This is a genomic window from Nostoc mirabile CHAB5784, assembly GCF_020829645.1.
Taxonomy (GTDB): domain Bacteria; phylum Cyanobacteriota; class Cyanobacteriia; order Cyanobacteriales; family Nostocaceae; genus Nostoc; species Nostoc mirabile.
In genome coordinates this window covers 1-43,638 of sequence record NZ_JAIVFS010000070.1, presented here as the reverse complement: position 1 = coordinate 43,638, position 43,638 = coordinate 1, and the positions used below count along the sequence as shown (strand labels likewise).

At 40.3% G+C, this 43,638-nt stretch carries 34 protein-coding genes and 1 pseudogene; 22 read left to right on the top strand and 13 right to left on the bottom strand.

Annotated features, from left to right (window positions below; translation table 11 throughout):
- Window positions 1–113 precede the first annotated feature (113 nt).
- The gene (locus tag LC653_RS30760; RefSeq protein WP_229498428.1) at window positions 114–527 is read right to left on the bottom strand and encodes a hypothetical protein; all 414 of its coding nucleotides are present in this window, start codon (window positions 525–527) and stop codon (window positions 114–116) included.
- A gap of 90 nt (window positions 528–617) precedes the next feature.
- On the opposite strand from LC653_RS30760, the gene LC653_RS30755 reads away from it, so the two are divergent.
- Both LC653_RS30755 and LC653_RS30750 read left to right on the top strand, forming a co-directional pair.
- A complete protein-coding gene (locus tag LC653_RS30755) occupies window positions 618–1,796 on the top strand; it encodes an NB-ARC domain-containing protein (RefSeq protein WP_229498427.1) in 1,179 nt (392 codons plus the stop codon).
- Complete coding sequence (locus tag LC653_RS30750) at window positions 1,793–3,559, top strand: protein kinase family protein (protein ID WP_229498426.1); 1,767 nt, start codon at window positions 1,793–1,795, stop codon at window positions 3,557–3,559. The genes LC653_RS30755 and LC653_RS30750 overlap by 4 nt, the downstream gene beginning before the upstream one ends.
- Here the strand turns inward: LC653_RS30750 and LC653_RS30745 are convergent.
- Window positions 3,518–3,781, bottom strand: a complete 264-nt coding sequence (locus LC653_RS30745) for a hypothetical protein (protein ID WP_229498425.1) — start codon at window positions 3,779–3,781, stop codon at window positions 3,518–3,520. The two genes, LC653_RS30750 and LC653_RS30745, sit on opposite strands and share 42 nt — an antisense overlap.
- 70 nt (window positions 3,782–3,851) lie before the next feature.
- On the opposite strand from LC653_RS30745, the gene LC653_RS30740 reads away from it, so the two are divergent.
- The 16 genes from LC653_RS30740 (at window position 3,852) to LC653_RS30665 (ending at window position 21,325) form a co-directional block, all read left to right on the top strand.
- Window positions 3,852–4,154 carry a transposase gene (locus LC653_RS30740; RefSeq protein ID WP_229498424.1) on the top strand — a complete coding sequence of 101 codons (303 nt, stop codon included), beginning with the start codon at window positions 3,852–3,854 and terminating at the stop codon, window positions 4,152–4,154.
- Between the two features lie 648 nt (window positions 4,155–4,802).
- Window positions 4,803–5,564: a hypothetical protein gene (locus tag LC653_RS30735; RefSeq protein ID WP_229498423.1), complete on the top strand. Its 762-nt coding sequence runs from the start codon at window positions 4,803–4,805 to the stop codon at window positions 5,562–5,564.
- A 107-nt stretch (window positions 5,565–5,671) separates the two neighbouring features.
- Window positions 5,672–6,703 carry a fatty acid desaturase family protein gene (locus LC653_RS30730; protein ID WP_229498422.1) on the top strand — a complete coding sequence of 344 codons (1,032 nt, stop codon included), beginning with the start codon at window positions 5,672–5,674 and terminating at the stop codon, window positions 6,701–6,703.
- Window positions 6,704–6,802: 99 nt separating this feature from the next.
- The gene (locus LC653_RS30725; RefSeq protein ID WP_229498421.1) at window positions 6,803–7,270 is read left to right on the top strand and encodes a small multi-drug export protein; all 468 of its coding nucleotides are present in this window, start codon (window positions 6,803–6,805) and stop codon (window positions 7,268–7,270) included.
- Between the two features lie 69 nt (window positions 7,271–7,339).
- Complete coding sequence (dxs, locus tag LC653_RS30720; protein WP_229498420.1) at window positions 7,340–9,253, top strand: 1-deoxy-D-xylulose-5-phosphate synthase; 1,914 nt, start codon at window positions 7,340–7,342, stop codon at window positions 9,251–9,253.
- Between the two features lie 142 nt (window positions 9,254–9,395).
- Window positions 9,396–10,619: a (E)-4-hydroxy-3-methylbut-2-enyl-diphosphate synthase gene (ispG, locus tag LC653_RS30715; RefSeq protein WP_229498419.1), complete on the top strand. Its 1,224-nt coding sequence runs from the start codon at window positions 9,396–9,398 to the stop codon at window positions 10,617–10,619.
- Between the two features lie 375 nt (window positions 10,620–10,994).
- Window positions 10,995–11,702, top strand: a complete 708-nt coding sequence (locus tag LC653_RS30710; protein WP_229498418.1) for a transmembrane-type terpene cyclase — start codon at window positions 10,995–10,997, stop codon at window positions 11,700–11,702.
- A gap of 102 nt (window positions 11,703–11,804) precedes the next feature.
- The gene (gene crtE / locus LC653_RS30705) at window positions 11,805–12,830 is read left to right on the top strand and encodes a geranylgeranyl diphosphate synthase CrtE (RefSeq protein ID WP_229498417.1); all 1,026 of its coding nucleotides are present in this window, start codon (window positions 11,805–11,807) and stop codon (window positions 12,828–12,830) included.
- A gap of 80 nt (window positions 12,831–12,910) precedes the next feature.
- Window positions 12,911–14,128 carry a 4-hydroxy-3-methylbut-2-enyl diphosphate reductase gene (locus tag LC653_RS30700; RefSeq protein WP_229498416.1) on the top strand — a complete coding sequence of 406 codons (1,218 nt, stop codon included), beginning with the start codon at window positions 12,911–12,913 and terminating at the stop codon, window positions 14,126–14,128.
- A 135-nt stretch (window positions 14,129–14,263) separates the two neighbouring features.
- The gene (gene ispE / locus LC653_RS30695; protein WP_229498429.1) at window positions 14,264–15,214 is read left to right on the top strand and encodes a 4-(cytidine 5'-diphospho)-2-C-methyl-D-erythritol kinase; all 951 of its coding nucleotides are present in this window, start codon (window positions 14,264–14,266) and stop codon (window positions 15,212–15,214) included.
- A gap of 32 nt (window positions 15,215–15,246) precedes the next feature.
- Complete coding sequence (locus LC653_RS30690; protein ID WP_229498415.1) at window positions 15,247–15,834, top strand: AAA family ATPase; 588 nt, start codon at window positions 15,247–15,249, stop codon at window positions 15,832–15,834.
- Window positions 15,835–16,090: 256 nt separating this feature from the next.
- Window positions 16,091–17,278, top strand: coding sequence for a 1-deoxy-D-xylulose-5-phosphate reductoisomerase (locus LC653_RS30685; RefSeq protein ID WP_229498414.1), 1,188 nt, complete (start codon window positions 16,091–16,093; stop codon window positions 17,276–17,278).
- Window positions 17,279–17,363: 85 nt separating this feature from the next.
- Window positions 17,364–17,846 carry a 2-C-methyl-D-erythritol 2,4-cyclodiphosphate synthase gene (ispF, locus tag LC653_RS30680; protein WP_229498413.1) on the top strand — a complete coding sequence of 161 codons (483 nt, stop codon included), beginning with the start codon at window positions 17,364–17,366 and terminating at the stop codon, window positions 17,844–17,846.
- Between the two features lie 97 nt (window positions 17,847–17,943).
- The gene (ispD, locus tag LC653_RS30675; protein WP_229498412.1) at window positions 17,944–18,675 is read left to right on the top strand and encodes a 2-C-methyl-D-erythritol 4-phosphate cytidylyltransferase; all 732 of its coding nucleotides are present in this window, start codon (window positions 17,944–17,946) and stop codon (window positions 18,673–18,675) included.
- Between the two features lie 514 nt (window positions 18,676–19,189).
- Entirely contained in the window at window positions 19,190–20,515 is a 1,326-nt protein-coding gene (locus tag LC653_RS30670) for a cytochrome P450 family protein (RefSeq protein ID WP_229498411.1), read from the top strand.
- A 57-nt stretch (window positions 20,516–20,572) separates the two neighbouring features.
- Window positions 20,573–21,325, top strand: a complete 753-nt coding sequence (locus LC653_RS30665; protein WP_229498410.1) for a GAP family protein — start codon at window positions 20,573–20,575, stop codon at window positions 21,323–21,325.
- Window positions 21,326–22,092: 767 nt separating this feature from the next.
- Here the strand turns inward: LC653_RS30665 and LC653_RS30660 are convergent.
- Complete coding sequence (locus LC653_RS30660; protein WP_229498409.1) at window positions 22,093–22,644, bottom strand: 1,2-dihydroxy-3-keto-5-methylthiopentene dioxygenase; 552 nt, start codon at window positions 22,642–22,644, stop codon at window positions 22,093–22,095.
- A gap of 98 nt (window positions 22,645–22,742) precedes the next feature.
- Between LC653_RS30660 and LC653_RS30655 the strand changes: the two genes are divergently transcribed.
- On the top strand, window positions 22,743–23,012 hold the full coding sequence (locus tag LC653_RS30655) for a transposase (RefSeq protein WP_372478249.1): 270 nt from the start codon (window positions 22,743–22,745) through the stop codon (window positions 23,010–23,012).
- Window positions 22,992–23,114: pseudogene (locus tag LC653_RS47555) on the top strand (transposase); the annotation flags it as partial. The gene LC653_RS30655 and the pseudogene LC653_RS47555, both read left to right, overlap by 21 nt.
- 86 nt (window positions 23,115–23,200) lie before the next feature.
- Here the strand turns inward: LC653_RS47555 and mtnB are convergent.
- The 9 genes from mtnB to LC653_RS30610 all read right to left on the bottom strand — a co-directional run bounded on the left by mtnB (window position 23,201) and on the right by LC653_RS30610 (window position 39,922).
- Entirely contained in the window at window positions 23,201–23,854 is a 654-nt protein-coding gene (gene mtnB, locus LC653_RS30650; protein WP_229498408.1) for a methylthioribulose 1-phosphate dehydratase, read from the bottom strand.
- A gap of 62 nt (window positions 23,855–23,916) precedes the next feature.
- Window positions 23,917–25,038 (bottom strand): acyl-CoA dehydrogenase family protein, encoded by a 1,122-nt coding sequence (locus tag LC653_RS30645; RefSeq protein ID WP_229498407.1) that lies wholly within the window; start codon window positions 25,036–25,038, stop codon window positions 23,917–23,919.
- 153 nt (window positions 25,039–25,191) lie between these two features.
- Window positions 25,192–25,638, bottom strand: coding sequence for a lipocalin-like domain-containing protein (locus tag LC653_RS30640; RefSeq protein ID WP_229498406.1), 447 nt, complete (start codon window positions 25,636–25,638; stop codon window positions 25,192–25,194).
- Complete coding sequence (locus tag LC653_RS30635) at window positions 25,635–30,908, bottom strand: type I polyketide synthase (protein ID WP_229498405.1); 5,274 nt, start codon at window positions 30,906–30,908, stop codon at window positions 25,635–25,637. Before LC653_RS30635 ends, LC653_RS30640 begins: the two co-directional genes overlap by 4 nt.
- A gap of 1 nt (window position 30,909) precedes the next feature.
- Window positions 30,910–33,234: an AMP-binding protein gene (locus LC653_RS30630; protein WP_229498404.1), complete on the bottom strand. Its 2,325-nt coding sequence runs from the start codon at window positions 33,232–33,234 to the stop codon at window positions 30,910–30,912.
- Between the two features lie 172 nt (window positions 33,235–33,406).
- The gene (locus tag LC653_RS30625; RefSeq protein WP_229498403.1) at window positions 33,407–36,028 is read right to left on the bottom strand and encodes an aminotransferase class III-fold pyridoxal phosphate-dependent enzyme; all 2,622 of its coding nucleotides are present in this window, start codon (window positions 36,026–36,028) and stop codon (window positions 33,407–33,409) included.
- Window positions 36,029–36,515: 487 nt separating this feature from the next.
- Window positions 36,516–37,703 carry a DUF3419 family protein gene (locus tag LC653_RS30620; protein ID WP_229498402.1) on the bottom strand — a complete coding sequence of 396 codons (1,188 nt, stop codon included), beginning with the start codon at window positions 37,701–37,703 and terminating at the stop codon, window positions 36,516–36,518.
- A 61-nt stretch (window positions 37,704–37,764) separates the two neighbouring features.
- Window positions 37,765–39,273 carry an NAD(P)-binding domain-containing protein gene (locus tag LC653_RS30615; RefSeq protein ID WP_229498401.1) on the bottom strand — a complete coding sequence of 503 codons (1,509 nt, stop codon included), beginning with the start codon at window positions 39,271–39,273 and terminating at the stop codon, window positions 37,765–37,767.
- A gap of 82 nt (window positions 39,274–39,355) precedes the next feature.
- On the bottom strand, window positions 39,356–39,922 hold the full coding sequence (locus LC653_RS30610; RefSeq protein ID WP_229498400.1) for a hypothetical protein: 567 nt from the start codon (window positions 39,920–39,922) through the stop codon (window positions 39,356–39,358).
- Window positions 39,923–41,364: 1,442 nt separating this feature from the next.
- Between LC653_RS30610 and LC653_RS30605 the strand changes: the two genes are divergently transcribed.
- A complete protein-coding gene (locus tag LC653_RS30605; RefSeq protein WP_229498399.1) occupies window positions 41,365–42,237 on the top strand; it encodes a hypothetical protein in 873 nt (290 codons plus the stop codon).
- A gap of 71 nt (window positions 42,238–42,308) precedes the next feature.
- A complete protein-coding gene (locus tag LC653_RS30600) occupies window positions 42,309–42,749 on the top strand; it encodes a hypothetical protein (protein ID WP_229498398.1) in 441 nt (146 codons plus the stop codon).
- A 730-nt stretch (window positions 42,750–43,479) separates the two neighbouring features.
- Here LC653_RS30600 and LC653_RS47550 read toward each other — a convergent pair.
- Window positions 43,480–43,608 carry a hypothetical protein gene (locus LC653_RS47550; protein ID WP_372478248.1) on the bottom strand — a complete coding sequence of 43 codons (129 nt, stop codon included), beginning with the start codon at window positions 43,606–43,608 and terminating at the stop codon, window positions 43,480–43,482.
- Window positions 43,609–43,638 lie beyond the last annotated feature (30 nt).

Below are 43,638 nucleotides of genomic sequence, written 5' to 3'. Positions count from 1 at the left end.
GTAGTATTGGGCGAATAACACCGCTCTAGATAATGTTTCAGTTTGAATTTGCCAGAAATTACTAGAATTGCGATCGTAATAACAGTCGATCAAGTGCAAAGCCAGGGCAATCCTTAATAATTGCGTTTATAACTGTCACCACTTTTGCCACTGTCACCGGTGACAGTAGCCCTTTTACTGTCATTAGTTTGTACTTTTTGAGAATTTATTGACTGTTGTCGCTGCCACGATTTTATACAGTTCTCTAATGCTTCGTCCGTAAGTGTGGCAGTTGGGTTATCTTTTTGGGCTGACCTCCAAATTGAAGAAGCTTCCCTGGCATCAAGGGTGGGGTAACAACGGGCGCAGTATTCATCAAATAAACCCCGTGGTTCTCCACTAAATCTATGCCCCAGGTGGCTTAGTCGGTTAGCTGTGCCAATTAGGTTTCGGGCTAGAGCCGCACCTTTACTATTTCTCTCTCCAAGTCCTGCCCCACCATCAATTAATGATCTGTCTACTTTGGTTAAGCAACATAAGAGCGGCACGTCACCACTTGATATATATAGTGGAATCGACGGAGTAACTATCTTTTGCTTTGGAATTATTGCTCTTAACTGGTCGTAACTGTATCGGTTTTGAGAGTTGAGAATGATCTTAAAGTAGCAAAAGAGCATTGTATAAAGCTGGAAGCATCTAGGCTGGACGATGATTGTCTAGTGGGCAAGACGAGAATATATGGAGAACTGCCCAAAGCAGCGTTTTTCTATGGTAGAAACAAAGAAATTATTGATTTGAAAAAGCAAATTAATTTTTCTAAAAAATCTTGCATAGCCATAACTGGAATAGGAGGAATAGGTAAAAGTCTATTGGTAGCCAAAGTAATCGAAGAAATACTTTTAGATAAATCAGATGCATATGAATACATAGTTTGGAATACAGTTACTCGTTATTCCTCCATTGATGAAGTAGTCACTGAATTAATTAGTATTTTCGACCTAGAAGCAGAGGAAGAAACTCTGCTAGGAAAAATTTCTTTGCTATCAAAGCATTTTCATTTGCATCGTTGTTTACTAGTATTAGATGGTTTTGAAAAAGTGGCACAAGTAGAGAGTTTTAAAAGAAGATTAGAATATGAAGACTTTTTTGTTGGAATTACAAAAGGTCGTCATAAAAGTTGCATATTAGTAACGAGCCAAGTGCCTTTAAAGGACATTGCTTACGTAACTCAAAGTTTGCCTATTGAATCTTTACGCTTGGAAGGCTTAGACTCAAATGCTGCAATGCAAATGCTACGTGATAAAGGATTATTTGGGGACGGATGTATACAATTAATTGAAAATTATCGCGGAAATCCATCAGAGTTAGATACAGTTGCTGAACGAATTAATCGCATTTTTGGAGGGAATGTTCAAAAATTCTTTGATTATGAAACTACGGTAATTGGGCCTAGACTTAAAGTAATGCTTAATATGCAATTTGGACAAGCTGGCTTTTTAAGCGATCTCCAAAAACAGATCATGATTTTTTTAGCAGAAGAGCTATCAAAAGATTCAACTCCAATTCCTTTTTTTAAGCTTGTTAGTGGATTAAAAGAGCGATTAGCTTTAAAAGTGTCAGTTTCTGAAGTAATAACAGCAATGGAAGCCTTAGATGAACGTTCATTAATTGAAACTAGTAGAAAATCAAGTAAACAGGAAGTTTGTTATAGTTTGGAACCAGTAGTTAAGAAGTATATTTTGGTCGATGCACTCGGCTTGGTGTACGATAAGACAAGTGCATCACAAACAAGTAATGCCGTTCAGGAGCGAATGTGAGCTACTGTATAAATCCTCTTTGTACTCAGCGTCACAATCCTGATGATATTGAAAATTGTTTAGCTTGTGGGAATCCCTTATTAATAAACAAACGTTTTCGTTTGTTACATCCGTTACGTTCTTTAGATAAAGATCCATATACTTATACAGATATTTTTGAGGTTGAAGACGTTGGTATTGTCGAGGATGAGGATGATAGCACAGAATCCTATCCACATCCTCAAAGAAAAGTGATGAAAATCTTAAAATGGATAGACGAGCCTAAATTAGTTGAACTGCTTCGACGAGAATCAATTTTATTGCAAATTCTTGACCATCCTGGAATTCCTAAGTCTAATAGAGGAGATTATTTTGCTTTGAGGCTGAATGACAATCGTTTAGAATTGCATTGCTTAGTAATGCAGAAGTTTGAAGGAAAGGACTTAGGGAAGTGGATAAAATCTTATGGAAAAATTCCTCAGAGCCTAGCACTTGATTGGCTTTCACAATTAATGGATATTCTTGATTTAGTTCACCGCTCTGGTGTGTTTCATAGAGATATTAAGCCAAATAACATTATTTTTCAACCCAACGGCAAATTAGCACTTATTGATTTTGGCGGGGCAAGAGATATTACTAGAACCTACTTAGCGAAAGTTAGTACTAGTGGAGGAACCAGTACAGGATTAGGTAGTGGGCATGACATAACTATCGTTCGGACAGCTTGTTTCTCCCCTTTAGAGCAAATTAATGGGCAAGCTGTACCACAGTCAGACTTTTACGCATTGGGCAGAACTTTTGTTAACTTAGTTACTGGTATTCCTTTAATTCAAATTAAAAGCGACGAAAGAACAGGGAGGCTACTTTGGAGGAATAAAGCACCTCATATCGACAAATCTCTGGCTGATTTTATTGATGATTTGATGGCTCCTTTTCCAGGGCAGCGTCCGCAAAATACTCAAGTAATTTTGCAAAGGTTACAAAAGCTCCCTCTACAAAATAAAATTTATAAATTAATTAGGTCTAAAATATTTATAACTAGTGCAACGATTGCATCCATTACTTTAGGAAGTTTAGGAATTTCTAAAATAGTTCTACCTATCATAATTAACAATCTAGTGATTCAGGGGGAAAAGTTAGAGGCTGCAAATGATTCTCAAGCTGCTCAAAAGCTTTTTGACTCAGCTATAAAAATTAATCCCCAAGTTAAAGCTTCTATTTCTAAGTTTTATTTTGACAAAGGGCTTCGCAGTACAAATAGCCTAGAGTTAGCTAAAAATTATTATGAATTAGCGATTAAATATAATGACAGAGATATAGAAAGCTATAACAACTTAGGTATTGTCTGTAAACAATTGTACGATTACGAATGTGTAATTAATACTTACAGAAAGTCTTTTAAATTAAATTTTGATAATTGGGAAGGGCATTATGGGCTAGGTATTTTTTACGATGATAAAATGAAATATGATTTAGCAGAACAACAATATCAGCTAGCTATAAAAAGTAATAGTAAAACAATATTACCTATCAATAATTTATCCAGATTAAAGATTTTAAAGGGTGATTATAATACAGCGATTTCTCTTGCTCAAGAAGGACTTAAAAAAGCTAAAACTCCTAGATTACAAGCAGTTTTGTATAAAAACTTAGGTTGGGCTAAATTTGAGCAGAAGAAGTATGGGGAGGCAAGGCAATATTTAGAAAAAGCAAAAGAATTAGATATGCAGAGAACATCTATTCTAAGCATTCACTACAACGCTCCCTGCATTGCCATTACCTAAAGTGTAAGAATTAATATTGCTGCCATTCTGTAAAATAACTTTTGATGTATTAACTGTTAAAGTACCAGCGTTTCCAGTACTGAAAGCTCCAACAGCTAACTGGGTCGATGCAAGAGGAACAAAAGGATTAAACCCACTTAGTTGAACACTCTGGTCGGCATTAATAGTTAAATTTCCTCCTTCGCCTGCTCCAAAAGTTCCAGATATTATTGTTCCTCCCATAGAACTTATGAATTGTCCTGTATTGATTATGATTTCTCCGCCTTTCCCAGAAGAAAAAGTATAATTACCAATGCCACTAGCAATAGTAGGATCAATAGAAGAAAATCCTACTATTTTTGCCGATTCAGAAATATTTAAAATTATATTGCCGCCAGATCATGTACCAAAGAGTGCCAGTGTTCTCAATATGTCACCCTATTCTCCTGATTTTAATCCGATTGAACTTTGGTGGTCGCAACTTAAAGCTTTTTTACGTCAATTCTCTCCAACCACAACAAAAATGGTTGATATTCTTATTGCGACGGCTCTTGATTTGATTAATCCGAAACATCTAAAAAACTGGTTTACAGACTGTTGTTACTGTACTTCATGAACCTGCAATCTGCTGTAATGAAGTGGATTTTTCATTTTGGTAGACGGTCAAAATTCCGTCCTACCATTTTTTTGACACCAAGTTAATATTTCGGACAGGTCTAATAAGTAAAACTTATCATAGAGCCAAGGCAATCAGCTTTTTTATATTCCCTAAGAAAACGGTATCATACACTACTATTTTTTAGCGATCGCAGAACTTTTCGGTCTACTGACTGTGCTTGAGTCTCAAGCTATCACATACCAATTAGACAGCTAGGGAATGCACCCTGATTTCTTAATTTAGCGCACCTTCATGCAGAATTGGTATTATATACTCGCAATGTAAATTTTAGCAAAGTTAGCAAAACGATCTACATTCGCTATCGGCTAAAAGGCATTTCGATTCAGAACTTACGTAAGATCCAATTAAAAATATAAACTTTTTAGCTTAAGTTTTCTATTTTAACTGGCTAAAACCAGTCTTGAGATAAATAATTATCTACAAAGCCTTTGAGAGATACTTACTCTCCAGGTCTTTTACTAATAACTTACCCGATTAGGTTCTCTAATTTATTAGGGTAATACTTTTAGTAAATGAAAAAATCTGAAGAAGTAATTGCACCAATATTTTCAAAAGCAGTAAGTTTTATACACTAGGAGATAAACAATGTTGGCTACTACTCAAACACCTCTTATTTCTTATGAAGCAATGCAAAAATCGGCTCGTATCATTAAATACGTTTATCAGTTTTATTTTCCGATTCATTGCCTTTCTCCAGATGATATTTGTACTTTTTACCCTGTTCTCACATGTGTGGAAGCTACGATCTATCAAGCTGATTTGATTATGGAACAAGGGCAAAGTTCAAAAATTATACATAGCCCAAATGACGATGATAGTAGTTTAAAACTTTTAAAATATAGTTTAATTAATCTTTTAAAAGAGCTTAATTATTATGATTCAGTAATTGAGCAAGAATTAGCAAAAGGAGAAGAATTTATCCACCTAGAAAACAAGATAATGGTTGAAGGATTAATAAGATATTCAGATGTTATGCGTATTGCAGAATTACGTTCTTCTGATATTCGCCTTCTTCATCTCATTTTATTCCGAATGCTCGGAAAGCCATATGATGAAAATCTTTTATCTCTCGTTTGCTTAGTAGAAATTATTGCTGATATTGAGGACGATTTCAATAATTATGCTGCTGACGTTGCTCAAAACAGCTATAATACTTATCGTATGTTTGTGGCACTTTACAAAGAAAAAGCACCTCAATATATAAAAGCAGAATTAGAACATTACGAAAATCTTTTTCAGGAGAAATTAGCTAATTTTGTAGATGACGAGAAACAAAGATTGATGGGAATATATTCTCAATTTCGCAAATATCATTTTTCAGCTATTCCTGAACCAATTATTGAGTAGGTTTGTCATCAAATGATAAACAATTAATGATTTTTTGATAACCCCAAAATATTGTGTTTTTAACCACTTGTTGTTAGGAAACTGATTCTCTTGCTGGAGTAGTAATTATGGTGATGAAGATTTTTTCAACAAAAGACATCGTCGTTTCCTATTACATCAATCGAAAGAAACCTTTGTGGAATGTTATTGCTCTCTTCTACATCTTGAGTGGCTATTGCGGTGGGCTAGTACTCTTGGTAGTAGCTAATATTTGGCTTAACATTTTGGGAGTCATATTATTCACCCATAGCTTGGCTCTATCTGCCTATTTTTCCCACGAGTTTATGCATGGCACGATTTTCACTAATATGCGTTGGAATGTCGTTGGTGGCAACATCATGCTATGGCTAAACGGTGGTTGTTATGCCAGATTTAAAGATTTGGCGCAAGAGCATATTTTTCATCATGTTAATAAAGTGGATTCTGTGGTTTTTGACTTACCTGCCTTTATTAACAATCTTCCTAGACCAATACGCAGCCTGATTCTAGCCCTAGAGTGGCTATATTTTCCGGTGATTTCTTTGATATTTCAGTTTTGGGCATTGACTGCTCCTTTTTGGAATCCAAAGCGTCGAAATGAAAGGATGCGTGTCATTATCCTGCTTATAGTGCGGGGGTTATTGTTTACCCTGTTGGGATTAATGTCACTCAAAGCATTAGTACTTTACTTTCTTGCATACAGTAGCATGATCACCATATTGCGGTTCATGGATGCGTTTCAGCACACTTATGAGACATATCCCGTTGGCTTGCCTTTCCCCAAGCGTAATGAGGCTTACGAACAAGCTAATACCTTTACAACCTTAATTTCTCACCGATACTGGTGGTTGAATTTGCTCGTGTTGAACTTTGGCTACCATAACGCCCATCACGCACTGATGAAATGCTCTTGGCATAATCTCCATGAATTAGACAGGAATTTATTCGCGGGGCGGCAACAAACTCATCATTTGACACTATCACAATTGCTCAAAAACTATCACCGCTTTCGGATTGCCCGTCTTTTCTTAGGTCAAGGTACAGCGGTAGATGAGCAGGGTAATTTAGAACTCAATAATTTCTATGGTGCTATTGGTGTGTCTTTTCTAGTAAAGGCTTGATACTCTGTTACAGAAACTTGCGCCCCTATAACAAGTTTCTGAATGCTAAGTATCGATAAGCTAAGAGCCAACATTCATTAACCTAGAAAAAGGTCAAAGATGATAGAGTACATTTCAAAGGCATTTTTGGTTTGTTTCCTTGGATTTTTTCCAGCTTCAGAAATTTATGTAGCTATTCCTTCAGGCATCGCTCTCGGTCTAGATTACTATTCAACTGTAGTTTGGTCTATCGCAGGTAGTTACACCGCTGTTCTACTAATACACTATGGTTATGAGCGTTTTAGCCAAATACCACAAGTCAAAACGTGGCTCGACCGTTTTTCATCCCAACGATTTAGAAATTGGATAGATATTTACGGAATTGGATTCGTCCTAGTAATAACTCCATTGCTTGGTGTGTGGGTTGTAAGTGTAACAATGAAAGTTTTCAAAATGGATTCCGGACTATTCTTGGTTTACTCTTTCATCACCGTGGTTATATCTACCGTTGGCCTAACAGCACTTACATACGCCGGAATAGATCTGGCTGCAAATGGCTACAAAATGATAATTGGTGTAGCAGACTAAGCCCATAAGAATGCCCACTTTTACTACTATTAAGCATTTGAAACCACTTGGTTTTTACAGGAGATATATATGCATCTGAAAGATTTGACTCATCCTAACCAATTGCACAGTCTATCAATTGAACAACTTCAGCAAATTGCTTCTCAGATTCGACAAAAGCACCTAGAAACTGTAGCAGCTAGTGGTGGTCACCTTGGTCCTGGATTAGGTGTAGTAGAACTCACGGTAGCACTTTACCAAACCCTAGATTTAGAACGCGATAAAATCATTTGGGATGTGGGTCACCAAGCCTATCCGCATAAACTGATTACCGGTCGCTACAATTCTTTTCACACACTGCGGCAAAAAAACGGTATTGCAGGATATCTCAAACGCTGTGAAAGCAAGTTTGACCACTTTGGCGCAGGACATGCTTCCACAAGTATCTCTGCTGCTCTAGGTATGGCGATCGCACGAGATTTGAAAGGCGAAAAATTTAAAGTGGTAGCTGTGATTGGTGATGGTGCACTGACAGGTGGCATGGCATTAGAAGCGATTAACCATGCAGGTCACTTACCTAACACTAATCTGTTAGTAGTTCTTAACGATAATGAAATGTCCATCTCCCCGAATGTTGGTGCTCTTTCTCGCTACCTCAATAAGTTACGCTTGAATCCATCAGTACAGTTTTTATCAGACAACCTCAAAGAACAATTCAAGCATCTACCTATTGTAGGGGATTCCTTTTCGCCAGAACTTGGACGTCTTAAGGAAGGGATGAAGCGTTTGGCAGTGACCAAAGAAGGAGCCATGTTTGAGGAACTAGGCTTTACTTACATCGGGCCTGTAGATGGTCATAATCTTGAGGAGTTAATTGCCGCTTTTGAGCAGGCACATCAGATAACAGGAGCAGTTTTAGTCCATGTAGCAACTGTCAAAGGTAAAGGCTACGAATTAGCCGAAAAAGACCAAGTAGGCTACCACGCTCAAACCTCCTTTAATCTCACCACCGGCAAAGCCATCCCTTCCAGCAAGCCTAAGCCTCCCGCTTATACCAAAGTTTTTGCTCACACTTTGGTGAAACTTGCTGAACAAAACCCCAAAATCATCGGTATTACTGCTGCAATGTCAACAGGAACAGGTTTAGACAAACTGCACGAAAAGCTGCCCAATCAATATATTGATGTAGGTATTGCCGAACAACACGGTGTTACTCTAGCAGCTGGTTTAGCCTGTGAAGGTATGCGCCCAGTCGTGACAATATACTCTACTTTCTTGCAACGCGCTTACGACCAAATTATTCATGATGTCTGCATTCAGAACTTGCCTGTCTTTTTCTGCCTGGACAGAGCAGGAATTGTTGGTGCAGATGGGCCAACTCACCAAGGAATGTACGACATTGCATATTTGCGTTGCATTCCTAACATAGTACTAATGGCTCCCAAAGATGAAGCCGAGCTTCAGCGGATGCTTGTCACTGGCATAGAACACACGAAGAGTCCAATTGCTATGCGGTATCCTCGCGGTAGTGGTTATGGTGTCTCCTTGATGGAGGAAGGTTGGGAGCCTCTGCCCATCGGTAAAGGCGAAATCCTGCGTTCCGGCGAGGATGTTCTGATAGTCGGCTATGGTTCGATGGTTCACCCAGCTATGCAAGCAGCTCTACTTTTGAGTGAGTATGGCATTCAAGCTACTGTAGTGAATGCTCGCTTTGTTAAGCCTCTGGATACTGAATTGATTGTGCCCCTAGCTCAACAAATTGGTCGAGTCTTCACTTTAGAAGAAGGCTGCGTAATTGGAGGCTTTGGTTCAGCTGTAGCAGAAGCATTGCAAGAGCATGGCGTATTGGTATCAGTGACACCGATAGGAATCCCTGACAAATTAATTGACCACGCAACTCCAGAGGAATCCAAAGCAGATATTGGCTTAACTAGTGTACAAATTGCCGAGCAAATACGACAAGCTGTCACATTGCCAGTACAAAAGTTTTCTCAAGTTTATTAGTACAGCACGGCGTAAATAAACCACTTATTGCAAATCAATGAAACGCTTGCGGTATAAAAATTCTAAATTCCGCCGACTTGTACTAGTTTCTTTTGAAGTGTTGAACTTGAAGCTAAACTTTGACATCCAGGGGCAAAAATCTATGTTCACTATTCCATCTCCAACTATTGTCAATACCTCTTCCCGCCCACTTTCTGAGACCACCATTGTCCGTCGTAAAACACGTCCCGTTCGTGTTGGTCATGTCATCATTGGCGGTGGTCACCCTGTAGTGGTGCAGTCCATGATTAATGAAGACACTTTAGATGTAGAAGGTTCAGTAGCTGCCATTATTCGCCTTCACAAAATTGGCTGTGAGATTGTCCGTGTCACCGTGCCTAGTCTGGCTCACGCCAAAGCCTTAAGTGAAATTAAACAGAAATTAGTCGAAACCTACCTTGCTGTACCCTTGGCGGCTGATGTACACCATAATGGCATGAAGATTGCCTTGGAAGTAGCAAAGTATGTTGAGAAAGTACGAATTAATCCTGGTTTGTACGTATTTGAAAAGCCAAAACCTAACAGAACCGAATATACCCACGCCGAATTTGACGACATTGGCGAGAAGATCCGTGAAACCCTAGAACCCCTTGTGGTTTCTCTACGCGATCAAGGCAAAGCAATGCGGATTGGCGTCAATCATGGTTCCCTTGCTGAACGGATGCTGTTTACCTATGGTGATACTCCAGAAGGTATGGTAGAGTCTGCACTAGAGTTTATTCGCATTTGTGAATCTCTAGACTTTCGCAACCTTGTTATATCTCTCAAGGCGTCACGAGTGCCAGTGATGTTAACCGCTTATCGGCTGATGGTACAGCGAATGAATGAGCTAGGTATGGATTATCCCCTACATTTGGGGGTGACAGAAGCTGGTGATGGAGAATACGGACGTATCAAATCCACTGCTGGAATTGGCACACTTTTAGCTGATGGGATTGGGGATACGATTCGGGTATCGCTTACAGAAGCTCCAGAGAAAGAAATTCCCGTGTGCTACAGCATTTTGCAAGCACTGGGTTTAAGGAAAACGATGGTGGAGTATGTTGCTTGCCCTTCTTGTGGTCGTACTTTGTTTAACCTAGAAGAAGTGCTGCACAAAGTGCGAGAAGCAACCAAACATCTTACTGGTCTAGATATCGCAGTCATGGGTTGCATTGTCAATGGCCCTGGAGAAATGGCAGATGCTGACTACGGTTATGTTGGTAAACAGCCTGGTTATATCTCTTTGTATCGTGGCAAAGAAGAAATTAAAAAGGTTCCCGAGTCTCAGGGTGTCGAAGAATTGATTAACCTAATTAAGGCAGACGATCGCTGGGTAAATCCTTAAACTAGGCTGAAAATTGGATATGTAGCCAGTCGTAGTTAGAAGAGGAATCTAGCTCCATCAATTTGAATTAACACTTTCTCAGTTTCAGAAAGTAATATTAAGAAACTGTGTTCAACTTTGTGAACTAAAGCTGGGCTTGATATTCATCATTGACGGCTTTAACTCTTCTAATACGACTTGGTTTTAATCAACTGCAAACTATCAGGTTAATTATTGTTTTTGAAGGGAAACTAAAATAATAATTAGTTTTATCAAATTAGATATGCGGCTTGATATTTTTCTAGAATATTCTTCAATTTTGGGATAACTTCTGATTAAGGCATATACACTTGTTAAAGTTTTAGTATCTGTTATTTATTAAATGAGGTATGACTTATGAGTACAGGCGCGACTTTGAATTCTGTTTGTGATGTTGCATGGGTATTTACATATGTGGCCATTATTTGGCGAGGTTTCAAAGACCGTTCATTAGGTATGCCTATGGTGGCTCTTAGTGCAAATATTTCATGGGAAGCTATTTATTCATTTGTTTATATACCACCTAGTAACGCTTTACTATACGCTAGTATCGCCTGGTTTACCTTCGATATTCCAATTGTTTGGCAATGCTTCCTCTATGGATACAAAGATTTTCCATCTCCCATAAAAAGGAAGAATTTTGGGTTAGTTTTTTTAGCTTGTATAGCTATTTCTTTTTCTATTATTTTGGGAATTGCTTCGGAATTTAATGATATGAAGGGAGTTTATACAGGTTTTGGAATAAACTGTATGATTTCAATTCTTTATGTATATATGCTTCTTCGACGCAATGACATAGCTGGGCAGTCCATCTACATCGGAATTTACAAGTTAATTGCTACAATGTTTGCATTTTTAGGCTCATGTTTTGATGCTCCTGGTGATATTGATAAAACCTTAAGCTTTCAAACACTAATGACAGAAATTATTTTAGAGCACACCTATCCCACAACGCTACTCATCAAAACTTTATATGCAATTATTTTGATATTCGATCTATTGTACATCATACTTTTTTATCTAAAATGTACGAGGAAAAACATTAATCCTTGGGCAAGGTTTTAATTTACTTGCCTAACACCTTAAACTGAATTTATCCGATGTTGGAGAAAAATAAACGGCTAAATGAATGAAATGTAGTGTCATAATATTGAGGAGAGATGTTAAATGAATACTAAAGTTTTTGAATTTTCGTTTCAAGACTCTGCACATAACCAAAGCCAACTATCTAGTCATGAAATCAAGGTAGCGGACACCAAGAATAAATCATTACAACTGCTTGAAGTTGACAAAACTCCAGAAGAAACTACCTTTAATCTGTCAACCTATTTATCAGAACGACAAACCTTAGTTGAGGGAGCGCTTGAGTGCTCAATCGCTGTAGTTTATCCGGAAAAAATTTATGAGGCTATGCGGTATTCCCTGCTGGCTGGGGGAAAACGCCTGCGGCCGATTCTGTGCCTTGCTAGTTGTGAATTATCTGGAGGTACGGTAAAGATGGCGATGCCTACTGCTTGTGCACTAGAAATGCTTCACACTATGTCTTTAATTCATGATGATTTGCCTGCTATGGATAATGATGATTATCGGCGAGGTAAACTGACAAACCATAAGGTTTATGGTGAAGACATTGCTATTCTCGCTGGTGATGGACTTTTAGCCTACGCCTTCGAGTTTATTCTAGTTCAGACAAAAGGAGTACTATCTGAGCAGTTGTTGAAGGTAGTTGCAAAGTTAAGTCATGCGGTTGCAGCAACGGGTTTAGTAGGCGGTCAAGTTGTTGACTTAGAATCGGAGGGATTGAAAAATATTAATCTAGAAACTCTCAACTTTATTCATACTCATAAAACTGGGGCTTTGTTGGAAGCTTCTGTTGTTACAGGGGCACTCTTGATGGGAGCTAATGCAGAGGTTTTGCAACGGCTTTCTCGTTATGCTTACAATATTGGTCTAGCCTTCCAGATTATTGATGATGTACTGGACATCACAGCAACTGCGGAACAACTAGGTAAAACCGCAGGCAAAGATTTACAGGCACAAAAAGTAACTTACCCCAGTTTATTAGGCATTGAGGAATCTAGATATCAGGCGAAAAAGTTAGTCGAGGAAGCTAAGGCTGAACTCGCTCCTTTTGGACAGAAAGCTATCCCTCTGATGGCGATCGCTGACTACATCACAGCTAGAACTCACTAGCCAGTAATCAGTAAACAGTTATCAATTATCACTGTTCACTGATAACTAAACTGTATTTATTATGACAACAGGAGTGAAAGATGAATACAAAAGCATTTAAGCGATTGCTCCATAGTTCCGAACGTTACTATCGTAAGGGATTTGGGCATCAAACAGAAGTCAACAAGATGCTATACTCTGAGTATCAAAGCAGCTTAATTCAGCAGATACGGGAGAACGACTACACATTGCAAAAAGGTAATGTCACAATTAAGCTAGCAGAAGCGTTTGGATTTTGCTGGGGAGTAGAACGAGCGATCGCTCTGGCTTATGAGACACATCAGCAATTTCCCACCGAGCGTATTTGGATTACCAACGAAATCATTCACAACCCCTCTGTCAATCAAAACTTAAGGGAAATGCAAATTGAATTTATTCCAGTCAACGAAGAGGGAAAGAAGGATTTTTCTGTTGTTGGTACGGAAGATGTTGTGATTCTACCTGCTTTTGGTGCTAGTATTGAAGAGATGCAGCTGTTAAATCAAAAAGGCTGCAAAATTATGGATACGACTTGCCCTTGGGTATCTAAAGTGTGGAATAGCGTTGAGAAGCACAAAAAACGTAACTACACTTCAATTATTCATGGTAAGTACAATCATGAAGAAACAATTGCAACCAGTTCCTACGCAGATAAGTACCTTGTTGTCCTAAACCTGCAACAAGCAGAGTATGTCTGCAACTATATCCTTCATGGTGAAAACCGTGAAGAATTTTTAGGCAAATTTGCCAAAGCTTATTCTCCTGGATTCGATCCCGATACCGACTTAGAATGGGTGGGTATCGCCAATCAGACTACCATGCTCAAGGGAGAAACCGAGCAGATTGGTAAGTTGTTTGAGCGGACGCTTATGCGTAAGTACGGCCCAGCCAATATCAATGACCATTTTCTCAGCTTCAACACCATCTGTGATGCTACCCAAGAACGTCAGGATGCAATGTTTAAGCTTGTAGAAGACAAGTTGGATCTGATGGTAGTTGTTGGCGGTTTTAACTCTTCTAACACGACTCACCTTTGCGAAATCTCTACTGAACGCGGGATTCCTTCGTACCACATTGATAGTGCAGAGCGCTTGGGGCCAGGTAACCGCATCCAACATAAAAAGTTGCATCAAGACATTGAAGTATTTGAAGATTGGTTACCTTCAGGTCTAATTGTTGTAGGAATTACTTCTGGAGCTTCGACACCAGATAAAGTGGTTTCTGATGTTATTGAGAAGATTTTTGCCATCAAAGCCGCTATGAACTGTGTTTTAAACTAGTCGAACTTTCTTAACTGTAAGAAAGGGTCACATTCCAAAAAGGTCTGTGTGGTCTATAGGTTACCTGTCTACTGCACTAACTCTCTACTCACTAACAATACCACCATATCAACTACAACCTTAGTAGAAAAATATATGCGCTCTTACTCCTTACTTGCTTCAGCAAAAATCAATTTGTATTTGGAGATCATTCGCGATCGCCCGGATGGCTACCATGATCTGTTAATGGTACTCCAAAGTATCGACTTGGCAGATCAAATTGACCTGCGATCAACTGAAACTAATACTATCCAGGTGTATTGCAACCATCCAGAAGTACCTCAAGACCATCGTAACCTTGCTTATAAAGCGGTAGCTGTCATGGCAGAGCACTTTCCGCACGCTTTTGTCAAATATGGTGGTGTCGATATTACAATTCACAAGCGGATTCCCGTTGGAGCGGGACTGGCTGGAGGTTCTACAAATGCTGCTGCGGTTTTGGTTGGGCTAAATTTGATGTGGGAATTAGGACTCAATCACAAACAATTACAATATCTGGGGTCTTTACTTGGATCGGATGTACCCTTCTGTATTGTTGGTGGTACAACACTGGCAACAGGACGGGGCGAGTACCTTACTCCTTTACCAGCAATAGATAATTTTTATGTGGTATTAGCAAAGTACCGCAGTCTTTCGGTTTCAACAGCTTGGGCTTACCAGACGTATCGTCATCAACACTTGCACTCCAACGTGTCAAATTCTTCTATGACAGGACATCCTGACCAACGAGCATACTCAGGACAAATCGTGTCTGCAATTGCCCGCCAAAATCAGATGCAAATTTACCAGTTGCTTCATAATGATCTAGAGCGAGTAGTACTGCCAACATATCCTCAGGTGCAGCAACTGCGAGAGGAATTCCAACGCTTGGGATGCCCTGGAATAATGTCAGGTTCTGGCCCGACCGTGTTTGCTTTAACCAAATCGCAGGCTCAGGCACAACAAGTTGTTGAAGCTGTAAGCGCTGCTATTTCTGACCCTGATTTAGAACTGTGGATTTCTCAATTTACAAATTCCAGTATTCGTGTCTTATCTTTTGACAACTAAGTTTTGAATTTTAACTTTCTCAAGGAGGATACATGGTTAGAATCATTGCGATCGTTGGTATGCCAGGGTCAGGAAAGAGCGTGGTAGCTGGGTATCTTAAGAATAATGGTTTTCCTATCATTCATTTTGGGGAAATTATTATGAATGAAGTTGAAAAACGAGGTTTAGCAATCACCCCACAAAACGAACAAATAGTGAGAGAAGAAATTAGACAAAAGTATGGGATGGATGTCTGTGCCAAACTATCCTTACCAATAATTAAATCAACGCTGTTAGAGCATCAATTAGTTGTGATTGATGGTTTATATAGTTTTAGCGAGTATAAAACTCTCAAAATAGAATTTAAAAGTGAATTACTCGTTGTAGCAATTTTCACTCCTAAGTCTCTTAGGTATGAACGGCTCACGTTTAGGCATGAAAGACCTTTAAAAATTGCAGAAGCAGAGAAAAGAGATTTCATGGAAATTGAAAGGATTGAAAAAGGAGGCCCAATTGCTATGGCAGATATAACCATAATTAATGATGGAAATCAATACCAGTTATACAGAAAGTTAGAAGCATTACTGGCTGAAATATTACAAGAAGTTTACCTCTTACAGCAGCCAGTTTATAAATATTAGAATTTATTGAGTTGATTTTTCATAGGAAGGAGGTTAACTGAAATAAATATTAAACTGCAACCATCAAATAATCCTAACAGGTTACAAAAATCAAGAAAAGTTTTAAGTTGGTTATACCCTTTCTCAATAAATATAGACTTAATAACTTCATAAGCTTTACGTACTATTCTAGAAAGATAGTTTTTATGAAGTGCAAATTGACAGAGAATTGGTATTAAAACTAGACAACAATTATTGCATTGGGAACCCTATTATTATGAAAGCAATATCTCTCCTTGGCTCAACAGGCTCTATCGGTACCCAAACTCTCGATATTGTTAACCAGTACCCGAATGAGTTTCGGATTGTGGGATTAGCAGCTCTACAGAATGTAGAATTGCTGGCTCAACAAATTCGTGATTTCCAACCTGCGATTGTAGCTATCGGTAATACACAAAAGTTGCTGGAGTTAAAAAATGCGATCGCCGAGTTAGATCCCCAACCGATTCTTTTAGCAGGAGAAGCTGGAGTCATTGAAGTGGCTCGTTACTACGAAACTGAAATTGTGGTGACTGGCATTGTGGGTTGTGCAGGGCTATTACCTACAATTGCAGCAATTGAGGCAGGCAAAGACATTGCTTTGGCAAACAAGGAAACACTGATTGCAGGGGGGCCAGTTGTCCTCCCCCTAGTACAGAAGCATGGTGTAAAGTTATTGCCCGCAGATTCAGAGCATTCAGCGATTTTTCAGTGTTTGCAGGGAGTACCAGATGGAGGGCTGCGGCGTTTGATGCTGACTGCTTCTGGAGGAGCATTCCGGGATTGGTCTGTTGATAAGTTATCAACAGTCACTGTTGCTGATGCCTTGAAGCATCCTAACTGGTCAATGGGTCGCAAAATTACAGTTGATTCCGCCACTCTGATGAATAAGGGATTGGAGGTCATCGAGGCTCACTGGCTTTTTGGCATTGATTATGACCATATTGAAATTGTCATACATCCCCAGAGCATTATCCATTCTCTGATCGAACTGCAAGACACCTCAGTGTTGGCGCAACTAGGCTGGCCCGATATGCGCCTGCCCTTACTGTACGCTTTGTCTTGGCCAGAGCGAATTTACACCGCTTGGCAGCAGTTAGATTTAGTGAAGGTGGGCGAGATGACCTTTCTTGCACCAGACCACAAAAAGTATCCCTGTATGCAACTAGCTTATGCTGCTGGTCGAGATGGAGGTTGTATGCCAGCAGTACTCAATGCTGCGAATGAAGAGGCTGTAGCTTTATTCTTGTCAAAAAGAATTCAGTTTTTAGATATTCCGTGTTTGATTGAACAGGCGTGCGATCGCTACCAAGTTCACAACTGCTCGTCCCCAACTCTTGACGACATTATTGCAGCAGACCAATGGGCTAGACAAGAAGTTGTTACCGCTTCTCAGACTTTAAAACGGAGAATGATTGCAGTCTAAAAAGTTCTGTTTAGCATTTAGACATCCAGCTTTTTATTTTGCCTCTCTTTTTGTTTGAGAAAAAGTTTAATTATTTAATAGGCTCATGAATATTAGGATTGGCAACGGTTACGATATCCATCGTTTAGTTGTAGGTCGCCCTTTGATTCTAGGAGGGATAGAAATTTCCCATGAAATGGGGTTATTAGGTCACAGTGATGCTGATGTACTGACCCATGCAATTATGGATGCTATGTTAGGAGCTTTAAGCCTGGGAGATATCGGTCATTACTTTCCACCCACCGATCAAGAGTGGGCAGGTGCTGATAGTCTAGTTTTGCTAACTAAAGTTCATCACTTGGTACAGGAGCAAGGGTGGCAAATCGGTAATATTGACTCTGTAGTGGTGGCAGAACGTCCTAAACTTAAACCTTATATCCCAACAATGCGTGCGCGAATCGCAAGTGTTTTGGAACTGGAAGCCTCGCAGGTAGGCATTAAAGCAACCACCAATGAAAAACTAGGTTCTGTCGGACGAGAAGAGGGGATTGCTGCCCATACTGTAGCCTTGTTAGTATCTTCTAATTGAATAAGGTGTGGGTAAAAATCTGCCTTTGACACCCTACTTTAACAGGGCTTTACCTTTGTACTATTCGATATTACACGCTATTTCTATAGGATAAGTTATGTACTTACTAATTCCAGCTGCTGGACAAGGTCGTAGAATGCAGAGTAGTCGAAATAAACTGCTGCTCACTTTGTTAGATGAACCTATAATTGCCTGGACACTCAAGGCAGCTGAGGCTTCTGAGCAGATTCACTGGATAGGCGTGATTTGTCAGCCAGAGGACTTGGTAGATTTTCAAGAAATTGTGGCAAACTTGTCGCTAACCAAGCCAGTGCATTTTATTTTAGGGGGAGCAACCCGCCAGGATTCGGTCTATAATGGTTTACAGTCCTTACCCGCAATGGCAGAACGCGTGTTAATTCACGATGGAGCTAGGTGTTTGGTGACACCAAAGTTGTTTGACCGATGTGCTCTTGAAATTCTGAATTCTCAAGGTCTGATTGCTGCCGTTCCTGTCAAAGACACGATCAAAATTGTAGAGCCACAAACAAATGTGATTACTAATACACCAGATAGATGTCAACTCTGGGCTGCCCAAACCCCTCAGGGATTTGAAGTGGAGCTACTACAACAATGTCATGATAAAGGTCGTTACCAGGGTTGGGAGGTAACAGATGATGCTACCTTGTTTGAACAATGCCAGCTGCCTGTGCAGATTGTCCAAGGAGAAGAGACGAATTTGAAAGTGACAACGCCTGTTGATTTAGCCCTTGCCGAATTCATCCTCCGACAACGATTGGAAGAGCAGTTAAGGCAATCTCTTGACACTATATCAACGCTGACGAGGTGACAAGTCGTTTAAACAAATGGGGTTTTGGGCGTTGCTCAATCAAGGGATGAAATTTTACGTATTGAAAACTAAAACTCTTTATTTTCTGTGCGTGAGAAATATCATCATGCAAATATGCAAGGTCAAATTTTGAATTTGAGAGTAAGTAGGTAGACACAATGAAACGTAAAATGCCAACCAATGAAATCAGCTTCTAGATCAGCTTTTACCTTCAGCATAGCTGCCTTCTACTTATGTCACTTTTGCAAATATCAGTAAATCACAAGCTTTTGAAAATGAATGTAATACGCTGCAATGCCTACGGCGGGCTACGCCTACGCAGTATTAAATCGGGTGATTTATGCCCCTAATTTTTAGCACCTAACAAAATCGCACTGCTCCCGACATTGCCTTATTTATCGATTTGAAAAAGAAGCCCGCCTAAAACTTCTGATAACAATGTAATTATGAGTGATTCAACGTTTCTCAAGTTGTTTCCACAACCGCGACCAGAGTAAGTTGAAATCGTTTTGAGTTGGATCAAACCAGGCTTCGACTCAAGCCTAATCCAAGCGCAGCTTACAAAAGTTTTATCACAGGATCTGCAAGTTTTAACACGGAGTACGATATGGATACCAAAGAACAAGTAGATATGTTTAGCTCTGCATTCACAGCCAATCCCTATACTACCTATGCTCACTTGCACAAGAATGCCCCGATTTATCGTGTGATGCAGTCTAATGGACAGCCCTTATGGCTAATCACGCTATATGAAGATGCCATAACAGTGCTTAAAGATCCGCGCTTTGTCAAAGATTTCCGTAATGCTATAACGCCTGAGCAGCTTGCAGAACTGCCGCCCAATGAACCGACTTTAGAGATTATGGAGCGCAATATGATTGAAAGCGATCCACCAAATCATACACGGTTGCGCGGTCTTGTTTCCAAGGCATTCACCCTTCGACAAATCGAGCAACTTGAACCACGAATTCAAGAAATTGCAGAGGAACTGTTGGATGCAGTACAGGACAAAGGCTCAATGGAACTGATTTCAGAGTATGCGTTTCCCTTGCCTATGATTGTGATCTCGGAAATGCTTGGCATTCCTAATGAGGATCGTGACAAATTTCATCAATGGTCGAAGGCACTGGTTGAGGGACTAAGTATTATGAATACTTACCCTGATAAAACAGCTCTTGCTGCTGCTGCTGAATTCTTTGATTACATCCGCGCATTATTAGATGAGCGGCGTATGACGCCCTCTAACAATTTGATAAGTGCTCTGATTCTGGCAGAGGAGCAAGGCGATAAGCTCACAGAAGATGAATTGATCTCAATGATTTATCTCCTAATCCTTGCTGGTCACGAGACAACTGTCAATTTGATTGGCAACGGTATATTGGCATTGCTACAACACCCAGATCAGCTTGCCCAACTTAAGAATAATCCATCGCTCATTAAGTCGGCAGTTGAGGAGTTTTTGCGTTATGAATCGTCTGTGCAGACCACAACTTCACGTTATACCAAGGAAGATGTAGAGATTAGTGGGCAGGTCATTCCTAAAGGTGAACAAGTACTGGTGGTGCTTGGCGCTGCTAATCATGACCCAACGCAGTTTGACAAAGCCAATGAACTCGATATTACCCGCGAAATTAATCAACACATTGCATTTGGGTATGGCATACACCATTGTCTAGGTGCACCACTGGCACGCCTTGAAGGACAGATTGCTATTAACACATTGCTGCGACGGCTGCCCAACTTACAATTAGCTGTTACCCCTGAGGAATTACGCTGGCGTTCCGGTCTAAATATCCGTGGTCTTCAAGCGTTACCCGTTAGGTTTAAATGCAGCGTATAGTACTTTGTCCAGTTAAAAAAGAAAAGTTGAGACTGACGCAGCGAAGCGGAAAATCAGGTGCAAAATCCTCTATGCATCATTCCCGTATCGATGCACAGAGGATTTTTCAGTTTGCACACCAATGAGAAGGTATTGTCAGTGAACACACTTTTAATTTCCCTGATACCACTTGCTGCTGTTGATAGTCTTAACCCAACTACAACAGCACTTCAAATTTACCTGCTAATTACACCAAAACCTCTGGTTCGTTCTATAACTTTTATCTTGGGAATCATTGCTGGATATTGGACTGCTGGCTTATTGATTGCCCTTGGTTTTAGTAAGGTAATTGTAAATGTGATTAACAGTGCTGATAAATTTATCTATGTGATCCAATTTATTATCGGTATTGTACTGATTATCATTGGTTCCACACTCAATCAATCCTTTGGTAAACAAGCGACTATTAAACATCCTAAATCGCTCAAACCAATGAGTACATTTGTCTTGGGTGTCGTCGCCACTTTATGGGATGTTCCTACAGCATTACCTTATATCATTGCCATTGAGCGGATTGTTGCAGCAAAGCTAAACCTGCTAAAACTCATAGGTGTATTAGGCTTCTATAACTTAATTTTTGTCTTGCCACTTATTGTTTTGCTATGGATTTACATCATGATGGGCAACAAAAGTGCTGTCCTGCTTGAAAGAATTAATAGACAAATGGCGAAGTGGTTTCCCAAAATTATGCAAGTCCTTATGGTCTGTTTTGGTCTATTACTTGTTGTTGATTCTACTATTCATGCTTTCAATCGCTTGCTACAGCAATAGTAAGCAATTTAAAATTTAAAATTAGGAAAACTAGTACTAGCAAATGTTCTAGTTTTTAACTGTATGCACTGGGAATGTGTGACAGCTTAAAAAGTAGTTGTAATTCAAATTCCCCATATAAATTTTTCCCACTGGCATAACCTCAATTAATCCTATTACTTTAATTTCTTCTCTGCAAGAGGCTAGACGAAGGCAGCTGAAAATTTTCATTTTTGAGTGTCAGCTGTGTCAGATCCTGTTTTTGTAATGCACAACACATTAGACCTCTAGCAAAAGTCCTAAATAGGTGGGAAAAGTAAGTGTTTAGGAGAAGAGGTCTATTGTACTTGTACTTCCCCAACACCCCAATACTCACAGTATTCTGATAAAGTTGCGTCTGGGTATTGTATCTTTCAACCATTGCAACTAGAACTACTATCTAAATATTTTTTAAGCGAGCGTACCATCTCTCGAATTACATCACTCTTTGTTCGCTGCGTTTTTTCACAGTATTCCTCCAAAATTATTTTCTCTTCCAGTGAGAATTGAATTGTTAAATTAGCAACATTTTTTTTGGGCATTATCATTGACTTTAAATTACTTCTCAATGAGAGTTTATTGACAGATGGCATCTAGCTTTAACTTGTTGCCAATGCTTAGATCCTGTCCTCCGAGGTGCTATAGCAATCCGAATTGAATCGTGAGAAAATATGGAGATTAAAAGTACGTCTTTATAAGCTTTTTAGCCTTTCTATCTCTCACGAATGGTTTAGGATTGCTATAACTACCTAATTTTTCAAAAATTGAGAACTGAAACAAAGAGGAATGTATTTATTTTCTTCATTGCTGTGTGTATAGTGAGGAGTCCATCCAGAGATATCTTGAAATAAGCGAATAGCGCGAATCCGGCGATCGCTACAAAGATCAAACCAATGCAACGTTCCTTTAGGGACTACTAATAAATCACCTGCTGAAACTTCAATGGCAACAACTGGAGAAGTTTGAGGATTAATGTGAAATAATCCATGTCCCTCAATGATAAAGCGAACTTCATCTTCATCATGCCAGTGTTCCTGACGGAATTTTGCTAGCATTGCTTCTAGATTTGGGGTATCAGCATTGATATCAATCACATCAGCTTTTATATATCCACCAGCTTGTTTAAGTAGCTCCAAATCAGGTGCGTAGACCTTCAGAATCTCATCTGCGGTTGAATTTTCTGTTAGAGGATAAGAAGGCTGCCATTGCTCGTAAGCAATCCCAATATTTTGAAGATAAACCCTAATTTCAGATAAATCAGTCAACTTTCGTTTTTTTTCAGCGATATTGAGAGTAACCATAGCTATCTTAGAGTTGATTCGTAAAGAAAATCTAAAGAGAACTGAATCTGGCTTTACTCAGGTTATAGGCTAAATCGAGTGTAGTTATGTTCTTGTCGATGAGCCGTCTACCCGCGATTGAGAATCCGCACCGCAAACCCTACCCAAGTGATTTAAGCGATGCCGAATGGTTAATTCTCAAGCCTCTTCTACCTACATCCAAGGGATTTGAGCATCCTTTGGAATTGTCTAAATTGGAAGTTGTTTGGGTAGATCAGGGCTATTCAGGAAAAAATTTTGCTCAAGCCGTTAAGCAAGTTTGTCGGCAACAGGTTCGAGTAGAGGTGATTGAACGGATATCAAAAACATTTGAGCGATTGCTGAAATGATGGATTGTGGAACGGACATTCGGGTGGCTCAATCGATTTCGGCGTTTGAGCAAAGATTATAAGTTGTACACGGAGGTGAGCGAAGCTATGATTTATAGCTGATTGATTCGTCTTATGGTCAAGCGATTGAAGGCTTAAGCTTTTGTTTACGAATCAGCTCTTACAATTCGATATATGTAAAAGCGTTGTTAACCAATAGCTAACGTGAGTTTACGATGCGTTAGCTCAAATAAAAATTCTAGAATCTCCAAGTGTCGTCTTGCCTGAAATAAAGTATCTCCCCAAGTGTATAGGCCATGTCCACTCAGACATAGCCCATAGAAGCATGGTTTATCATGCAACAGAGAGCGAATATCGTGCTGCAATTGATGTATATCCTGAGAATTAGGCAGGATAGGAATATTGATGCTCTCTTGGTGAGTTGTGATACCTTCCAATCCTTTAAGCATTTCGTAACCTGAGATTGTCAGTTTGCCTTGGGGACAGAAATGCTCGGATAACAGAGTGCTAAAAATAGAATGGGTGTGTAAAACAGCCCCTGCACCCATTTCTTCTATGATTGCCAAGTGTAGCTGTGTTTCTGCCGAGGCTCGTCCGTTACCTTGAATGACTTTGCCTTTGGCATCTACCTCAATCAAGTCAGCAGGTTGGATTAATCCTTTATCGACCCCACTTGGAGCCATCAAAAGAGTCAAAGGATCTCGATTTAACACAGCACTAAAATTACCTCCTGTACCTGTTGCCCAATCTTTGGCGTGAATGTTAGCAATTGTCCAGCTTAATGATTCTCGAAGATTAGCAGAAGTGCTACAACAAGAGTTGAGAATAGAATTTTTCGTCATAACCAACCTGGAAGTAAGTTCGATTTTTCAACACAGTCTTGTAAAAGACTTTGCACACTAGCTTATGGCAATACCAGGGGCTTACCTGTTAAGTATTTATCTAAAGCTGGTGCAATGCTAGACTGTGAGGGTGGGTGGAAAGCAAGGGCACGAGCAGCGGCCAGCAGATAAGCCACTTCATTGGAACTAATAAAAGCCATACCGCCCAGTAATTCTGCGGCACCCATAGTTACACGCTCAATAGTATGTTGTACAGCATAACGGGTAAATAATATGCGTGTAAAGGTAGCGTCGCTAATATCACCTTGCATTACAGAGTAAGCAGCACTTTCCAAAGCAGCCATCGCTCCCTCAACTTCACTCACTAGCAGCATTCGTTCAGTAGGCGAACCCTTTTCTTTCAAGAGTGTACGTTCTACAAGGGCACTAACAATTCCCAGATAAGAAGCAGAAATTAATAACTGGAACCAAAGCAATCCTTTGGTGAGCAAGTTTCCCAAAGCATCTACCTCTCCCAAATTGAAAATCAATTCTTCTGGAACTATTACATCGCATAAAGCAAGTTCGTCACTTTCTGCGCCTCCAAGTACCCAAGTATTCCAGAAGGGACGGCATTCTAATCCTGGTGTACCAGATGGAATGATTACTAGTGCAAACTCTTGGGCTTTTCCTGTAGCAGATGGAATCAAAACACTTGCAGTTAAAAAATCCATTGACTTAGCTAAACTGCAAGGTTTTTTGCTGCCGTTTAAGACTAAACCATCTGAGGTTTGTTTTACATTGATATGTGAACTTAAAAAGCTTACGCCTGTTCTTCCTTCAGCAAAGCCTGAGGACAAATAGAGATTTTTTTGAGTAATCTGCTTAAGTAAATCTACAACTGACGAATCGGTTATCGATTCTAACAAACCCGCTACAGTGCAATGGTGCATTGTTGTTGCCACTGCTAATGATGGGGAACGACTGGCGATCGCCCGTTGGATGCGAACCGTCTGAAGAAGCGTTGCTCCGAGTCCATTGCAATAACTAGGAATGATTAACCCCGGGCCTCCAAGTTCGCGGAACAGGGGGATTGCAGGATTTCCCTGAGACTCCATCTTGAGTAGAGGAATACGCTCAAGTTGAGCATCAAGCGTTGGTAAAAACTGTGCTAAGGTTAAGCGTTCTTGTTCGAGAAAGTGCATAAAGCTCCTAATTTGAACACAGAGGAAGTTAGAAGGGGAAGGTCTTGCCACAAACAAGGAAATAGTAGCTCTTAGATTGCAACAAACAATTACTTCCTCTTCCCCTTTGCTTTTGTGTAATTAATTCTGCCCAAGTACTTAACTTGGATGAACTCAAACTATTAAATAACGCTCCCAAATCAGGTAAGCTACTTGTCCCTTACCTCCAACCAGCAGAGGAGGTGTTTTCAATAAAAGCCTATCTTTTTCAAACTCAAAAAAACGTTGCTGATCTACACCAATCCAATTGGGGAACAAGCTGGCTTCAATGTGATGAACTACCTGATTATCTTGAATTTCATATCTGCCGCAGTAGGCGAGGTAAGTCTGAGTTGCCTGTGCTTTCTCCTCTAAACTACCTCCTGTAGGATCTTCCGAAATAAACCGGGGACGTTGTTTATTCGTCAGTGTAGCGGACATAAATCCATCGTGAGTGTAAACGAGATAGCCAATTGCATCTTGACCATAAGGATAACTCACTTGACCCTCTGTATCTTGAATTTCGTAAGATACTAACCGCCAAGTCCCTACTAATTGGTTTTTAACTTTTGTATTAATCATGACACTACACTAAAACTGAGATTGTTTGTTTTTTTTGCAAACTGTTCAGCTTGCTTCAGGCTATTTTGCAATGATTGGGCTAGGGTTTGAACGTAAGGTTCAAGCCACATCGTGTAGTGATCACCAGGAACCACGTAGGTTTTCAGATTGTGAATCGATACCTGATTCAATCTGTTCCAAAGCTGCTGAGGTTGATCATTCATAACGTTAAATTGGTTTAAGGTTTTACTTGCTTGGAACAAAGTGACACAATCAGGGTAAGTCTGAAGATCGTACTGCTGAACCTGTTGTAGCGAAGTTTGAACCCCTGTTTTATAAGCAGAGAAAAGATGATGTATGTCTGCCAACTGAGTTTCTGAAGCGAGAACATCAGCTTTAATTGCTTGGTGAAGAAGATTGTTTAATTGCTGGTCAAGGTTGAGATTGTGCGAAGTCTCATAATTGAATGAGAATTCTGTATTGCGTCGAGCACCAAGATAGCTGGCAAACCAAGGTAATAGTATAGAATTCTCATTGTTAGGGGGAGAATTTGATACATCAAGCAGAGCGAGTAGGGCAACCTGATGTCCTTGCTGACGTATCTGTTGAGCAATCTCGAAAGCAACACAACCACCTAAAGACCAACCCCCTAAATAATAAGGCCCTTCAGGCTGAAGTTTCTTTATCACCTCAAGGCATCGAGCAGCCATTTCCTCGATTGAATAAGCAGGTACGGGAGTTTGGTGACCATTATTATGGTAATAATGATCAAGCTCTAAAGGTTGCAAGGCGTAAAGCGGCTGCTCATGATCAAGATGACGAGCTAGATTGTGATAACAAGAAACATCTAAACCACCTGGATGAATACAAACTAAAGGGGGCTTAGAGCCAGCAGTCTGGATGTGAATCAAACTGTGCTTCCAGGATGGAGATAGTGAGTTGGCAGTTGCACTACCAGATGGAATGCTTAGATTACTAGTCAGTTGCTCCAACACATACTTGCTGAGTGTAGTGATAGAAAAATTTTGGAGAAAGCCGGATGTTGGCAAGGACACAGCAAGATCAGCCTCAACACGGTATCTCAGCTCCACCGCCACTAAAGAGTCAAATCCTATTTCATTCAGTAATTGCTCCTGTGCTAACTCCGCTGATGGTATACCTAGTGCCCTACCAATTTGTTGGCATAGATAAGCGCTGACTTGCTGTTGGCGAAGTTGGGAATCTGCTGCAATTAGAGAAGCACGGCTTAAAGTGGGTTGCAGAGTAACAGGTAAAGTAGGACTTTCAGGGGTGGAAACTGTTGTTAAATTAGATTCCTGGATGGTAGTAGATATATCAATGCCTGAGTCAACTAAATTTCCTGAAGTTTGAGCAATGATGATATGTTGTCCTAATTCCTCTGTAGCTGCTCCTGCTTCTGGGAAGGCTGCCGTGTGTTCAAATCCGTGCTTTTGTAGAGCTTCTTGCCAACGCTCTCTAGATAGAAGTGGATTATCCTGCCGCCAAGAATCATCAAATCTCTGCCAACCTTCTATCAGTCTCGTGGAAATGTCAAACCAAGGGACATGATTTGTAACTTCGTTAAGTAGTAGTATTCCCCCAGGAGCGAGAAGAGAGTAAACGTGCTCTAAGGTTTCGTCTAAATTGTGTGTGGCATGCAGCACATTGGTTGCTACTACAACATCAAAGCTATGAAGGGAATAAGCTGCTTCAGGGGACTCTTCAATATTGAGTACTCCATAGTGAACGAACGGATAAGCCTTAAATTTCTCCCTAGCACGAACAAAGAAGAAGTCTGATAGGTCAGTGAAGTAATAGCGGGTTCGTTCCGGTGGAAGGAGCGGCAGCAAGGATACAGTTGTTCCTCCAGTTCCAGCCCCAATTTCTAGGATTCGCAATGGCTTGTCTGGGGGCAGTACACGCACAATCGATTCGAGAATGCGGCTGGCAATCCCATTAAAGTAACGAGCTACCGCCCATTTTTGGTAAAGGTATTCAGCAGTATCTAAAGACCCACCAGGAAATAGTGTCTCAAGGGCCGTCTTTTGCCCTGTGAGAATTTTTGTTAACTGGCTGCCACAGTTTTGGAAGTAATTCAGCAGTAATGGCACATCTGCAAAGACTTCGCTCATTTCTTGCAGCAGGACATCTATTTCGCAATCGGGCAACGAGCACTTACTGACAAAGGTTTCTTCCTGCTCCTGTTGGAGTAGACCAAGCTGTGTTAGTCGCTTGAGCCAATGCAGTAACAGTTGACGGTAATTTGGTGAAATGTTGAGTTGGGTTAGTAAACTATTTACAGAGTAACGCTCATCAGCTTGGGTGTAAACGCCAAACTTAGATAGGGTTTCGATAATATATGCATTAGTTAAGCTTTCGAGGAACCGATGTTTTGCTGGATAGGTATGAATAGCCAAATCTAAAGGAGCTTGCTGGGATTGCTCAAATCCAGCTGACTTAGCTGTTAGCCAAAGCTGTAGGGCGTCTGCTGGTAGCACTGATGAATTTGCCTTTCGCTTATCTAGCCAGTAGCGCGATCGCTGCCAGGGATAAGTAGGTATTTGCATTCTGCGGCGTGGATAGCCTTTGTCAAAGCCGAACCAGTTCACTGCTACCCCTTGCACATACAATGAACTTAAGCTCACAAGCATCTGTTGCCAGTCCGGCTGTTCAGGAGCCAAGCTAGGCAACCATAGTTTTTCTTCTGTTGGTAAACAGCGACGACCCATATTTAATAAGGATGACTTTGGGCCGATTTCAAGCAATATTTTATACCCCAAATTATGAAGTGTCTCCATACCAGCAGCAAACTTGACTGGCTGTCGCATATGTTCCCACCAATACTCAGGGGTTGCAATCTCTGTCGTTGCTATTTCGCCAGAAACATTGGAAATGAGGCAAAGTTTAGGGGTCGAATAGGTAACTTCCGCCGCGACGGTTTCAAACTTAGCTTGTAGTGGTTCAACCAAGGGTGAATGGAATGCATGGGATACAGACAAACGGACTGTCTTAATTCCTTGTGCTGTTAAAGAGGAGATGATCTGACTTAGGGCTTTACGCCTACCAGAAATGACAATATTCTCTGGGCCATTTAGGGCTGCTATACTAACTTCCTGAGCATAAGGTTGAATGGCAGTAGTTACTTGCGATGCACTAGAGAAGACTACGACCATCTCGCCATCTGTAGGTAGAGATTGCAATAACTCTCCCCGTTTAGCAATTAGTTTTAGACCATCTTCTAAACTAAATACTCCTGCAAGACAAGCAGCAACGTACTCCCCTACACTATGACCCATCACAGCTACTGGTTTTATCCCCCAAGACTGCCACAGTTTAGCCAAAGCATACTCTAATGCAAATAGAGCGGGTTGAGTATAAACAGTTTCATTTAAAAGAGAAGATTCTTCTGTCTTTGGGTAAAGGATTTCAAGTAAGGGCTTGTCCATGTAAGGAAGTAAAATTTCCTGACAACGGTTTATCTCTTGGCGAAAAGTCGCTTGGGTTTCGTAAAGTTGTCGTCCCATGCCAACATACTGTGACCCTTGTCCTGTAAATAGGAATGCAACTTTTGGAGTTTCCTGTGAAGTTTGACCACTGAGTAATCCGGCGTCTTTCCGACCAGACTGAAAAGCTTGCAATTGCTCGGATAACTGATCAGTAGTCTGAGCAACGATCGCCAGGCGATGCTGGAAGTGGGCCCGTCCTGTGTTAGCAGCGAAGCTAAGATCAGCGATGGAGATTGAACTGGGGTTAGCGATCAACTGTTCATATTCGCCCACTAGTTGTTGTAGTGCAAGATCGCTTTTAGCTGATAAAGTAAGCAGATGTAATGGACGCTCAACCGTTAGATTTTCCTGGGCTTGTACTGCCTCTGGAGCTTCCTCCAAAAGAATATGCACATTAGTACCACTCAACCCAAATGCACTGACACCTGCCAGCCGCTTTCCTGCTTGCTCATCCGCAATACTAGCTAATGGAGTTGGCCAGTGGGTTAATTGAGTAGGTACAGAAATTGACAATTTATCCCAAGGAATATACGGGTTGGGAGTCTGTAAATGGAGATGGGGTGGCAGTTGTCGATTTTGGAGAGCCAACACCACTTTGATTAGACCCGCAACTCCAGCAGCAGCTTCCAGATGGCCAATGTTAGTCTTCACTGAACCGATAAAAAGAGGCTCAGAAGGTGCTCGTCCCTGGCTGAAAATCTTTGCTAAAGCTAGCACTTCAATTGGATCGCCTAAAGGCGTTCCTGTCCCATGAGCCTCGACGTACTGAACTTGTGATGGTTGGACATTGGCATTTTCTAATGCCTGCCGAATTAGAGCTTCTTGAGCTGAACCATTAGGAGCTGTCAGTCCATTGCTATTACCATCATGGTTGGTCGCTGAACTGCGAATAACACTGAGAATTGTATCGTTATTAGCGATCGCATCAGATAAACGTTTGAGTACAATTATTCCACACCCTTCCCCTCGCACATAACCATCAGCAGTAGCATCAAATGTCTTACAGCGATCGCCAGTAGATAAGGCATTGAGCTTGCACAAGCTAATTGTCATCTCTGGTGTGAGCATGAGATTTACACCACCTGCTAACGCCATACTACACTCTTGATTACGTAGACTCTGGCAAGCCAAGTGAATTGCTAGCAGTGAAGAAGAGCAAGCCGTATCTACTTGTATACTCGGCCCGTGCAGTCCCAATAAATATGACAAGCGCCCCACACTAATACTACGGGCATTTCCTAAGCTACTGTAAGCATCAATTTGAGTCAGGTCACCAGAATTGACGCTCAACCGTGAGTAGTCATCAGAACTGATACCAAAAAATACACCTGTCTTGCTTCCCCTGATTCCGTCAGGTGCTTGACCAGCATTTTCTAATGCTTCCCAACTAACCTCCAGCAGTACTCGTTGCTGTGGATCTATACTGACTGCTTCACGTGGCGAAATGCCAAAGAATTGTGGGTCAAATTTGTCTACCTCGTTGAGAAATCCACCATAACGGGTATACATTTTGCCAGGTATGTTGGGATCTTGGTGGTAAAAAGCATCTATATGCCAACGATCAGCAGGAACTTCTGTGATAGTGTTCACACCGTGACACAGTAAATGCCAGAAATCTTCGGGGTTCTTGACACCTCCAGGAAAACGACATCCTACCCCAACGACAGCAATTGGTTCTTTGTTTTGATTCTCAACAATTTCAAGACTTGTTCTAGCCTGCTTGAGGGCAAGAAGTAGCCGTGATAGAGATAGTTCACCATTGTTGTTTTCAGCGATTTGGCTCATTTTATTTCCTTCTCAGCAACATTTCTTCTAATGCGGCAATTTCTTTCTCAATGTCAGCGTAAATTTGAGAATTAACAGAACTGTTCAAACTTGATAAGACTTTTGGCTGAGTAAAACTATCTGATGAACTCAAATTTTCCTTAAATAATGACTTTATAGTTCCTAATTTTTGGCTGATATGACTCACTAAGGAGTTAATGTTGGGGAAGTTCCAAACTGAAGTTGCTTCTAGTTCCAACGAGCTACCTAACCAATCTTGCAAATTTTGAACTAACTCCACAGACATCATGGAATCTAAACCATATTCAGTGAAAGGTTGATAAACATCAATACTCTCTGGAGAAATTTTCAAGCGCTTAACAATCCAATCTTTAACCCAATTTTGAATTTGTTCAGACGTTGCGGCAACTATCAAATTACTGATAATAACCTTAGAAGAACCGTTGGATTGGCTTTTGTTATTATGTTGTTCTCTAACTGATATAGAGTGAACGTTTTTTTGGGTTTCGTTAGAAGATACTCTTTGTTCATCAGGCTGAGATGGCAAGTATTCGGGCAAAAGCGATTTTTTCTGTTCTTGCGGTATCCATATTTGCAATTTAGGATCAGTACTCCATCCTCCAACTATATCTAGTGTTCCAGCTAAAAGATTAGCTCGGCAAGCGCTGCGTTGGATTTTACCGCTAGATGTCTTAGAAATACTTGCCATTTTGAGTAAAAACACTGCATCAACAGACAGATCGTGTGCTGCTGAAATATCTCGACGGATTGCTCTAGTAACTTCTTCTACATTCAGTTTCCGCAGATGAGTGCGTTCTACTTCTTGAACAACAATCAACTGAGATGTTACTCCAGTATCAATGGTAAACGCTGCTCCAGCACCTGAGTGCAATGCTGGATGACTTTTCTCTGCTGTTCTTTCAATATCTTGCGGATAGCAATTGCGTCCCCGAATGATAATCACATCCTTGATCCGCCCAGTGACAAACAACTCACCATCTTTGATAAATCCTAAGTCTCCTGTACGTAAGAATGGGCCTTCTTTTGTGTCTGCTAAGTAAGCACGGAACGTCTTTTCTGTCTCTTCAGGACGGTTCCAATATCCTTGAGCAACACTAGAGCCTGATACCCAAATTTCCCCAACCCAATCTGGGGGACACTGAGTAAGAGATGTTGGATCAACAATAACAACCTTGGTATCTAACTGCACGCTACCACATTTGACAAGCTTGCGAGCTTTAGTAGTCGAGTCAGTTAGTTCTTCAACGATATGGTACTTTTCTAGCGCAGCAGTTTGAACTGAGTAAAACGATGGTATTTCTCCTTTGCGAGAAGCAGACACTTTTAAGGTTGCCTCAGCAAGTCCATAGCCTGGACACAAACTATCCCAGCGAAAACCACAAGGAGCAAATGTCTTGGCAAACCGCCTTAGTGTCTCAAAGTGGATCGGTTCTGCACCATTAACAGCAATGGACCAACTACTTAAATCAAGGGTATCACGCTGCTCTGGTGAAATTTTCTGAACGCAAAGCTCATAGGCAAAATTGGGAGCTCCACTATGAGTTCCTCGGTAATGGGAAATTGCTTGCAACCAGCGAATTGGCTTTTGAATAAATGAGGTAGGAAGCATCAGAAAACAGGGAAAGCCTCGGTACACGGGTTGAATAATTCCGTACACTAACCCAAAATCGTGGTAATGAGGCAGCCATGAAACTAGCACGCTGTCTGATGTAGTTTCCCAACTCAAAGCCATATCTGCTGAGTTGGAAATGACGTTGCCATGACTAATCATTACTCCTTTAGGAGTAGCAGTCGAACCAGAAGTATATTGCAGATAAGCTAGTGTATCCTCACAAACTACTGGCTGCTTCCAGACTTCTGCTAAATCTTCTGAGAGGGTGTCTGTAGCTAACCACTGTAACTCTTTCGAGTTAGGAATGTTTATAAGTTGCTGCTGGGTTCTAGATAAAGCCTGGCTGGTAGTAAGAACAATTTGAGATTGTGCATCTGCTATTATTGCTTGAATACGCTCCATAGATAGTTTGTTGTTCCGTGGTGCATACGCAGGAATAGCAATCACACCAGCATACAAGCATCCGTAAAAGGCGGTGATAAACTCTAAACTTGCTGGGTATAAAAGCAAAGCTCGCTCACCAACTGCTTTAGTTAATTGCAAATAGGCAGCGATCGCACGGGCCCGGCAGTCTAACTGGTGATAGGTTAATTGAATTGGTGCAGCTTCGTCTGATAAGAAGGTAAAAGCGATTCTGTCGGGTTGTTGTTGTGCCCTTTGACGTAATAAGTTGACCAAGTTGGAGTATTTCATAACTTTAGGAAATTGAGACTATCATTTTGAACTGAGATGAGGTCTTTGTACTGGTGCGTTAATCCAGAAATAATTGGTATAGAGAAACTTGGGGAGCAGAAGGAAAATAAAACCTTATTCTCTTGTTACAAATCACTCAAAGTTATCTTGATAGACTATTACAGCCAAGTCTTTACAAAATAAAGAAGTTGTCTGTGACCATTTCTCGTAAGCTCTGATCAAAAGCATTAGTCACAGTTTTTAAATCCTCTACTGTGTGAGCAGCATTGAGCATCAATGTGTGTAACTCTGGTAGATACACGCCATGTTTACGCATATAGTAAGCTAATGCCAAATTTGCCTTGAAATTACTTCCTGCTAGCTTTTCACGATACAATTTTGTACTTTTGTAGCTAAATGAGAATGCGAAGATAGAGTAATTAGCTTTAATTTTGAAAGGAACATTGTGATGTTGAGCAATTTCCCGAAATTCTTGAGCAAGCCAATTTGTTTTTTCTTCAAGTTGGGTGTAAATTTCTGGATGTTGATGCAGATAATTTAGGACAGCTAAACCAGCACTACAGGTTAGCGAATTACCGCTCATCGTTCCTCCTACAAATGTCTTAGTCTCGTAGTCAAGAAACGGATCTTCCGAACTTTTGGCGATGTTAATCAACTTTTCCTTACCAACAACGCTGCCTCCTGGCAATCCTCCACCGATAATTTTCCCCAAGCAAGTTAGATCAGGAGCCACATTAGCTAGATTTTGTACACCACCATACGTCACCCTAAAACCTGAAACAACTTCATCGAATACTAGGGGAATATCATAATCTGTGCATAAGTTCCTGAGTTTCAAAAGAAATTCTTGATCGTAAGCCGCCATCGTCGCTGGCATTGGTTCGCAAATGACGCACGCTAGTTGATCTCTAGCTTCATAAATACGTTCTAAGCTCAGAGCCTGACCATATTGCAAAACCAGGGTTCCCTTAACGATGCCTTGGTGACTACCGAGTGAACCATCAATTGGTTCAGGCTGTTCTTTAGAACCTCTAAAGCGAAACCAGGAACTCACCATACCTTGGTCAGAGAAACCGTGGTAATGTCCTTCAAATTTAGCGACCCGCTCCCGTTTGCGGTAGGCTCTACATAAACGTATTGCTTGCAAAACAGCTTCAGTGCCAGAGTTAGAGAATATAGCCTTATTAGCACTGGGAAAAGCTTGTACTAGGGTTTCTGCCAAAAGTACTTCAGGCAAATGCCCCAAAGCGTTTACGCCTCCCTTATGAACAGCTTCCGTGATGGTCTTTGTGACAATAGGGTGAGCATATCCGAGAATATGAGGACCATAGCCACAAGAAAGATCGATATAAACATTACCATCAACATCTTCAATCTTGCTACCAACTGCGTTCTTGATAAATAAAGGATAAGTACTAGGAAAGAAATAGCGATCAAGGTGAGTTGGTGCAACTAAGGATTGTTTGGCGCGATCGCGCAGTTCTAATGAGCCGTTACTTGTTTGTGCAAAATACCGATCAAAGTTTGCTTTAACGGCAGAGTTCATATAGGGTGAAAAGCGATCGGTAAACTTGCGAGCATTTGCCCAAATATCAATTTCAGGGTCAATCTGGGAGATAAAGCCTTCACAGGAAAGGAATACTAGTTCAACTTTAGTAAAGTTGGTTGTATACTGAGCCTCGTATCGTCTCAGAACCTTATTCACATCTTGGAAATAGCTAATTGTTGACCACCGATTATTACGCTCATCAAAGTGTAGCTTCAAAACTTCTGTCATTTCTTGCTGATATGGTTCCCACTCTTGGAGCACTCTACTTTTGTTGGTAACAAAGTACTGTGTAAAGCGGTTGACTGCAATGCTCCATTCTTTCCGAGTACAAGCATAGTAAAAAGAGGATAAACCCCACTTTTCATCCTCACTCAATTGAACGGTAATACCATAGTCGAGTAAGATAATCTCACCTGTTTTAGTGAAAAAGATGTTGCCAGGATGTGGGTCGCCATGACAAAAACCATCCATGTAGAGCATGGTGTAAATTGTTTCTTGCAAGCGTCGGGCAAGTTGCGAAGCTGGGAAGTCAACCAAATGTGAATCTTTCCCACGGATTCCCTCCATAAATTCCATAACCAGCATCTTATCTGTGCATAGTTCCGGTATCAACATCGGGACGTAAACATAAGTATGCCCTTTAAAATTGGCATACACAGTTTCCTGATTTTCTGCCTCTTGTTTTAGGTCAGTTTGCACAACTAACAAGGTATATAGTTCTTCAAACCTAATGGGAAGATTAAGATATCGGATAGATGGCAATAGCGCATGAGCTAATTTCAGACACAAACGAACAATCTTTAAATTCTCTGCTAGTTGCTCACGAACATTTTTCTTGACAATTTTAACGGCTACTCGTTGCCCTGAAGTCAGAACTGCTTCATGAACCTGAGCAATTGAGGCACTAGCAACTGGTTTCCAGAAAAAGGTTTCAAACACAGATTCAATTGGCTTTTTGAGTTCCTGCTTCAGTGTCTGCTTAATATACTCTTCGCTGCTAGGAGGTGCATCGTCTTGTAATTGCCGCAGTTGGGTAGATAATTCGTCATCAATTAAATCAGAACGAGTTGCTAGAATCTGCCCCATTTTGATGTATAAAGGTCCCATCACCAGCAAATATTTATAGACCGATTGACTACGCAATAGACGACGCTGTTTATCTGTTTTACCTAAAGCAGTAAACCAGTAACCCAAGAAGTAGTAAATAGTTAGAAAAAAGCTACTGATAAAACGAAGAATAATCATCGAATTAGCTCCTATGTAAAAAGTCTGTACTTGATAGTGCATCAATTAGTTGAACAGTGCTAAGTATCTAAATTGCACTAAATCTTGAATACATAAGATCAAGAGGGAAGTATCTTTCCTCATATCTTATATTGTGTCCGGTTAAAGACTTATCATTAAGACCGCTCCAAGTGCAGAGGGGCACAGGGGAGAGGTTTTGGCCTTTCTGCATAGATTCGGTAATTATAACTAATTAGCCGGACATGATATTATTCAAGCTGATGAAGAGCATGATGAATTAATTGGAGATTCATTACTCATGTCACACCGTGAGTCAATATTTCTCTTATTTTGGAGTACAATATTCCCTATGTACTTGAATGATTTTTCAATCAATTAACCTCAAAATTACAAAGCTTAAAGCTTGGTGATGACAGTATTTCAAAATATCTCGAGAATAATTCACACAAGAGGGATGCAAAGAATTTAGAAAGCTATTGATTATTTACTAAACCGGAACCAAATTTTTAGGTTTCGATTTTGAGCGTTCCAAAGTTGATATTTCAAATGTATAAGCGAACGATAAATCATCCCAATCTAATAGAGTACAAAGCTCGTCATTACGATGCAATATATGTGTCAAATCTGAGGGAGCTAACCACTTTGCCAGAAAATTTCGGTAACATAATTGAGCTTTATCCTTACCTGTTCTTGCAACATCTCGTAGCATATTTTCAAAATATTCTCTGCTGATGTAACTGGAAACATCTGACAATGAATATTTATCAATAGACTGATCTGGCACTTGTTTGAGGTAGTCAGGCAAGCTTGCAGTCACAATCTTGAGTTTGGTTGTAGCTTGACGGATTGCCCAGTAGTTTTCTTCCCGCAGAAAGTGCGGTAAACAGTGTCTTCCAGGGTACTTGCCATAAAACATGAAATAAAGCCAGTCGTTGTCTTTTGCTAAATGATTACAAAAAGTATGATCTAGACGATCAAGTACATAAGAACTTGTATCAACATTTATCTCTGCAAACAGGTAAGGTTCATTTAACAAGTAGCGAAACACTGCTGGAGAAAATCCCACTCTAATCAGCCATCGCCAGAATGAGCTTGCAAGTTGTTGTTGGTATACGGAACGTTGTTCTTCCAAGGTGACAGATCGAAAAATGCGATCGAGCTGACAGCCAAATAACAATTGTGTTAGTGGTACAACTAATTTGATATAGAGTGCCTCGTGTTGTCCTGTAAAAAGGACTCCTTTATCAATTGCCCATCGATTTGCCTGAAAGTAAGCAACAGTATCTCTAGACATCTGATGTTGCAGTGAACAAAAGATTTCCCAGCGATTAGGGTGTTCATCTACACCAAAAAACTGTAGTAATTGGTCATAAGAAAGATTACGAATCGCAGCAAGCTTCAGTTCCAGCAAATAGTTTTGACCTGGTGAATAATCCACAGCGATTAAATGCTGAGGGTTACAAGCAAGCAAACTTAGTACGCGACATCCACTACCAGTCACACACAAAACTGTATCATCTGGTGTAATGTTTAAGGCTCGAATTTCAGACTTGGGATCTTCATCACAAGTGCTATATGCAATCCATCGCAACTTGCTATTAGCGAGTTCTTTAGCTCGATAATTTTCTAATATAATCCCATTGTTCAGACTGTTTTGATAATCTAGAGATATCATTGTTAAAACCTACCTTTTAGTACAATAAACCCTTGAAAAAATTGCAATAGCAGTTACGCAATTACACTTTATTTATCTCATGACGAGCAAGCTTAGAAAGACTGCTAATCCATTTAGCAGATCCTTCCCATTGATTTGGTCCATTCAACCTATATTGTGTAGAAACCAATGGGCCAGTAAGTAGTTCCCAAGCAATTTTAAAATTCCGCCAAATTTGGGGACGAGCATTAATTTGGTTGGCTATATCATCCATATAATCGAAGGCAGGAACTCGCAAATGTCGATACCCACTTGGAACCAATTCCTTCTCCCGTTTATCCCTGTCCGCTTGAATTTCTGCTGTCATTTGCTCTTCGGAAGGAAGAGAAACTTCTTTGGAAAGGACTTTAGAGAACCAGCGTGCTTGTAGTTCAGAACAGGGAAAGATAAAATTTCCATAGACAAATCCGATAAAGGCTAATTGAGGTAGTTCAGGATGAAATACATTTTTATAAAAGTTCAAACCCTCTAGGTTTTTATCGTCTAGAAAATCTTGTAGGAACGGAAGATTTAACTGAAAACCTGTAGCATAAACTACTATATCTGCTTCAACACTTGTTCCATCCTCGAAGAGAACTCGATTTTCTTCAAATCCCGATATACCTGGCTTTGTTTTTATTGCCCCAATACGAACACGATTCAAAATGTTATCATTCATGATTGGGACAGACTTCTCAACATTAAAACCCGGAAGCATATTGCATTTTTTATGCTCTAAGTAAACTGAGTAAAGCTTTAAACCCAGAATTAGAGATAGCAACTTTGAGGGCATGAGTTTGTTAAGACGACTTATATTGAAATCGATTGGCTGTCCTGAAGCGTATCTGGGTAACATCCATCGTTTTTTACGGAAACCCCAGACAACGCTATCAGCAGTATAGGATGCAACAACTGCAATATCTACTCCACTGGGCCCGTTCCCTAAAACGACCACTTTCTTACCTAAAAAAATTGAAGGTTCTTTGTAGAATTTGGAGTGGATTATTTGACCTTTAAACTTTTCTTGCCCAGGAAAATTGGGGATTTTTGGTTCATGATAAATTCCACAACAAATGGCGATCGCATCAAATATCTCTGTTGATTCTCCATCTGGGGAACAAGTTGTAACTTCCCAAAAACCTCCTACTTTCTTAACTTTCTTTACTCTCGTATTCAGTCGAATACAATCTATTAATTTAAAATGATGAACATAGTTATTAAGGTATTCTAATACCTCACTATGGTGGGGAAATTCACTAAAGTGATTGGGCATTGGATAATCAGAGAAGCCAGATACATACTTGGAATTCTGCAAATGAACAGTACTGAATGTGCTACTAACTTCTTTTCTGTAAACCCAAACTCCACCAATCTGATCAGTACTTTCAAAGATAACTGGCTCATGACCATCTTCTCTAAGACACTTAGCAGATGTTATGCCACTTGCTCCTCCTCCAATGATAGCTACTCGGCATCTTCTCGATGATGAAATAGTAGCAAATGACTCTATTAAACCAGAAAATGATTCTTGGTATCCCGGACTCAGTTGCATAATTTTCCTCCTCAAACTTAACTAAGTGGGTGGGAATAAATAAACCAATTTATTTATAACTGTTCACTAATAACTGATTTGGTCAACGCCTGAGCCAATACAGTAATTGATCAGAGGTATAAACGTCGCGATAAAAACTAAGTTGCTCACATTTTAGGTAGCAGGCACCTCGGTGTCCGCGTCGAAGTAAAGTTTCGTTTCCCTTAGCAATAACTTGGTTTGTTTCATCATCAAAACAATTCCATTCGCAGTAAACGACTTCACCATTGAACATAACAATTGGCCAAGCTATGGTTACACTTGGTTGAGCAAGAATCGCCCACCAATTTACTTGTTTATTTGTCGCTGCAATTCTGCCATAAAAATATCCATCAGCACATAAATAGACAATACTATTAGCGTACTCACCTGCTGAAATGTCTCCTCGTCCTTGTCGTAGTGCTTCACAGTGGGTTGGCCACCAATGTTTATTTTCCTGTTCTACTTGCTCTAAACTGTATTCTGAAGTGATTTCCGGTAAGACATCATGACGTTGAGAGATATATATTTCTGCATCTCTAAGTAGCTCTACTGCTAGTTCATTAGCAATTAGCTCTGGCTTAGAGTAATCTGCCATTAACTCACTGTAGTATTTAGTTCGCTTTGTCATTTTCAGCCTCTACAAAAATCTTATACCAATTATTTATATGTATGCACATAATCATGAATGCCTATAATCCTTGCTTTATAAGAGTTTGGAAAAGCCAGTTTTCTGTGCAACCTCAACGACAATTGGTATTAGCAAGGGGTAATTTACAGCATTTTGAAAAAGCTGGTCATAGAAAAATCAACAGGGGCGGGCTTTTTTAGAAAGTTTTAACTTTTTTCTGAAAAGTACTACAATGTTGTTTCATTTAGATACGATATACTGTAGCAAAGCAAGTTTAGCTTCTATTAGGGATATGCTCCTTACTGAAAAGAAATCAGAAAGTCAGAGCATTGTTGTCCTGAATGTGTATATAGCAGCCACCGAAATTAGAGGGAAAGCCTCCTTGCATGACGCTGGCACATAGAAGGTGGCTAAATTTGTGCTATAAGGTTCAAAGAGCAAGTATTTCTCTCAAGGGCTTTGTGTATAATTCTCTATTTCAAGATAGGTTTTAGCCAGTTAAGATAGAAAACTTAAGGGAAAAAGTTTGTGTTTTTTAGTTGGATCTAATGCTAAGTTCCGACAGAGACGATTTTTAGGCATTAGTGAATGTAAATAACAGTTTTGCTAACTCTGCTAAAATTTGCATTTTGTAGCATTCTCAATCAACCTAGTATTTAGGTAATTTGCACAGGTAAGATAGCTAGCTCTCTAGGGAATTAAGTTAAATAAAGTATAATTCCTTGTTTGCTAACAGTTGTCACAGTTGTCAGAAGCGATCGCCCACTAGCATGAATGTAAATTGCATTTACAAGTCAGTATCCTAAAACGTTTCTAGCTAAAAGAACTTATCTTTATCTTAAGTTTCTTATCTTGAGTTGCAAAAGTTTTGTAAACTTAGGAAACTTGATTACATCAAGCATCTATCAATCAATCAATTACATAAACGAGGGTGCATAAGATGAGTAATCAGCTATGCTACGAAATATTTGATTTGTCCACATTGCCTCTGCATAACCTTTTTCTGTAGTCCTAAAAGTATGGAATTTTCTGGCTATCTAAGTCGTTTTTGACCCCCTCTTTTCTTGTGAATGTCTAGCAAAACTCACAATTGGACATTGCCTCTCTCAAAGAAAGTCAGGAATTGCCCCTATCTCAATAATCCGAGGTAGTGGTCAAGATGCTGGAAGACATGGGAGTGCAATATGAGTTTGGTATTTTGGGGGGTGCGATCGCATTCCTCTAGCACAAGCTTTAACACAGTTTAATCGACTTATTTGACTGGTGATTTTTTGGATTGTCGCTTGTTGAACGTCTAAAGTAGCTCAAACCCCTGTAGTGTCTACATTTTATCCATTCAAGCTCATTTGTTTAAAATGCTTGGTGTAGCTGGGTTTCATCAGTTATTTAGCTTATTTTGCAACAACTCTATTCTGTAGCAACCGTAACTGAGGAAACGAAGTATGCGTAATGACTTTTTAATTGATACTGAATCAGCATGTTTTGTGTCTAAAGAAGCAGTGAAGACTTCTAACTGCACTCATAAGGATCGACCCACTTCTGCCGGAAGTGGCGATCGCTTTTCCCCAAAGATGATGAATGCAGACAGCATAGCCAAAACCCAGAAACTTTTAGATCAGGCGATCGCATCTGCCTGGCACACAGTGAAATCTGATCGCAGATTACCTACCTTGACCCCTATCCACTGGGTATGGCAACTGGCAGCTTCTTACCATCTAACTCACACCTACCCGCTACTGATAAAAGAAGCTTCTGGGCGCTTTGCTGCATTTGGTCGGACGAGTTTAGCACAGTGGGCTGCACATAAAGCTAAAGAAGAAACGGGTCATGACCGACTTGCTTTGCTTGACATCCAATCGATGGGATACAAAGCTGAGGCTGTAGTGGAAGCGCTTATTCCCATTAGTGCAGTGGTTTTAGTGAATTACTTAACTCAGAGTGTATATGCTCAAGATCCAATCGGTTGCGTTGGCTATTCCTATACGCTGGAACGTTTAGCGACAGGCATCAAAGAAAAGCATATCCAGTCAGTTGAGGCTTTGCTGCCATCCGACATTGTAGCCACCCGTTGTCTGCGCGTACACAGTAGTGTCGGCGCTGATGTAGAGCATATGGAAGAAACGCTTGAGATGGTTGCAGGGCTTGCTGCCCAAGAGCGCCACCGTGTAGCGATCGCTTGTTACGAAACTGCCCTGTTGTACTTCAGCCCACCTGAAGAAGATTACATTTCAGATGAAGAACTGCAACATATGTTGAAACCTCTAGAGTCACGTACACGTATACAAGCGAGAGTTGACATTCAGTGCCTCACCTAATAGCCGAGGCACCCAGAACAGTCCTTCCAAAGTTTCCTAGTTCAGTCCAAATAATTTCATTGAGGATGCTAATGATGTTATCAACCAAATTGTTTACTTACATTGCCTCTACTTTCTTGGCTAATACCTTGATTGTTAAATTATTGCCACCAGTATATGCTAGTCCGACTGAGCCTATTGAATCTAGAAATACTGTAGAGAAGCTAACGCTAAATCCATCATCTCTAACTTATACAGATGGCATCTTGCTCCAAGATAACGGTGCGGAAGTTTACTCAACCCATTTCAATCAAGGTGAAGTGATTCCATCTCTCTTTAATTCTAAGGGTTCGGGTTTAACGACCACCACAACAATTACAGGTATCGAGCAGCAATTTTTGATTCAAGATTTTGAGAGTAAAATTATTGACAACGATGTAGAAAATTTAAATAGCATCCAACTTGACTTGGACAGCATTTTGGCTCATGAGTTTGATCAAAAAGGGATGCTTATAGCAAGGTGTTGCTTGTAGAGTAAATATCTTTTCTAACCAAAATTGTATTTAGGATAAAACCTCATCCTAAATACAATTTTGACGTTGAGTAAGTCGGCGCGAAAAAAGCAAATGTTCTGTACAATTGATTCCGGCGTTTGAATAAAGATTATCAGTTGTACACGGAGTTAAGAGGTCAACAAGAGGACAAGGAGCAGGGGGCGGGGCGCAGGGGGAGAACCCCATACATTTTAGGTTGGGGCTTGAACTAAGGACGCATTATTTCTCGCGCTGCGCCACTCGTTATAAATATTTTTACTTTTGGACATAAATAAATTTACTTGCTCTGAAACCCGGATGGCAGGGGAAATGAGCGAATCTTTCTCCCCAGCTAAGAGCTCCCTGCTCCCCTGCCTCTTTGGTCATTTATAAAGTAAATATTAAGTAGGGTGTGTTACGGCTATGTAAAGATTTGAGCGTTTGAGAGAGTATGAATTAGCCGTAACGCACCACTTTAACGCACCCTACAATTTAAGGTTTACTTTATAAATCATCTCTAAGTAAAGCTATGATTTATGGCTCATTGATTCGTTAAATCACTAGGACTTACGCACTGTACAAATTAACCATAATGTGTATTACGAGATTTGGTCATTTCAAGCGCTTCGCATAACCCTGATTTATTTACATATTTGCGATCACTGGGTGCTAAAAATGGCTGAAATAACCAAATTGCGTATAGTACCTATGTACGATGCGTAAGTCCTAATCACATAAATGACAACTTTTGAGCCAAATCTATAATTTTGTGAAAAATACCCTGTTCTGTGATCAGTCCAGTTACTAGATGAGCAGGCGTAACATCAAAGCCATAGTTGGCAGATTGAACCTGTGGCACAGTAATACAAACCTTTTCTAATTTGCCTTG

Coding starts and splice junctions, on each gene's coding strand:
- LC653_RS30700 (WP_229498416.1), top strand. CDS start 12,911: ATGAATACAAAAGCATTTAAGCGATTGCTCCATAGTTCCGAACGTTAC.
- LC653_RS30725 (WP_229498421.1), top strand. CDS start 6,803: ATGATAGAGTACATTTCAAAGGCATTTTTGGTTTGTTTCCTTGGATTT.
- LC653_RS30605 (WP_229498399.1), top strand. CDS start 41,365: ATGCGTAATGACTTTTTAATTGATACTGAATCAGCATGTTTTGTGTCT.
- LC653_RS30600 (WP_229498398.1), top strand. CDS start 42,309: ATGATGTTATCAACCAAATTGTTTACTTACATTGCCTCTACTTTCTTG.
- ispF (WP_229498413.1), top strand. CDS start 17,364: ATGAATATTAGGATTGGCAACGGTTACGATATCCATCGTTTAGTTGTA.
- LC653_RS30625 (WP_229498403.1), bottom strand. CDS start 36,028: ATGATTATTCTTCGTTTTATCAGTAGCTTTTTTCTAACTATTTACTAC.
- LC653_RS30730 (WP_229498422.1), top strand. CDS start 5,672: ATGGTGATGAAGATTTTTTCAACAAAAGACATCGTCGTTTCCTATTAC.
- LC653_RS30660 (WP_229498409.1), bottom strand. CDS start 22,644: ATGGTTACTCTCAATATCGCTGAAAAAAAACGAAAGTTGACTGATTTA.
- LC653_RS30745 (WP_229498425.1), bottom strand. CDS start 3,781: ATGGGAGGAACAATAATATCTGGAACTTTTGGAGCAGGCGAAGGAGGA.
- crtE (WP_229498417.1), top strand. CDS start 11,805: ATGAATACTAAAGTTTTTGAATTTTCGTTTCAAGACTCTGCACATAAC.
- LC653_RS30615 (WP_229498401.1), bottom strand. CDS start 39,273: ATGCAACTGAGTCCGGGATACCAAGAATCATTTTCTGGTTTAATAGAG.
- LC653_RS30655 (WP_372478249.1), top strand. CDS start 22,743: ATGAGCCGTCTACCCGCGATTGAGAATCCGCACCGCAAACCCTACCCA.
- LC653_RS30735 (WP_229498423.1), top strand. CDS start 4,803: ATGTTGGCTACTACTCAAACACCTCTTATTTCTTATGAAGCAATGCAA.
- LC653_RS30685 (WP_229498414.1), top strand. CDS start 16,091: ATGAAAGCAATATCTCTCCTTGGCTCAACAGGCTCTATCGGTACCCAA.
- ispE (WP_229498429.1), top strand. CDS start 14,264: ATGCGCTCTTACTCCTTACTTGCTTCAGCAAAAATCAATTTGTATTTG.
- ispG (WP_229498419.1), top strand. CDS start 9,396: ATGTTCACTATTCCATCTCCAACTATTGTCAATACCTCTTCCCGCCCA.
- LC653_RS30710 (WP_229498418.1), top strand. CDS start 10,995: ATGAGTACAGGCGCGACTTTGAATTCTGTTTGTGATGTTGCATGGGTA.
- ispD (WP_229498412.1), top strand. CDS start 17,944: ATGTACTTACTAATTCCAGCTGCTGGACAAGGTCGTAGAATGCAGAGT.
- LC653_RS30620 (WP_229498402.1), bottom strand. CDS start 37,703: ATGATATCTCTAGATTATCAAAACAGTCTGAACAATGGGATTATATTA.
- LC653_RS30630 (WP_229498404.1), bottom strand. CDS start 33,234: ATGAAATACTCCAACTTGGTCAACTTATTACGTCAAAGGGCACAACAA.
- mtnB (WP_229498408.1), bottom strand. CDS start 23,854: ATGACGAAAAATTCTATTCTCAACTCTTGTTGTAGCACTTCTGCTAAT.
- dxs (WP_229498420.1), top strand. CDS start 7,340: ATGCATCTGAAAGATTTGACTCATCCTAACCAATTGCACAGTCTATCA.
- LC653_RS30640 (WP_229498406.1), bottom strand. CDS start 25,638: ATGATTAATACAAAAGTTAAAAACCAATTAGTAGGGACTTGGCGGTTA.
- LC653_RS30690 (WP_229498415.1), top strand. CDS start 15,247: ATGGTTAGAATCATTGCGATCGTTGGTATGCCAGGGTCAGGAAAGAGC.
- LC653_RS30635 (WP_229498405.1), bottom strand. CDS start 30,908: ATGAGCCAAATCGCTGAAAACAACAATGGTGAACTATCTCTATCACGG.
- LC653_RS30740 (WP_229498424.1), top strand. CDS start 3,852: ATGCCACTAGCAATAGTAGGATCAATAGAAGAAAATCCTACTATTTTT.
- LC653_RS30645 (WP_229498407.1), bottom strand. CDS start 25,038: ATGCACTTTCTCGAACAAGAACGCTTAACCTTAGCACAGTTTTTACCA.
- LC653_RS30610 (WP_229498400.1), bottom strand. CDS start 39,922: ATGACAAAGCGAACTAAATACTACAGTGAGTTAATGGCAGATTACTCT.